We start from the raw sequence: 56,791 nt of genomic DNA on the forward strand, positions 1-56,791 counted from the left end.
TGGTATGCGCCTGCTGTAACGGCGGCCGTGAATGCGGGACTGCTTCAAGGCTATGCCGGCAACACGTTCAGACCCGATCTGCCGATCCGCCGGGAAGAGCTGGCGGCGCTGATTGACCGGGCAAGGCATTTTGCAGCGAACGAGCAATCGGCACAAGCGGATGTCGCCAAAACTCTGGATGCGTTCATAGATCAAGCCAGCATTTCGGACTGGGCGAGGCAAGCCGTAGCGAATCTCGTCCAAGACGGAATCGTCCAAGGACGAAACGAGAATCTCTTTGAGCCGAAGGCTCATACGACGCGCGCCGAGGCGGTTGTAATGCTGACACGCTTATTAAGGGATTTGCAATTTATTGAGGAGTAGTTGAGAGAGCAGTTACACAACTCGCACAAAGAAGCTTCTAAACCGCATAACAAGCGGGTTTAGAAGCTTCTTCAGTGTTAAGCTGATGTTCTAAAGCTTTCTATTTATTGCGCGGCTACTTCCGTAACGGCGCGATAGATCGTGTCATACAGCTCTTCCAGATGCTCCTCCTCGATGCAGGAGAAGGCAACGCGAAGATCATGCTGTCCCAATGCGATCGTGCCGATGCCATACTGTTCCAGCAGATGAGTACGGACGGCTTCCGCAGTTACGCCGGAAAGCTTGAGACACATGAAGTATCCGGAATTGAACGGATAATAGCTCCACACGTCACCATAGCGGCCGCTGTCCAGCAGTGACTTCACGCGGACGGCTCGCCCTTTCATAATGGCGAATTTCTCCGCCTTCTGCTCCTCGAATTCCGGCGACTCCAGAGCATGCAGCACGAACGTCTGGGACGGATGCGGACCGCTGGAGATCGTCGCGCGAATGATACCGAGTGTCTTCTGTTCCAGCGCGGTTAGCGCTGCTTCCGACGGTGAGGCGTAGGTGATGAAGCCGACCCGGAAGCCCCACACATATTCTTCCTTCGTCGCACCGTCCACCTTGACTGCAAGCACTCTCGGGTGCAGGTCAGCCAGCTTGCCGAACAGAGATTCTTGCATGGAATCCTCGAAGAACAGCCCGAAGTAGGCGTCATCCGTAACGGCTACGACGTTCACTCCTGCTTCCGCGGCATCGCGAATCGCGGCGATGATTTCTTCTCCTTCGTCCGGACCGGGCGTGTATCCAGTGGGATTGTTCGGGAAGTTCAGGACGACAATGGCTTTTCCTTTATCCTTCTGCGCTAGCAGTGTCTCTCTAAGTCCGTCGCTGTTGAATCGCATTTCCTTATTATACAGCGGGTACTCTACGATCGTTGCACCGCGGCGAATGCCGAAGGTCAGCTCATAGTTTTCCCAGTTCTTGTCCGGTATGATCACAGCGTCGCCAGCGTCCGCGAACAAGTCCGCAACGATGCTTAGGCCGTGTGTCAAAGCGTTCGTTACGATAGGGTTGCCGAATGATTTCGATTCCAGAGACGGATTTTCCTTTATCATCTTCGAGCGCCAAGCGCTGCGAAGATGAGGCTTGCCGGCAGGAGGAGCGTATTCATAAATATCTTTTGGATTGTAGGCGCTGAGCGTGTCTTGAATTAGCTTCAGATGCATCGGCTGACCGCCTTCTGTAGCAATCCCGATCGTCGCATTGAACTTGTTCGCCTTAGCTTTCGCTTCAGCAGATTGGCTCAAGATCCCTTCCTTGGGGAAGTAGATGTCCCGTCCCAGCTTGGAGAGCATCTCGAAGACCGGACTTGCATCCTTCTGCAGCGTATCGTTTAATCCTTTTGCCAGTGGGTTCATAATGGGCACTCATCCTTCCAACTTATCAATCTGTCTTATCAATCATTGTTGACTCATTCCCGCTATTATAACACTTTTATGCGTTCCCATCTATGAGAGGTTGCGAGAGGCTGTTCAACGTCTCTGAATATATTTTATAATAAGAAAAAGAGCCTATCGGAAAGGGAGGGGGGACATGCTGCATTTGTCGCCTGACAAGCTCATATTAATGCCCGCCTTTGCCAAAATATCTTGCGAGCCTAGCTGGCGTTGGGCGCGACGGGAGAAGCCGCTTGCCAATTTCGACTTGTTCTACGTATGGAGCGGCGAAGGAGTGGTGGAGGTTAACGACACGTATTACGATGTAGGACCGGGCAGTTGTTTTTTGTTTCGACCTGGCGATCATACGAGCGCTACACATAATCCGCAGCGACCGCTTGTGCTGACCTATATTCACTTCGCAGTTGAAGGACCTTACCAGCATATTCCTCACCGATACCGCAAGCTGGAGGACAGGATTGATATGGAGTATCTGTTGTCGAGATATGTGCGGTTGTTCCTGGTAAGAACTTTTGCGGCGCAAGAGGAGGCCCGGCTTATTCTGCTGCAGCTGCTTATTCATCTTCTGCGCGCTGATACTCAGGAACCAGTTGAGAGGAAGGTCAGCAACCAGTTGACGGAAGCGATTCACGAAATCGCTAATTATATTGCCCAGCACCCTGGTATCCCGCACCGAGTGGAAGATCTGGCATCAAGAGCGCAGCTCTCGCCGAGGTATTTCTCTATGAGGTTCAAGGAGATCATCGGCATGTCTGTTCAGAGCTATATGATCCGTACGCGCATCGATCGCGCCCAGCACCTTCTCATGCACGCCGGAATGAACGTGACGGAAGTAGCTGACGCGCTGGGTTATCGCGATATTTTCTTCTTTAGCAGACAGTTCAAGCAATATACAGGGAGAAGTCCATCTGAATTGAGGTAGCTGGAGCAGAAAATAATGAAACAAATGACATAGAGGATGGTATGCACAAAACGGCCCCCTAACGGTTAGAGCATGACTCGCCGTCGCGGGGGCCGTTCTGTTCATGTATTAACGCTCCACAAGATCTCCTAGCCGCTCGCCCATTCGAACCTTCATTCCTGGATGCAGGTCGTCTCTAGGGATGAAACTGTCATCCTCCGTCAGCAGCACAACCGTGGATCCGAACCGGAAGTAAGCGAGCTCATCGCCTCTGTCCATTCGCTCTCGCAACGGCATCACGTATTGAATGCTGCTTACATTCATGGCGCCGACCTTTACGACTGCCGCTTCGCCGGCATGATGCTTGACGTAGGTGACAAGCCGTTCATTCCGGCTAAGCACTCGCTTCATATGCTGCAGTCCGAAGTTGTTGACGGGATAGACTTTGCCCGGGATGAGTTCCCTCTCCACAATTTGCCCCGAGACGGGCATGTGGATGCGGTGATAGTCTGTCGGACTCAAGTAGAGGACGTAGTAATAGCCGTCCATATAGTTCGTCGTACGCGGCGAACCGTTCAGCAGTTCATCAATGGTATAGTTTTGCCCTTTCACATTGAGGATAGCACCTTTCGAGATGACACCGGCACCTGTAATCAGAGCGTCTACCGGGCTGACTAGCGCCGATTCGCTCTCATGTACGTGGCGTGCGTCAGGCTTTAATCGCCTAGTGAAAAATTCATTTAACGTCGCATACTGCGAGAGCTCTTTCTCCGCCTCTTTGACGTTGATACCGTATATTTTCGCGAAACGGGGAATCAGCATTCGGCTGGCGCTTGATTCGGCGAATTTACCCGTTAGTTTGGAAATCCATTTGCGCGAGCTAAGCTCGGTCATGGCACGCAAGAGCCACTTGGTCATGTGATTGCCTCACGTCCTCTCTGTAAGGTATGGGATATGTATCAAGAAGCCCAAGCAACAGTGTGCCACATTCGCCAGCCATAATCAATAGCCACTGTCTTCGTAGCATACGCAGCTGAGCTCGAATAAGTTGCATCGATTACACATTTTGCTGTGGGCTTTGCTTCTTTTCGCCAGTCCTGCATGACGGATTCTGGTTCATAATCGCCATGCTGCAGAGAGAAAGCGGTAATTGTGTAGATTATTTGTAAAGGAAGGGCGCGTGCTTGATTCCTCTTCCTCCCATCCATTATGATGGAAGCAGACTTGGAAGGAGAGGCTAGTCATGAAACAAGATAAACCGCTGCAGCCGGATGCTGCCATATTCGACATGGACGGAACATTGTTCGAGACGGACACTTTATTAATACCGGTACATGAACGCGTATTCCGTACGTTGCGCGAAGAAGGCTTATACAGCGAAGAGACTCCATCTGTGGACATCTTGCTGGGCTGCTTGGGAATGCTTCTGGAAGACATATGGCGTCAAGTGATGCCGAGCAGCACGGAAGAGGCGAGGAAGCGGGCCGATGAATTGCTGCTTCAGTATGAATTGGAAGGACTCGCGGCTGGGGAAGGCAGTTTGTATCCCCATGTGGAGCAGACGTTGCGCGTGTTGAAAGCGCGGGGGGTCAAGCTGTTCATCGCAAGCAATGGCTTGGAGCATTATGTGAAGGGCATTGCTGAGCATAGAGGAATTGCTTCGCTGTTCGACGGCATCTATAGCGCCGGAGAGTACGGTACGCGCAGCAAGGTCGACTTGGTAGCCCGCCTGCTGGAGGATCATGGGCTGCAATCAAGCCATGTATGGATGGTCGGCGACCGCTCTTCCGATGTGGAAGCGGGCAAGCGCAATGGCTTGGTATCTATAGGCTGCGCATATGCTCGTTACGGCGAAGGTTCAGAGTTGTGCGATGCGGACAGACTAATTCATGATTTCAGACAATTAGTAGATGAACGATAGGTTGTCTATTGCAAGTGAAGGGTTGTTCCGCTTCTGGTTCTGGTGAGCTGGAAGTGGAACAGCCCTTTATGTTTACTGCTATGTTGCGGCTGCAGGTCATGTGGCATCGGTTGGAGCGGCTGAAATAAGGCGTGCGCGAGAAATGTGTAGGCAACCCACACTAGAGTGCGCAGCATGCACAAGTAACGGCCCCGACATCTGCGGCTAGGCAGAATTCGGGGCCGGTGTATATTCACATGGAAGAGGAGGAGTCGGACGGCGCAAGCTCATGCGCAACTCCCTCCACGGATTGTGCAAGACCGCTTCTATGGTGTCCGACGTGCCGGATCTTCCATAGCGCATATTGCAGCGGACGCTTGATAGCGTTGCGATATGCTTCCTCCTCGCCGGCTTGGCGGAATACTTCGCGAGCTGGCTTGGGGTTCACCTCGATCAGCCATATATGGCCGCTGCGGTCGATCGCCAGATCGATGGCCAGTTCACATAACGCATCATAGCATTGCTCCAGATAAGCCGCGATAGCCGTGCCGAGCGAGCTTACCTCTTGTTTTAATCTGGCGATATGCTGATCATCGTCAATCCATTGCCGCAGCAGTTGCTCCATCTTGGTCGCGCGACCGCCGCCATGCAGATTGGCAGTAATGCTGCCGGGGGCGCCGATTCTTCCGGCGCAGCCGGTCATTTCCCAGCGGCCGTCGGCCCCTTTCTGCACCAGCAGCCTGTAGTCGTGAACGCGGCCGTTCATCAGCTTCAACTGAATGCCCTGCTGCACAATATATTTGGCGCTCTTCATATTCCAGCGCGACAGATAACTTCCCAGACCGGTCTGACTCACCTTGCAAGGCTGGATAATACGGCGTGAAGCATCTCGTCCCTGAATGTGCACGGCTCTGCCGTGGAGCTTCTGAATGCGCAAGATGCCCCTGCCCCCGGTGCCGTTCACCGGCTTCAAGTACAGTAAAGCGTGCCTTCGCAGCATCTCGTGTACATCCTGCACGCCATTGAAGAATCGGGTGTGCGGCAAGTAAGGGCGGAAGCGATCGTCCTTGGCCAGCACATTGTGAATCGTCCACTTGTTGCGAAGCGGACGGTTCAGGAAGTTGAGCTTCGCAAAGCGCGATCTGAACTTCAGCAGCTCATCATATCTGTGGGAACGCTGGATACGGCAGCGATCGAAGATTACATCCGGCATCGCCATCCATCTTCTGTGCCAGCTCCCTCTGCCGGGCTGGTAGACATGGGCATGAATGCGATTCTGATTGTAATTGACGTCTTGCGGCGTGAAGACGACGACATCCAGTCCCAATTTCTTGCCCTCAATCGTCATCATCCGGTAAATGCCTCGTTCTTCCAGCAAGCCGTTGTCATTGAGATACAGAGTCAGGACGCCAAGCGTCGGTTGCGTCATACTGGAGCTCCTCCTTCGAAGCGAAGCGTCGGCTTGCCAGTTGGTCCTCTGTGCATCGATACGGCTCTCATCCCGAACTTGAAGCAGAGCGCCATGCTGGCGGGATTATCGGTGGCCACATAACAAGTCAGGCGGCCGAGACGGGAGAGCAGCGCATGCAGTATCGCCGATCCTGCACCGACTCCGCGAGCGGCAGGATGAATAACGATCATGCTGGCGTCTTCATCGTCGTCTGCTTCCCCCGCTTGAGAGCGATCGACTTGTCTTGCGAATCCCAAGCCGATTAGACGACGCCCTGATTGGACGGTGACGACGGCAGTGTCACTGAGGCCGGAAGCATCCGCTCGCAGCCGTTCTCCGTCCAGTCGGCGGAAGGCGTGCAGTGTAGCGGCCGTTATTCGCTTCTCTCCGAAGCGGGATGCGAACATAATCAGTCTCTGCCGCCCGTTCCGCCATTCCTCAGGCGTCCACAGCTGCGTTTCCATATTAGGCACCCCCAGTCCGTCTCTTTCTGGTCAAGTAGGAGCTGTAATGAAAAATGCGCTCCAGCGATTTTTGACGAATATGCGGTTCGTCGAATTTCATCGGCTTGGCATTCGCTTCGAAAAACCAGAGGTTCCCGTTGCTGTCAATGCCCAGATCCATCGACATTTCGCCCAGCCGCTGTCTGGAAGCCCGCTCGATTTGCCTCGCGATAAGAAGGGCTGTTTTTTTTGTTCTCTGTAATAGCCTATGTGCCGTCTCCGCATTGAATGAATGGGTAAGAAGCTTCTCTGGGTCTTCAATCCTCCCCCCACGGGGAACGTGAGTTGTGATGCTGGCCGCCCCTGCCAGTCTGGCGCCCAGCCCGCTCAACTCCCATATGCCGCTGCGATTCTTCTGTACGAGCGCGCGCAGGTCGAATTTCCGGTCCTGGAACGATGCGAGCTGAATGCCTTGCTGGGCGATATAGGCTTCTCCGCCGCTTTGTTTTTGAATTCGGCTCCACAGCTTCTGAATGGAGGAGCAGCTGTAGGAGGAGCTTTTTTTGTTTTCCTGTATTTTAAGCAAGTAAGGCAGCGTTTTTTCCTGACGTACTCTCAATGTCATAATGCCCTTTCCGGCTTTGCCGCTTTCCGGCTTCAAGTACACGTAAGCATGCTTGCTAATAAGCTTATCCAGCGACTTGATATTCATTAGACGGCGCGTAGCGGGAATATAGGGGCGGGTCTGCCTGGATTGCTTCAACCATTCGAACAGCTCCCACTTGTTGAAGAAGGAAGGATTGAACAGCTTGATGCGGGAATGCCTGCGACAAGCGTTAATCTTCTGTCTGACGGCAGGCTGCATCTCGTCTTCTCGGTAAGGGATGCGGTTATAGATAATGTGGGGAAAAGGCATTGATCGCTTCTCCCACGTATGGCTGTCACGGTGATAGACGAATCCAGACAGCTTCTTGCGCGTAAGCACGAGTTGCTTCACGGTCAGTACGTATACGGTAAAGCCGAGCGACTCGCCGGTTAGAATCAGATCGGAAAAATTGTTGCGATTGCCCCTGAACTGTCCCTGTCCGTCGTCAACGGTGAGGATGGCGAGTACTGGAGAAGAGGTAAAGGATACGGCTGCCTGCTGTTCATTGCATACTGTGGAACTCATGTCGCCGTTCCCCCTTGAAACCGGCTTAAATACAAGCAATGCTCGAAAATATAGGAGACGGAAGCGTGCCCTTCCGAACGCAAGGCGGGATGCTTGAAGATGGAACGTCCCGGCTTCGCATTCGCTTCGAACATCCACACATTCCCGTCCTTGTCGATCCCGAGATCAAGACCGAGCTCGCCTAGCCGGTGGGGATAGTTGCGCTCAATCGCTTCCGACAGCTTGATGGCGACCGACTTGGCTCGCTCCAGCACCGCTTCGGCTTCACTGCCGAACGTATGGCTGAGCGCTTGCTGCGGTGTCATGAGGGAGCCGCCGCTGTTCACATGCGTCGTCACGCTGCCGCGGCCGGCTTTCTTCGCTCCGATGCCTGCCGGCACCCACGTATTGTTGCCGTTCTTGTGCATATGGAAGCGGAAGTCTATGGGGCACTTGTCTATCTCCACAAGCCTTATCCCCTGTTGAGCGACGTAGCTGCTCAGCCTGCCGGCATGTCTCGCTTGCAGCATGCGCATAAGTGCTTGGAAGCTGTTGTAGCGGACCAGAACGTTCCGATTGCCTCTGCGATATCTGGCGAAATAACCGCGACGGGGATGGTGGGTCAGGCGGTAAATGCCGATACCGAGACTGCCGCTTGTCGGCTTGTAATAGATAAATTGATATTTTTCCAGCATCTCTTTTATTTTCGCAGCCGACGGATTAGAGACGGACTCCGGCAGATGCTTCAGTGCCTCCGGATCGTTGTCCAGAAGCTTGTAGACATCAGATTTATTGAAGAAGCTCCAGTTGAAGATTGGAATTTGCCGCTTGATGAATCGGTCTTTCAATGCGCTGATGGATGCGCTTGTCTCCGCTCTGCGGCTGGGCAAGCGGTTGTAGACGACGTCGGGCAACGGGACGATGCGTCGGTACCAGTTGCCACCGGCATGCAAGAAATAGCCGTAGACTGTGCCCTGCTGCCAGTTGATATCGCGCGGTGTGAATACGAACATATACGCTCTTCGATCTCCTGTACGGATCACTTGCTTGATGAAGCCGGAACGGGAGCCGAACGGACCTTCGGACGTATGAATGGTGTCGGTCAGTATGCCAACGAGCGGTCCCAGCTGCAATTCGTTGTCTCCGTTGCTGAGCAGCATGACATTGCCCGATTTGGGGACGCGAATGGAGTTGCGGACGCCAGAGGACAAATACAGGTGATTGCCGGAACGCTTCAAGGCTTTGAGCGATGCGGTAATCATTTCTTTGCCAAGCTTGAGATGAACGGATTTATTGCCAGACAACTTCAATTGCTTGATGAGCGGTCTGGACAAATAGACGATTTTGTCGGATTGCTGAGCAAAGTGTACGTTACAAGTTGTCAAACTCATCGATGAACCTCCTGAACGTGTAAGACCGCAGCTTTACGGGACTGATTCGGTCATTTGGTGAATGCAAGTGACGGTGTCGTGCGATAGGCATTGGCCAGATAACGGGCATAATGTAGCAATCTATCAATGGATAGCCGGTGAAGCTCCGGATTGTCAGCGCGCCTCCAGCAGTCGCGTCCCGGCTTGGCGTTCGCCTCCAGCAGCCATAGCTTTCCGTCCGGCTCGATGCCGAAGTCGAAAGCCAGCTCGCCGAATCTGCCGAAATTATGCTCCAGCTGAGTTGCTGCCTGCCCACTTATTGTATGGATAAGCGGGAGTAAATGTTCAGCTGTGGACCTGCCCAAATTTGCCGTCAATACCTCCAGAGCGGGCCGGACAGAGCCGCCACCGTGCAGATTGGACGTTACTGACTGCGCGTCGCCTTCTCTCGCCGAAGTACCCGTACAGCGCCAGCGGCCGCTCCCATCCTTCTGCATCAAGGAACGAATATCGTAAGGTCTTCCGCTCACCCCGATCAGTTGCAGGTACGGTTGGAGCAAGAAGGCCGACTGCTTCATGAAGGCTGTTATCCACGGGATCAGCTCGTTCGAGCTGGGGAATCGCCGCGCGAAGGGCTGGTTGCCCATCGTTCTGCCGCGGATGATCCATTCGCTAGTCAATGGATCAAGGCGCACATGCGCGATCCCGCGACCCTGCATGCCGGCAGCGGGCTTCAGTACAATTCCGCCGCTATAACGCTCGGCGGCAGCAGCCAGTTGCTTCCATGCGCCGTATGGCGCTGTCGAAGGCAGATAAGGAAGTAGGACTGGGTCGTCGCTCCATGCGTTGTGTACAGCCAGCTTGGACGGCAGCTTGCCGTTCAGCAGCCGGTGCGGCTTCTGTTCCGCCAGCTGCGCTAGCGCATCGGCGCAGCGATATCGGTCTTGGCTGCTCGCGAAGAAGCAGCGGTCGTAGATGACGTCGGGATAGGGCACTTCACGTCTGATCCACCTGTCCTGCTCCAGACAATAGCCGTACAATCGCCCGGAAGAAGTGTCGAGATCCGCCGCAGAGAACACGAATACCTCGATGCCCTCCACCTTGCCCGCCACACTTAATTCCCTGCAAAGCAGAGGTTCTGCGGGGGTGAAAGCACCTCTGGCCGGGGAAGTCGGCCGAGGGGGCGCTGTGGCAATGCCTAGCGCAATGGTCTTCTGTGGCATGGGCACCTCCATTAGAAGCCCGCCAAATGACGGGAATATTGAATCATCATCCTGACGGATGGACGTATCTTGCCTTCGTTAAGCGGGGTGTTGTCGTTCTTGGACGGCTTGGAGTTGACCTCCAGCAGCCATACCTTCCCGTTCGTATCCAATGCCAGATCAATGCCCAGTTCACCGAAATGGGCAGGAATGCTCTCGTCGACGCCTTGCGCGATATGAAGGGCGGCCTGACGGAGCCGGAGCGCCGCGTCCTGGCTGTTTTTTCCAATGTTCGCTTTAGCTACGGCTACTCCGACCGGGCTTAGCGTGCCGCCGCGCGCCAGATTGGATACGAAATGCTGTTCGCCTGCTGTTCGGGCGACAATCGACGTGATCGTCCATTTGCCGGCTGCGTTTTTTTGTGCGAGCGCTCGGAAATCGACGGGACGCTTGCCAATTTCGATCAGTTGAAGCCCTTGCTGAATCTGGTAGCGAGACGTTTTCATTTTGGACGCCAGAGAAGCGTACAGCTTGCCAAGGGTAGGATAGGTCTGTTTGCGATAACCTGCCGACGTAGCGTGCATCGCCTGGTAGCCATCGGCGCTCAGTCGGGATATCCGGATAATGCCTTTGCCCAGACTGCCGCGCACCGGCTTGAGGAATACGCTGGAGTAGCGAGAGCACATCGACTTCATTGTCGATATATTTCTCAGCTGGTGCGACTCCGGCAAGTAGCGCCGAAGATCATTGTTGCTCTGCAGCGCGTCGAACACTTCTGTCTTATCCAAGAACTTCTCGTTGAATATGCTGGTTCCGTAAGCGTGCTTCGTCTCGGCGATGAATTGCTTGACGTTCGGCCTGTTCTCCAGTCTGCGTGAAGTAAGTCGATTGTTGATGACGTCCGGAGCGGGCAGCCATACGCGCTGCCAGATCCCCGTATAGACCCACCCTTCGGTCCCCCCGACGCTGTCGCCAATCAGGTCGGGTGTGAAGAAGAACACATACGCCCCCTGCGCCTTGCACGCTTCTACGAGCTCGCGGCAGAACATCGTGATCGATCCGAACGGCTTCTCCGGAGAGTCTGGATAGTCTCTGCTTACCAGAACGCCGATTAACGGACCCAGGGCAAGCGTGCTTGTATCGGCGTCGTATTGCAGGCACAGCCCGACGCGCGACGGATGGCCGGCATAGATGCCCATCCTGGCCGCTAGCGCTCCACTCATTCGCATGCCGTTTATTTTTGGAGATGGAATAATTTTGACGTGTTGCCGATAAGCCCCGAACTTTAAGATGACGGGTCCGCTGCGAGGGATCTTCTTGGCTCGGATGACACTTTCCCCAAGCATAATTGCGTCCTCCGGCAGCACAGTAGATGGAGTGAGTTGCAGTCCTATTTTTGATTTACGCATTGTAGTTTTCTTCTCCTTCCAAGCAGGAGGAATATCGGATCGGGACAACGCTTTATTGTGTACAGTGAATTTGACCCACATTGAGACAGTATGGGTTACTTCATCATATGTGGGCATAGAATGCTTTGTGCGTGCAGTTAAGCGAGTCATATCCCGCCGGACAGGCTCATACATTAACAATAGAATTAAGCGAAGCGGAGAGGAGTGAGCGTAATTGATGAAGCACACAGTTTATTTGCTTATGGCCACAGCGATGATCTTCTATGCGATGCCTCATCTGGAACTTGGAGGCCCGCTGCGGGTGGAGAATCTGTTCTGGTTCATATGGCTTTCGTTCTCTGTACTTGCTGTCGGGGCGAATGTGAATGTGCTGTTGATGAGTGAGGAGAAGCGGAAGGAGCTAGTTCGAGTGAAGCGTGCGAAGGCGCTTGCCTGGGAGAGAAGGATCACGGACAGGGCGGCAGAGAGGAACAAGGGCGGTGTCAGAGGAATGCGTTAGGTGGTTTAAGGCAGACAAGCAGAGTAGACAAGATAATATTTGAGAATGAATATTTGTGCAAATGACATTCACCCCGAATAGGCATGAATGTCATTTTTGGTTTTGGGACAGCTAGTCCATTTCTCTGAAATGAACAAGCTGCTTGACAAGTTTGTAGACGACTTCCTGCTCCTTCAGACTCAATACAGTCAGTTGATGGGCGATTTTCTCGGCATAGAGGCTGCTCTCCGGATTGTTCATGCCAGCATTGCTCAATTCGCCAAGCTCCTCCACGGTGACGATATCCTTCAGTGGCGTTTGCAGGGCGAATGCGATTCTGTTGAGGACGTCAATCGTAGGATTTTTCTCTCCCCGTTCAACCTGTCCCATGTATGACGTATTAATGTCTGCCCGAAGCGCCAGCTGTTCCTGGCTAAGTCCCTTTTCCCTGCGCAAGGTGCGGATGTTCTCACCAATTAGTCGCGAAATATCGCTCATTATGTCACCTCAGCCTAAAGATAGAGTTTTGCATGCGGTGCAACAACGTTATATAGAATGTATCTATTTGAACGACTATAGTCATTGACTAAAAAGTGGTTTTTTTTATTATAATTAGGCTAAAAATGACATCGCAGAATACAAGTTGGCAAAAATGATGAGAGGGAGCAGGCTGAGATTGACGATGCTAGCGCAAGAATTTCAATTTTTCCGGAATGTTAGAACATATTATTGTCATGTTACATTTGATGTGGAATTCACCTATCGATATGCTCATCGCCTTACAAACCAAGGGAAAGCGCACGGCTCGTTCCGTTGCGGTGTCAACGCTTATACGCAGATGGTGGAGTATACGATGAAGCTTCAGTCCGATCCGATAGAAAGGCCCTGCAGCGAGAAGAACACCTTCCTGTTCAACCATATCTATCCTCGCATCCCGAAGCAGTGCATTACCTTCGACGAATATCCTGTCTTCAAGCAGAAATATCGCGTACCCATCGATTACGATTGGCAGCAGTTCGTAGAGAAGGGAGCCGAGACGGCCATTAACGTCAATACGATGAACGCTTTACTGCGGAAGTGGCGATTTCTAGGGGACGAAGAGACGATGGTGGATGCCGGAATTAAGGTGACAGCCGTGCGCCTGAATTGGACATAGTTGCATTCATACGGCGGTTGATAAAGCTTCCCATTCGTCATGCGTCACTATATCTTCTATAATGGTGGTGTAGACAGGGAGGATGTCAATGAGTGAAGCAGACAAGCAGTCCCATAACGAGACCATTACGAAGCATGAACAAATTCTGCACTATATTCAAGGGCTGAAGATTGGTACGAAAATATCTGTCAGAGCAATTGCAAAGCAGTTGAGCATTAGCGAGGGCACCGTATACAAGGCGTTCAAGGAGGCCGAGGCGTCTGGTCTCGTCAGCACGAAGGAGCGGATCGGCACGGTGCGTATCCAGCGGAAGCGGCGCGATGCGGTAGACCAGCTCACGTTCGGCGAAGTGGCCCAAATCGTGGAGGGGCGACTGTACGGAGGATTGTCGGGGCTTGATAAGACGCTGCACAAGTTCGTCATCGGCGCGATGGAGCTAGACGCCATGATGCGTTATATCGATGAAGGCAGCCTGCTTATTGTAGGGAACAGGGCCAGCGCGCACGCTCGCGCCCTGGAGCAAGGCGCGGGCGTTCTCATCACGGGGGGGTTCGAGCCTAGCGAAGAGACGGTGGAACTGGCTGACAAGCTGGCGCTGCCGATTCTGTCTTCAAGACATGATACGTTCACGGTCGCTTCCATGTTGAACAGGGAGATGTACGATCGATTAATCAAGCGCAAGATTATGCTGCTGGAGGATATTGTCACATTCAGCCGCACAGCGGATGTGATGACGGTTGGACGGACAGTGGGCGACTTCTATTCGTTGTCGCGAGAGACGGGCTTCAGTCGCTTCCCGGTGCTGGACGAGCGTAAGCGGGTAATCGGCATGATTACGGCGAAGGATGCTGCCGGAGCCGACGAGCGTACAGTGGTGGAGCGGGTCATGACGAAGCATCCCATTACGGCCGCGCCCAATATTACGGTTACTTCCGCAGCGCATACGATGGCTGCCGAGGGCATTGATCTGTTGCCAATCGTCGACCGCCATCGCAAGCTGCTTGGCGTTGTGACACGGCGGGAAGTGCTGGATGCGATGAAGTTCGCAGGGAAGCAGCCGGAATCGGGGGAGACGTTCGAAGATTTGATGTGGGCGGGATTTATGAACTCTGCGAAGAGCGGCACCGAGGAGGCGAGCATCACCTATAAAGGCAGAGTAAGTCCGCAGATGTCGGGGGCGCTCGGCATGGCATCGGAAGGATTGTTATCTACGCTCATGATTCAGGGTGCCAGGAATATGATCAGGGAGACGGGCAAGCGGGATTTCCTTCTGGAGAGCATGACGACTTATTACGTGAGGCCAGTGCAGATCGACAGCGAACTGCTGGTGAAGCCGCGAGCGCTGGAGCTCAGCCGCAAGTTCTCCAAGCTGGAGGTGGAGGTTCACGACGAGCAGGGGCTGGCCGCCAAGGCGATGCTGACGGCCCAGATGATTGATCCTTATTGACGCTGTTGTTCCTTCAAGCGCTGGTAGTAACCTTGATTGCGTATGCCTGCGAACAGGTTGAATACGCCGATGATAAGGAAGATTGCCCCGATGACGATACGCAGCGTGGATTCGTTCGACAGCAGCAGTTGCACGGCTGCGATGAATATAAGCATGGCGCCCATGCTCATATTCATACGGGCGGAGCAGATGCCTTTCCATTTGACATCCGTTGTGCGTCTGGACTTGATGCTGAACCATACCGAGCCCATCAGGCTAATTAGAATGCAAGGCGCAAGTACCCATTGAATCAATTCATTCATCGTTGATTATAGCAGCTCCTTTACGCATAGAGACGAGCGCCTGCAGTGGAGCGGGCGCCCGTTTTTTTCTATTGTACCATGAATGCCGCCGCACTGTCTTATCCTTAGCTGGGAGGTCTGGCATAGGATTTGACCGTCATCCATATTTGTAGCACATTGTCGACGAGCAGGACGGTTTTCAGCTCAATCGTATAATCTTTGCCGTACACGTCCCGGTATACCATGCTCTTCAGCAGGTTGCGAGCAAGCCTGGCGTCGGAGTCGATGTCGTAGATGCTTTTGCCCAAGAAGATGGACAGATGTTCCTTGACACGCTTAATGAGCTCCGATTCCGTCAATTCATCTAGCCTGGCTCTCATCTGCTCGTTCGCGCTTCCGTTTTCTATCCTGAGCTTAATACTTTTGATAACGGTATGCTGCGATTTGTAGTAATTAAGATTTCTAATGTCCTGCTCGTATTGCTCGAGCTGCTCCTGCAGTCCCCGGTTGACATTGTACATATGCTGGAACTTGGCGATGTGCAGCGTGTTCAGGATCGCAGCTCCAATCAGCATGCCCGACAGCAGCGCGCCGAGCAGTTGCATGCATCGTGTGTAGCGCTGGAAGGGAGGCAGTCTCATCTGTTATACCGCCCCTCTGCAGAGGATTCTTACTAATTCCGTTGCGATGTGCGCGCCGAGGAAGGCGAACAGAATGAAGCAGATCTGCTGCGCTGCAGGCGATAGCTGACCGGCGGATATGTTGCTCTCTATGACGCGGACGGGATCGATCGAGCCTCCGATAGCGGCGACAATCGCCCATATTTTCAACCGGGCAGCCGTATCCATCATGATGGTCGCAGGCGGCATCAGCATGAAGACGGACCCGATGCCGGCCAGCATGGCGCCTCCTATCACGATGCCGAATGCGATGAAAAAATCCAGTCCTGCTTTGGACAGGAAGTAACTCATGGCCATCTCCCTCTCATTCTCTCCGTACGATTCCTACTCTCATTGTATGGGCGTGTCCCCCTCCAATATGATAAAATAGTCATATTCATTGTCTGATAGAGGAAAGGAAGAGATCAGGGTGGACGTCTATAGCGGTTCTTCGTTCGTGCATCTTCATGTTCATAGCGAATACAGTCTGCTCGACGGCGCAGCCCGTATCCCGGAGCTAGTTAACCGAGCGGCGGATCTGGGCATGGACGCGCTGGCGCTTACGGACCATGGCGTAATGTACGGAGCTATTCCGTTCTATCGCGCATGCCGTGATCGCGGCATCAAACCGATCGTCGGCTGCGAGCTGTATGTGACGGCAGAATCGCGCTTCCAGAAGGGCTCGCGCAAGGATCACCCCATCTATCATCTGATCGTGCTGGCCAAGAATGAGACGGGTTATCGCAATCTGATGCGGCTCAGCACAATCGGCTATCTGGAAGGCTTCCACTATAAGCCGAGGGTGGACATGGCCTCGCTGGAGGAGCATGCCGAAGGTCTCGTCTGCCTGAGCGCTTGTCTTGGCGGCGAGGTGGCCCAGCATCTGCTGCACGACCGCAAGGACGAAGCTCGCGCGGCGGCGCTTCGCTATCGGCAAATATTCGGCGACGACTTCTATCTGGAACTTCAGGATCACGGATTGCTGGAGCAGAAGAAAGTAATGGCATACATGATCGCCCTTGCTCAGGAGACCGGCATTCCGTTGGTCGCGACGAACGATGCGCATTACTTGCGTCCAGAGGACAAGGAGGTCCAGGATGTCCTGATCTGCATCGGTACGGGCAAGACGGTGGAGGACGAGGACAGATTGCATATTCCGACCAACCAGGCTTACCTGAAGCACGCCGACGAGATGGCGGAGCTGTTCCGCCATGTACCGGAGGCGCTGAGGAATACTGTGGAGATTGCGGCCAAGTGCGAGCTGCATATTCCGCTTGGACGCGCTTCCCTGCCGGTGTTCCGACCGGTTCCAGCGGACATGAACTCCAGCGGTTATTTGTCCGAGCTGTGCAAGCAAGGGATGATGGCCAGATATGGCGATACGGAGAAGTGGCTGCATGATGCCTCCTACAGGGAGGCTGCGGAATCCCGTCTCGCCTATGAGCTTGGCGTAATCGACAAGATGGGCTTCAGCGATTACTTCCTTATCGTATGGGACTTCATTCGGTTCGCTAGAGAGAGGAGTATCCGCGTAGGACCGGGAAGGGGCTCCTCCGCCGGTAGTCTGGTTGCGTATACCCTTCGTATTACAGACATCGATCCGCTAAAGTATAAGCTGCTGTTCGAACGGTTCCTTAATCCGGAACGAATCTCCATGCCGGACATTGACATCGACTTCGACGATGAACGTCGCGAAGAGGTTATTCAATATGTCGCCGCCAAGTATGGCGAATCCCATGTCGCCCAGATTATTACCTTCGGCACGATGGCAGCCAGAGCGGCCGTTCGCGATGTAGGCAGGGCGCTTGCCGTTCCGTTCCAGGACGTAGATAAGGCTGCTAAGCTGATCCCGGGCGGCGTAGGCGTAAGCCTGCGCAGTGCGCTTGAGTCTAGCGGCGAGCTGCAAGAGCTGGCGAAGCGAGGTCCGAAGACGGAGAAGTTGATTCACATGGCGATGAAGGTGGAAGGCATGCCTCGCCATGCTTCCACCCATGCGGCGGGCATCGTCATCGCTGCGAAGCCGCTTACGCATTATACGCCGTTGCAGGAAGGCGGCGACGGCATCGCACTGACGCAATATGCGATGGAGAATCTGGAGGCAATCGGCCTGTTGAAGATGGATTTCCTCGGTCTGCGCACCTTGTCCATTCTGGAGAGGACGCTGCGCTGGGTGAAGGAGCTCTATGGCAGGGAGATTGACTTCCATACGGTGGACGATAACGATCCCGCTACGTACGCGATGCTGGGCAAGGGAGAGACGACGGGCATCTTTCAATTGGAGTCCGCTGGAGTCCGCCGTGTGCTGCGCGAGTTGAAGCCGACGGGATTCGAAGACATTATATCCGTACTCGCGCTGTATCGCCCCGGACCGATGGAATTCATTCCGCAGTATATCGGGGGCAAGCATGGCACGATAGATGTCCACTACCCGCATCCGGACTTGAAGCCGGTGCTCGCCGACACATACGGCATCATCGTCTATCAGGAGCAGATTATGGCGATCGCTTCCCAGATGGCGGGATTTACATTGGGAGAGGCGGACTTGCTGCGCCGGGCGGTGTCCAAGAAGAAGCGGGAGGTGCTGGACGAGCAACGGGCTCATTTCGTACAAGGGAGTCTCCGCATGGGATATGTCGCTGAAGATGCCAATCGTGTCTACGATATGATCGTGCGCTTCGCGGATTACGGCTTCCCGAGAGCGCATGCGACGGCATATGGCGTGCTTGCCTTCCAGACAGCCTGGCTGAAGGCGCATTATCCCGTTCCGTTCATGGCTTCCATGCTTTCTTCGGTCACCGGTAACATGCGCAAGACCGCTCAGTACGTCGATGAGTGCAGACGGATGGGGATTGAAGTGCTGCCCCCCGATGTGAATGAGAGCGGCGTCTCCTTCACGCCTGTAGATGGCGCCGTTCGATTCGGTCTGGCCGCTGTTAAAAATGTGGGCACGACCGCTATCGAGGCGATTATGAGAGAACGGAAGAAGCAACCCTACGACAGTATGCTGGATCTGTGCAAGCGGGTCGATCTTCGCGTCGTCAACAAGCGCGTGCTGGAATCGTTGGTCAGCGCCGGGGCGTTTGATTCCTTGCCGGGTCATCGCGCCCAGCTTCTGGGCGCGCTTGAGGAGACGATGGAGGTCGCTCAGAAGTGGCGCAAGGAGCGAGAGGAGCTGCAGATTGAGTTGTTCGGCTTCGACGAAGTACAGAACTGGGATGTGGAGCTGTCGGACATTCGTCCGTTCGGGACGGCTCAGAAGCTGGATCTGGAGCGGGAACATATCGGGCTGTATCTGTCCGGCCACCCGCTGGAAGCTATCGCGCCCGTGTTGGACGGTCTGCAGTTGGATCGGCTCGTTCAGCTCTCGGAAGTTCCTGACGGCTCCGCTGCCGTTCTGGGGGTCATGATCGCCGGCATGAAGCCGTTCCGGACGAAGAAGGGGAAGTCGATGGCGTTCCTAGAGGTGGAGGATCGCGTCATGCGCGTGGAAGCCGTTGTCTTCCCGTCGGTATGGGAGAGATACTCCTCCAAGCTGCACAAGGACGGCCTTGTCATAATATTGGCGAAGGTGCAGCAAGCGGACGAAGACTTTAAGTTGCTCATCGAGGAGGTTGTGCCTCTGGATGGCGAACAGCAGGATCTTACGGCTTCCGTTCGCTGGCTAAGGGGGAAGGCGGGCTTCAGAGGAGGCGGAGGCTATGGCGGAAGGCGGAGTGATCGGACATTACCTGGCAGTACGCAGTCTGAACGGCGGAGACAAGCGCTGAGTCCTCCCTCAGTGGGGAACAGCTCCGAAGGAAAGTCATACCGCGCCTATATTAAAATTTCCGCGGATAACGAGCAGCGGGAGATTCTGTCCAAGCTGAAGCGAATATTGGAGCGGCATGCAGGGTCGGTGGAGACGGTGTTGTTCTATGAACGGGAAGGCAAAATGCTGGCGCTGAACAGACGATCGGGGGTCACTCCTTCGCCTGAGCTTGCGGGCTTCGTCGAAGCTCTGCTCGGCAAGGGCACATTCGTCTTGAAATAAGGGGCATGTTCGCTGCACATATTATCAGATACTCGCATATGCATAGAGATACAAGCAGCAGCGAGAGGATGAATGCCCATGAATAAAATCGAGGATTGGTTGGCGAAGCGAGGCGTGACGGTTGGCGATATTGCGGACATTGTGTTCACATTGCAGCATCCTTATAACAGGGACCTGAAGCTGACCCAATGTGAGGAAAGCGTGCGGGCCGTGCTGGGCAAGCGTGAAGTGCAATACGCGCTGTATACAGGGCTTGCGCTTGACGAACTGGCGGAGCGTGGCTTGCTGCCGCAGCCTCTGCAAGCCATTATGGAAACAGACGAGTCGTTGTATGGCGTCGATGAGACGCTAGCTCTTGGCATCACCAATGTATACGGCATGATCGGGCTGACAAGCTTCGGATATTTGGACAAGACCAAACCCGGCATCATCCGCCAGTTGAATGTGAAAGAGAACGGCATACATGTATTTTTGGATGATTTGGTAGCGGGGCTGGCTGCCGCCGCTTCCGCACGCATCGCTCACGGCGACCCCAAGGCCATTCAATATCATTTGCCGGAGTCGCTATAATTATGTTATCATTATGGCATCATTATGGCCTTTGACGGGTTGGATTTTTTTTGAAGTGAACGAAGCTTTACAGGAAGTTTCAGGAGGTACCACCATGTGGACGGTTATTTATATTGCACCCACGCCAGCAATAGCAGAAAACATCAAAGATCGGCTTACTGAAGAAGGTTTCTTGGTGAAAATCCGGCCTGTCAATTTGTCCAAACAGCAATATGAGATCCTAGTCCCATCAGGCGAGCTTGAGGAAGTGCAGGAAGTATTCAACACGATCATCCGTCCCTGAAGACTGGTTCGATACGATTGCGCCTTGAGAGGTGTCAAACTTGCAAATTAAGGACTTTTTTTCGAAGAAGAAATACGCGACGATACCTTCCGATCGCGCAGGACGGTCTGAGCGCTCCAAACGCGCCGACATTCCGGAAGGATTGATGAATAAGTGCGCCAAGTGCGGTACGATTCAGTACAGCAAAGAGTTGGAGAAAAATCTGAAGGTATGCTCGACGTGCGGGCATCACTTCCGTCTTAACGCTTGGGAACGAATCGGAATGACGCTTGATGACGGGCGTATGCTTGAGTTCGACGCACTGTTGGAATCTGAAGATCCGCTAAGCTTTCCTGGCTACGCCAAGAAGCTGGAAGCCCAGAAGGAGAAGTCCGGTCTCCGAGACTCCGTCATTACCGGCGAGGGGAAGATCGGCGGTTATCCCGTCGTCATTGCCGTCATGAGCTTTGATTTCTTCACAGGCAGCATGGGCTCTGTCGCCGGCGAGAAGATTACGCGGGCTGTGGAAGCGGCACATGAGCGCAAGCTGCCGCTTATTATTTTCTCCACATCCAGCGGAGCGAGGATGCAGGAGAGCATACTCAGTCTGATGCAGATGGCGAAGACGAGCGCGGCGCTGGCGAAGTTCCAGAATGACGGCGGGCTGTATATCTCCGTGTTCACGGATCCGACGACCGGCGGGGTATCCGCCAGCTTCGCCTCTCTGGGAGATTACAACCTGGCGGAGCCCGGCGCGCTAATCGGCTTTGCGGGCCGGATCGTCATCGAACAGACGATTCGTCAGAAGCTGCCCGATGACTTCCAGACGGCGGAGTTCAACCTGCAGCACGGCCAGCTGGATATGGTCGTTCATCGCAAGGATATGAAGACGACGCTTGCGAAGCTATTGGACATGCATGGTGTAGTGAAGGAGGGATCAAGCGATGACTGAGCTTCCTTTCGAGAAGCCCGTTAATGAGCTTCGTCAGAAGATTAAGGAGCTGAAGAGCCTCAGTATGGGCAAGGGCATCGACTTCTCGGAGGAGATCGCTAGGCTAGAGGAACGCTGCAAGCAACTGGAGGAAGAACTCTACAATGAACTAACTCCAGCTCAGAAGATGCATCTCGCCCGCCATCATCAGCGGCCTACCTCACTGGATTTGATTCATTTGGTATTTACGGACTTTATGGAACTGCATGGGGATCGCCTATTCGCCGATGACCTGGCGATCGTAGGCGGTCTCGCGAAGTTGAACGGCGTTCCGGTTACCGTTATTGGACATCAGCGCGGCAAGGATACGCGGGATAACATTGCCCGATTCTTCGGCAGCCCTCATCCTGAGGGGTTCCGCAAGGCGCTGCGCCTCATGCAGCAAGCGAACAAGTTCAAGCGCCCTATCATTACGTTCATCGATACGAAGGGCGCATATCCAGGCAATACCGCAGAGGAGCGCGGCCAATCAGAGGCAATCGCGCGCAATCTGAGAGAGATGGCCGGCTTCGGCGTGCCTATTGTTTGCGTGGTTATCGGCGAGGGCGGCAGCGGCGGGGCGCTCGCGATTGCGGTTGGCAATCGGGTGCTTATGCTGGAGAATGCCATTTATTCCGCGATATCACCGAACGGGGCTGCGTCTATCTTATGGAAGGATGCCTCCCGTGCGGATGAAGCCGCGGAAGCGATGAGGATTACAGCGAATGACCTGTTGGAATTCGGTATAATCGAAGAGATCGTGGGAGAACCCAAGGGCGGAGCGCATCGCCATTATGAAGGTGTGGCGGAGTTGATCAAGGAGGCGCTATGGCGCCATCTGGAAGGGCTCAAGGACATGTCGGGCGAGGAACTGATTGCGGACCGTTACGAGAAGTTCCGCAAGATTGGCGAATTCCGTATGGCCTCTCCGGAGCAATGCGATGCGCAGGAACAGTCTGCTGAAGATTCCGGAGACGGGGAACAAGCGGAACAATCTGAAGTCATGGAAGCGAATCGGGAGGAAGCAAGCCCTACGCTGAATTAAGGATTTAGGGATACAATCGTATTTTGGTTTACGGAGGCGGTAAGGATACCGGAGTCGTTGCGAGAATACGTGTATGCATATATGTTAATGAATTTCAGGCACTATACGGAGGATACGAAAACATGCGCAAAACAAAAATTGTCTGTACAATTGGACCTTCTAGCGAATCGCTGGAAAATACGAAAAAGCTGATTCAAGCAGGGATGAACGTTGCCCGCCTGAACTTCTCGCACGGTGACTTCGAAGAACATGGCAACCGAATTAAAAATATTCGTCTAGCTAACGCGGAGCTAGGCACATCCGTAGCTGTCCTGCTGGATACGAAAGGCCCTGAAATCCGCTTGGGCAAGTTAAAGGAAGAACCGATTGAGCTGGTTCAAGGCGAAGCCGTTACGTTGACAACGGAAGAAATTCTGGGAGACCGTACTCGTATTCCTGTCACGTACGACAATTTGCCTAACGATCTGTCGCCAGGCTCCACGGTGCTGATCGATGATGGTTTAATTGGACTTCAGGTAGAGCGGATTGAAGGCACCGAGGTGCATTGCCGCATCATCAACAGCGGGTCGATCAAGAGCAAGAAGGGCGTCAACGTACCCGGCGTGAAAATCTCCTTGCCTGGTATTACGGAGAAAGACGCCGGCGATATCGTGTTCGGCATCCAGTCCGGCATCGACTTCATCGCGGCTTCCTTCGTTCGCAAAGCAAGCGACGTTCTGGAAATTAGAGAACTGCTTGAGAAGCATCATGCAAGCCACATCGGTATTATCTCCAAGATCGAGAATCAGGAAGGTGTCGACAACCTGGATGAAATTCTGGAGGTGTCTGACGGCCTGATGGTGGCTCGTGGCGATCTCGGCGTCGAAATTCCGGCAGAAGAGGTCCCTCTCGTTCAGAAGATGATGATCAAAAAATGTAACCTGGCGGGCAAGCCGGTTATAACAGCCACGCAAATGCTGGACTCCATGCAGCGCAATCCGAGGCCTACCCGCGCGGAAGCGAGCGACGTCGCGAATGCGATCTTTGACGGTACGGACGCAATCATGCTATCCGGTGAGACGGCAGCGGGCAGATACCCGGTGGAATCGGTGCAGACGATGTCCCGCATCGCCGAGCGCGCCGAGGACGCGCTGGAATATCGTGAAATCTTCGTAAAGCAGGCCAATGCGCAGCAGACAACGGTAACAGAAGCGATTAGCCAAGCAGTGGCCAATTCGGCGCTTGATCTGAACGCGAAAGCGATTGTAACATCAACGCAAAGCGGCTTCACTGCACGTATGATCTCCAAATATCGTCCCAAGGCTCCGATTATTGCTGTGACAACAGACGAAGCCGTTATGCGTCGTCTTGCGCTTGGCTGGGGCGTCATTCCGGTGAAGGGCGAAGAAGCGGCCACGACGGACGAAATGTTCGAAATCGCCATTAAAGGCGCGATGCAGACGGGAATGCTCAGCCTTGGCGATTCCGTCGTCATCACAGCAGGGGTGCCGGTAGGTCGAGCAGGAACGACGAATCTGATCAAGATCCATCATATTGGTGAAGTGCTTGCGCAAGGACAAGGCATCGGCAGCCAGACGGCTACAGGCAAGCTTGTCATCGCGAAGAATGCGCAAGAAGCGATCGATAAGACGGAGCAAGGCGACATTCTGGTTACCATCTCGACGGACAAGGATTACATGCCTGCATTCCAGAAGGCAGGAGCAGTTATTACGGAGCAAGGCGGCATTACGAGTCATGCTGCGGTATGCGGATTAAACCTGTCCATTCCAGTTATTCTGGGCGTTGAAGGCGCAACGGACATGCTGAAAGACGGCATGGAAGTGACCATTTATGGGGAGACGGGCTTTATCTACTCCGGACAATCCAAAGTTTTTTAATACCCGCCGGCATAGTCGGTATAATGAGAAGAGCGATGGTGAGCATTCACTGTCGCTCTTTTCCAACCTATATACATAAAGATTGAGGTGTTGATATGACATCATCGTCAGATTGGGTGCTTCATCCGCTTCGCGTCAGATATCAGGAGACAGATCGGATGGGCGTGGTCTTCCATGGGAATTACTTGACATGGTTCGAGATCGGTCGTACGGAGTGGATCAGGAGGGCAGGTTATACTTACAAGAACGTTGAGGAGAGAGGCTTGCTGCTTCCCGTCGTTGATTTGCAATGCAAGTATATATCGCCTGCCCGCTATGACGATACTTTGCTTATATGTACAAGAGTGCTAGAAGCCAGTCCGCTTCGGGTCTCATTTCAATCTGAAGTGAGAAGAGTGGAGGAGGAACTGTATCATGCGAACTGTCTCTCTTCCGAGGCGATATTGCCGGGCGAACTGCTCGTGAGCGGCGGAACGAAGCATGTGTGGGTGAACGAGCAATGGCAGCCTGTTCGGCTAGACAAGAATATGCCTGAATTGTATGACTTGTTGAAATCATAATTCTCTCCGGGGAGGGTGGTGGAATACGATGTATAAATGGATATTCACGGCTCTACTCATCGTGCCGATCATTGAACTTTGGGGATTACTTCAGGTAGGCGATTGGCTCGGCGGATGGAATACGTTTTTTATAGTTGTCGCAATGAGTGTAGCAGGGGCTTATTTCTTGCGACGGGAGGGCCGCAAGCTATGGGTAGAGGCACAGCGGCAATTAGCGCAAGGACAGATGCCGGGACGTTCCATCATTGACGGCATATGTGTATTAATAGGCGGGGTACTGCTGCTTACTCCGGGATTTTTCACCGACTTCATCGGAATTGTCCTTCTCTTGCCGATGACCAGACCGATTCTGCGAGGGGTCGTCTTGCAATGGCTGGAGCGGAAGCTTAGGAATGGGAGCTTCACCATAAGAAGATTCTAAAGTTTACCTCTACTTTACATTTCGTTAACACGTTCGTGACGGATAGTAAGCATAATAGGGACAGGTAGAGAGAGTCTGAAGGAGGAGCAGCATGTCGAAGCAAGTGTCTCCATACTTGAACAGGGATTTAAGCTGGATTGAATTTAACCGGAGAGTGCTGCAGGAAGCGCAAGATATTTGTAATCCACTCTTGGAACGAGCGAAGTTCCTTGCTATTGTGTCCAGCAATATGGATGAGTTCATGAGTGTTCGTGTTGCAGGCATTGAAGACCAGATGCGGGCGGGATTGACCAAGATGGATTTCACGGGTTATACTCCTGCCGGTTTATGGAAGAGGCTCATTAAACGGGCAACTAGCATGGTATACGAGCAATATAGCTCGTACCGGGATGTGTTCCGTTCCCTGAGTAACCACGGCATTAACATCCAGTCTATGGATGAACTTGGGCCGATAGGCATGAAGGAGATGTCTGATTACTTCCATGAGATCGTATTCCCGGTGTTGACGCCGATGGCAGTGGATCAGAGCAGGCCGTTCCCTCTGGTACATTCCAAGGAATTGTATTTGGCTGTTTTGTTAAGGAGAGAGGGCGGCTCAGAAGAGGAAGATCCCTTTTTTGCGATCGTTCAAGTGCCGTCCATTTTATCACGCTTTGTTCCTTTGTCGGGAAGAAGCAGCAGCAAGAAGCTGGACTTTGTACTGCTGGAGGATTTGATAGAGACATTTATTCATACCTTATTCAACGGCTACGTACCGTTCTCGGTGAATCCCTTCCGATTGACGCGGAACGCAGATTTGACATTGGACGAAGAAGGAGCGGAAGATCTGCTGGAGGAGATCGAGAAGGAGCTGCGCCGCCGCCGCTGGGGTATTCCGGTTAGGCTGGAAGTATGCAAGGGCATTCATCCTTATGCGCTGCAGACGCTCATGGATGAGCTGGAGATTAGAGATAATCTGTTCCAGATTGAAGGACCGCTGGATTTGAGCTTCCTGATGAAGTTCGCCGATCAGCTTCCAGGTCACGACAATCTCCGATACGAGAAGGTGGAGCCAGTCTATCCCCGGGAATTCGAGGGCGAAGCAGATATGTTCGACGTCATCAGGCAGCGCGACGTACTGCTGTATCATCCGTACGAGTCCTTCGAACCGGTCAATGACTTCGTGACGGAAGCCGCGTATGATCCCGACGTGCTGGCGATCAAGATGACCATGTACAGAGTGAGCGGGCAGTCCGTGCTCGTTCAGGCGTTGGCCAAGGCAGCCGAGGCGGGCAAGCAGGTAACGGTCGTCGTGGAGCTGAAGGCGAGATTCGACGAAGAACGCAACATCGCCTGGGCAAGACAATTGGAGAAGGCAGGCTGTCATGTCGTATACGGATTGGTAGGATTGAAGACGCATGCCAAGATCCTGCTGGTAGTCAGGCGGGAGAAAGGCGTGTTGCGTCGCTATGTCCATGTAGGAACCGGGAATTATAATGACAACACGGCAACACTGTATACGGATACGGGACTGTTCACCAGCCATCCAATCGTAGGTGCAGACGCTTCTGCTCTGTTCAACGAAGTAACTGGTTATTCCACACCGCATGACTGGAGAGCCTTCGCGGTCGCACCAACGGATCTGAAGGGCAAGCTGATCAGGCTAATCGACCGGGAACGTGACAATGCGCTGGCCGGGCGGCCTGCCCGCATCATCGCGAAGATGAACTCGCTCTCTAATCAGGAGATGATCGACAAGCTTTACGAAGCTTCGCAAGCAGGAGTGAAGATTGATCTGATCGTGCGCGGCGTCTGCTGCCTGAAGCCAGGTGTAGCAGGAAGAAGCGACAATATTCGCGTCATTAGCATCGTGGATCGGTATCTGGAGCATTCGCGCATTATGTACTTCTTGAACGACGGCGGGGAAGAAGAGGTGTATCTATCCAGCGCGGACTGGATGACCCGCAATCTGCTCAAGCGCATCGAGTTGATGTGTCCGGTATTCGACGCAGGCTTGCGCACCGTGCTGATTAATATGCTGAACATGAATTTGGAGGACAATGTGAAGGCGCGCTTCCTGAAGCCGAACGGCTTGTACGAACATATATCCTCCGAGTCGGGCAAGCCGTTCCGCAGCCAGTTCGAAGCTATGAGCATCGAACTGTGGAAGGGTAATTACGCCTACTAATAAGCCGCCGGCATCGCCAGAACGGGAATAAGACCCCAGTGCTTGCGGAAGTCGGGGGCCGCCTCTTCCGTCTGGCGACGCTCTAATCCAAGGTGGCCACGAAAGTCTAGCGGTTGGATGAGAAGCTGCCCGTCCGCTTTGTCCATCTTGATCGCGCCTATCGCTTGCGTCTCGCTGCGATCAAGCGCTGCCGCAAGCTGGAGCAGACTTCCCAGCTTGCAGATGAGTTCCAGGTCGCTCTCGGTGACGAGCTGACGGTAAGGCACAATATGATTTCTTGCTTTTCCTTTGCTGCGGAATGATGCGATGGCGGCAGTCATGATGATTTCCCGATGCGACAAGCCATTCAGATGGGCATGAATAATCAAGTAGAAGGTATGCTTGGCATAATCATAATAGTCGATGGATGCGCCGACCTTGAACAGCTTGGATGCCGTATCAAGCAATCTCGCGCTAATGGCATCAAGCTGCGGGCAGATGGATGCCAGATAGTCGTGCATCTCCATCGCAAGTCTATTCACATGCAGAACATGTCCTCTAGGCGCTTCCGTATGGAGGGCGCTCATATTGTCCACGCTGTATGCGAGCGGATCGTCTAGAAGAGGCCGGCTCGGGAATCGTGTCGCATGGAACAGTCCGTCCCGAAGGCCTGCGCCGCATATCCAATAATGAGAGGCTTGCACCGTCTCGAAGAAGACGCGAAGAATAGCGATTCCGGGAAGGATGACATCCGCCCGGTCTTTGGACAAGCCCCCCAGCTTGCGTCTATCCTCCAGGGGTAACAGGCGCATATGATGGAACATTTCGTTCACTTGCCCTTCTTGCAGCATGTAATTATGAGGCGCAGCGAACGGATAATGCACAGCCGCCTGATGGCGCTTGGCAAGGGCTCGGACAGTGCCGCCAATTCCAATCAGCGGCAGCCCTGGAGCTGTATGAACCCATGACAGTTCTTGCAGCGCCTTTCTCACTTGCTGTTGCAGTTGTTGTAGTGTGTCGTCGCTCATACCGCCTGTGCTGTCGTATCGTTTGTTCATGCTGACGCAGCCGAACGGTAGGGAGACGCTATGCAGAATGGCTCTATCTCGGAACAGGGTAAGCTCGGTGCTGCCGCCTCCGATATCGATCAGATAGCCATCGGACACAGCAAGTGAATTAACCATCCCGAGGAATCCGTAGGAGGCCTCCTGTTCACCTGATAACAGTTCAATAGCCAATCCCGTCTCGCATTTGATAGCATGAAGAATACTGTGGCAATTGGCCGCATTGCGAATCGCCGCTGTCGCAGCCGCTCGGATGTGCGCGATGCCATGATGGGAGCAGAGTGTGGTGAAGTGTCGCAATGTATCGATCAGTTCGCGTAGTCCTTCCTCTGACAGACGGCCCTTGTCGTCAAGTTTATTACTGAGCCTTGCCGACTCCTTGGCACCGTCCACGACGCGGTGCGCTCCGCTGTCCGTTCTCTCATAGACGACCAAGCGGACAGAGTTGGAGCCGATATCGATAATGCCGATACGTTGTCCTGACATGTGCATGTAACATAAACCTCCGATATTGCGGTTTTCCCGCTATTTTAACATACAGTCGGGGAAGAAGTATATTCTGGGGAACAGGGTGGAATAATGAGCTGTCGAATAGAATTATTACGCGATTCAAATTATCAATGACAGCGATAAAGCATTTTTATATCGCATTATGTTGGCTTCTTCTACTAAATGCTTTATGATTAATAACGATGTATGCGTATCGAGATACATGATATTGATTATGAACCTATTTGAGCATAAAAGGAGAGAGAACGATGACAGCAACAAAAGGACTGGAAGGAATAGTCGCGGCAACGTCCTCCATCAGCTCCATTATTGACGGCGTATTAACATATCGCGGTATCAATATTGATGAACTTGCCGAGCATGCTTCCTTCGAAGAGGTTGCTTATCTGCTATGGTACGGCAAATTGCCGAATCGTTCCGAGCTTGCCAAGCTGCAAGAGCAATTGGATGAATATGCTGATGTTCACGCTTCGGTAATCGAAGGGATCAAGCTGTACCCGAAGGGCGCCAATTCCATGGCGGCGCTTCGCACTGCGATATCTAGCCTTGCCCTGTACGATGAATCCAGCAATGATATGTCGCTAGAAGCTAATCAACTGAAAGCGATTAAATTACAGGCACAGCTGCCTACGATCGTCGCTGCATTCGCGCGAATCCGCGAAGGGAAAGAGCCTGTCGCTCCGAAGAAGGGCGTCTCAATCGCACATAACTTCTTGTACATGCTGACGGGAGAAGAGCCTGCGGACGTAGCTGTGAAGGCGCTGGATCAAGCGTTGGTTCTTCATGCGGACCACGAGCTGAACGCATCCACATTCGCCGCACGCGTCACGGTTGCGACATTGTCGGACATCTATTCCGGGGTCACTTCCGCAATCGGTGCATTGAAGGGACCGCTGCACGGTGGAGCTAATGAAGCGGTAATGGTGATGCTGGAGGAGATCGGTTCCTCGGATAAGGTGGAATCCTATATCAACAACGCGCTTGCGAACAAGGTGAAGATTATGGGCTTCGGCCATCGCGTATACAAGAATGGCGATCCCCGAGCCAAGCATCTGCAGAAGATGTCGCAGGAACTGGGCAAGCTGACGGGCAACATGGAGTTATACGAGATGTCCGTGAAGATTGAAGAGCTTGTTACCGGTCAGAAGGGCCTGAAGCCTAACGTAGACTTCTATTCTGCGTCTGTCTATACCGCTCTGCGAATTCCGCGCGATCTGTTCACGCCAATATTCGCAATCAGCCGTGTATCGGGCTGGAGCGCTCATATATTGGAGCAATATCAAGACAACCGCCTGATTCGTCCGCGTGCCGACTATGTAGGTCCTGTCAGCGCGCGTTACATTCCGATTGACGAACGCTAATGATGAGTAAGGTTAACATGAAGAGAGAGCGGATGCTATGCGTGTCTGTTCTCCTTTTCAATGTTTTGACCTAATAGGGTCTAATATGAGATGCTATTGAAGTGTGATTGAGGTGTGAACCAATTAAAGGAGGATATTATTCATGGCAAAATTCGAGAAATTCCAGCTTCCTACATCAGGTGAGCAAATTACGATCGACAACGGCAAGCTGCAAGTGCCTAACGAGCCAATCATCCCGTTCATCGAAGGCGACGGAACTGGCCGCGACATCTGGCGCGCTTCCAAGCGTGTGCTGGACGCTGCTGTCGAGAAAGCATATAACGGCTCCAAAAAAATCGCATGGTACGAAGTGTTCGCCGGCGAGAAAGCGTTCAACGAATACGGCGAGTGGCTGCCTGCCGACACGCTGACTGCAATCCGCGAGTACATCGTGGCAATAAAAGGACCTCTGACGACTCCGATCGGCGGCGGCATCCGTTCCCTGAACGTGGCGCTTCGTCAAGAGCTTGACCTGTACACTTGCCTGCGTCCGGTTCGCTACTTCAACGGCGTTCCTTCTCCGGTCAAGCGTCCTGACCTTGTCAACATGGTTATCTTCCGCGAGAACACAGAAGATATCTATGCCGGCATTGAGTACCAAGAGGGCTCCGCGGAAGTGAAGAAAGTCATCGAGTTCCTGCAGAAGGAAATGAACGTGAACAAAATTCGCTTCCCGGAAACGTCCGGCATCGGTATCAAGCCTGTATCCTCCGAAGGCTCCAAGCGCCTGGTGCGCGCAGCTATCGAGTATGCAATCAAGCACAACAAGAAGTCCGTTACGCTGGTGCATAAAGGCAATATCATGAAGTTCACGGAAGGCGCGTTCAAGAACTGGGGCTACGAAGTAGCTGAGCAGGAGTTCGCTGAGCAGACCTTCACATGGGGACAATACGATCGCATCAAAGAAGCCGAAGGCACAGACGCTGCGAACAAAGCGCAAGCGGAAGCGGAAGCTGCGGGCAAAGTCATCGTGAAGGATGCCATCGCGGACATCGCGTTGCAGCAAGTACTTACTCGCTCCACTGACTTCGACGTTATCGCTACGCTGAACCTGAACGGCGACTACCTGTCCGACGCATTGGCAGCGCAAGTAGGCGGCATCGGCATTGCGCCTGGCGCCAACATCAACTACCTGACAGGCCATGCAATCTTCGAAGCAACTCATGGCACAGCGCCTAAGTATGCGGACAAAGACGTTGTAAACCCTGGTTCCGTCATTCTGTCCGGCGTTCTTATGCTTGAGCATCTGGGCTGGCAAGAAGCTGCCGACCTGATCTACAAAGGCATGGAAACGGCAATCAACAATAAAACGGTAACGTATGACTTCGCTCGTCTGATGGAAGGCGCAACTGAAGTGAAATGTTCCGAGTTCGCTAACGAAATCATCAATCATATGTAAGGGGAGGTTTCACAGACATGGCGATTAAACGCAATAAAATTACGGTTGTAGGCGCCGGATTTACGGGAGCGACAACGGCGCTTATGATTGCCCAGAAGGAACTTGGCGATGTTGTGCTGGTCGATATTGAACCGCTTGAAAATCCGACGAAGGGCAAAGCGCTCGATATGCTGGAAGCTACGCCGGTGATGGGCGTGGACGCCAACATTACAGGCACTGCCAGCTATGCGGATACGAAGGACTCCGATATTGTCATCATTACGGCCGGCATTGCCCGGAAGCCGGGAATGAGCCGCGACGACCTCGTGAACACGAATGCCGGAATCGTAAAGTCTGTCTGTGAAAACGTCAAGACGACAAGCCCCAATGCGTACGTTATCATTCTTAGCAATCCGGTAGACGCGATGACATACGCTGCTTACCAGACGCTGGGCTTTCCGAAAAACCGCGTAATCGGCCAATCCGGGGTACTGGATACGGCGCGTTACTGCACGTTCATTGCACAAGAGCTGAATGTATCCGTTGAGGATGTTCGCGGCTTCGTGCTTGGCGGACATGGCGACGATATGGTGCCGCTCGTGCGGTATTCCAACGTAGCCGGCATTCCGATTGAGAAGCTTATTCCGGCGGAACGCATCGAAGCCATTGTACAGCGCGCTCGCGTAGGCGGCGGTGAAATCGTCAATCTGCTGGGCAACGGCAGCGCCTATTACGCGCCGGCTGCTTCCATTGTGCAGATGACGGAAGCGATCTTGAAGGACAAGAAGCGCATTATTCCGGTTATCGCTTACTTGGAAGGCGAATACGGCTACGACAACTTGTTCATGGGCGTACCCGCCGTTCTGGGCGGAGACGGCATTGAGAAGGTCGTCGAGCTGGATCTGACGGCAGAGGAGAAGACAGCGCTGGACAAGTCGGCGCAGTCGGTCCGCAATGTAATCGCCATCGTGAATGGCTAATGAATGAATAGCAAGACGTACGGGAGGACCCTGACAGCATACTGCCAGGGTCCTCTCTATTCTTTGAAGGGACGAGGTGAAATGAGATGATGCAAGAAGCAAGGGAGATGCTGAGAAGGATATACGGCTACGACAGCTTCCGGCCGGGGCAAGAGGAGATTATCGGCAGCCTTCTGGAGGGCAGGGATACGCTGGCTATATTGCCGACAGGCGGGGGGAAATCGATCTGTTATCAATTGCCAGCCTTGCTGATGGACGGTACGACGCTCGTCATCTCGCCGCTGATCTCCTTGATGAAGGATCAGGTGGACAGCTTGAGGCGGCTGGGCGTTGCCGCAGCATATGTGAACAGCTCCATGGGCGCGCAAGAATACCGGGATACGATGGCGCGCGCGATTGGCGGTGAATACAAGCTGCTCTATGCCGCTCCGGAGCGGTTCGACGCGCCTATGTTCCAGTCGCTGTCGGAACAGCTGCATATTCCGATGATCGCAATAGACGAAGCGCATTGCGTCTCGCAGTGGGGGCATGACTTCCGTCCCAGCTATAGACAGCTCGCCCATGCAATTGCCCGTATGGGCAATCGTCCTCTCGTATCGGCATTCACCGCGACAGCGACTCCCGAAGTGGCGGATGACATTGCGGCTATGCTTCAGCTGCGTGAGCCGAGTCGATTCGTCTCCGGGTTCGCCAGACCGAATCTGTCGTTGTCCGTCGTCAGCGGTGTGGACAAGCGCCGCTTCCTGGCGTCATTCCTGCAGGATCGCAAGGAGCAATCCGGCATCATCTACGCCGCGACCCGCAAAGAAGTGGAGGAAGTCGAGGCTTATTTGCAGGGAATGGATATGGCTGCGGGCAAATATCATGGCGGCTTATCAGACGTCGAGCGCAACGATGCACAGGAGAGATTCCGCTTCGACGAGCTGAAGGTCATGGTCGCGACGAACGCCTTCGGCATGGGCATCGACAAGCCGAATGTCAGGTATGTGCTGCACTGGCAGATGCCCGGCGATCTGGAATCCTATTACCAAGAGGCCGGACGTGCAGGACGGGACGGCGAGGACAGCGATTGCATCCTGCTGTTCGAGCCGGCGGACTCCAGTGTGCAGCGCTATCTGATCGAGCAGGGAACCGGCGGGGAGGAGCGCAAATCGGTGCAGCTGTCCAAGCTGCATGCGATGCTGAACTTCAGTCGGACACAGCGCTGCCTGCAGCAGTTCATCGTCGATTACTTCGGCGAGAGGGATGTACCGCCTTGCGGCAAGTGCAGCAATTGTACAGATAAGAGCGAACCTGTTAATCGTACGGAGGAGGCGAAGATGGCGCTATCGTGCGTCGGCCGCATGAAGGGAAGATTCGGGGTGACGATGGCGGCCAAGGTGCTGAAGGGATCGCGCGACAAGCGGCTGCTTGAGTTCGGCCTGGACCGCCTGTCCACTTATGGCCTCATGCGGCATCTGCCAGAACGGGACGTGGCAGACTGGCTGTATTGGCTAGTCGCGGAAGGATACTTGCGCTTAAGCGAAGGCCAATATCCCACCGTCTCGCTTGCCGCGAAGTCGCTGCCGGTGCTGGAAGGCCGGGAGACGGTCATGCAGCGCGTCAGGGCAAGCGTGCGCAAGTCGGAAGCGGGGCATGCTGCCTCTTCGCCGTTGTTCGATGCGCTCAAGGCGTGGAGAAAGGAGACGGCCGCAGCGGAGGGCGTGCCGCCGTTCATGGTGTTCTTCGATGCTACCTTGCGGGACATCGCGGGCGCCAAGCCGTCGACGCTGGACGAGCTGTTGCAAGTGAAGGGGATCGGCGCAGCCAAGGGGGAGAAGTACGGCCATGCGATATTGTCGGTGGTCACATCTGTGGCGTCTCCGGACGGTATTGATGGCTCAGCCTGGAATGACGGGGATACCTTCGCAGGGAATGCATCGGGGAGCGTGAGCGGCCGATCTCAAGCCGCAGCGTCCAGATCAGGAGGGCGCGCAGGCACCGACGAACAGAGTCACAAGACGACGCTGGAGCTGTTCAACAGCGGTCTTGACGCTGCGGCTGTCGCTGCCGAGCGAGGACTGAGCCAGACGACGGTGGAGGGTCATCTGATCCGCTGTGCGCAAGAAGGAGAGGAGCTCGATTGGTCGAGGATCATTCCGCCGCAGCATGAAGCGCTGATCCTGCAAGCGATCGAGAAGGTCGGTGGTGATAAGCTTCGTCCCATCAAGGACGAACTTCCGCCAGAAGTCGAGTATTTCGCCATCCGCGGCGTTCTGTTCAAGCATGGGTACTCGAAGGAAAGTTGAATATCGGACAGAAAACGTTCATTTGAAAAAAATAATGATTCTGATAAACTAATGATAGCAAGTATGATGGATGAAATAGGAGGAATCAGGATGTATAGTGCTTTTTTATTGTTGCATGTCATCGGAGCAGTCGGGATGGGCTTCTATCTCGTATTGCCAATTATGCTGGGACGTGCTCCCAAGCTGGCAGGCGCCGGGCAGGGAGGGCTTGCCGAAGGGCTACTGTCCGCTAACCGTATCGCGCAGTACTTTTTGATATTACAGCTGCTGACAGGCGGTTACATTATGACGAAAGCGGACTATGCGGTCATATGGATGATTATCATCACTGTTCTGTTCCTTGGGATCGCGGCACTGGGCGGCATTATCTCGAAGCCGCTGAAAGCTGTCGTAGCTGCGAATGAAGCGGGGCAGAGCGCCAGTGAACATATCGGGAAAGCCCGCGTGCTCAGTCTTGTCGTACTGGTGCTGTATCTTGTCATGATCTATTATATGAAAGTTCCCATAATGAAGTAATGAGGAAGATGATAGCTAGCAAGAGTTGAGCTTGAAGTGACAGGCGTCTATTGTGGCGCTGTCGTTAGCTACATATATGAAACGGCGGGCAGCCTTTTCTTTTGAAGAGTGCTGCCCCAGCCTTTATTTAGGGGGATTACGTTGTGCAACAAGTTTCACCGCAAATCGTAACGTTTGGCGAATCGATGGCATTATTCATGCCCCAAGAACACAAAACGATTGAGCGTGCTGCTCAACTGGATCAAAGCTTCGGAGGCGCAGAGAGCAATGTTGCGATCGGCCTTGCGCGGCTGGGAGCTTCTGTCGGCTGGTTCGGCGCTCTCGGCAACGATCCGTTCGGCCGGTTGATCTTGAAAGCGCTACGAGGAGAAGGGATAGACGTCTCGAGAGCGCGTCTGTCCGACGAAGCGCCGACAGGCATGATGTTCCGTGAGCATGTGGCAGGTCGACTGGCTGTTCATTACTATCGGAAGCACTCCGCAGCGAGCAGGATGCAGCCGGAGGATTTGGACGAGGATTACATTCGCGGGGCCAAGCTGCTGCATGTGACGGGCATTACGACTGCGTTAAGCGACAATTGCCGCAATACCGTGCGGCGTGCGATTGCCATTGCGAAAGAGGCCGGCGTGAAGGTGAGCTTTGATCCTAATCTCCGTCTGAAGCTATGGAGTATCGAAGAAGCGAGGGAGACGCTGCTTGAATTGGCGGCTGATGCGGATTATTTCCTGCCGGGCTGGGATGAGCTGAAGCTGTTGTATGATACCGATGATTTCGATGTCATCCGTGACAATCTGAACCGTTTGAAGGCTGTATCAGTCGTGAAGGGGATGGGAGATGCTACGCTTGTTATAGAGAATGGGCAGGAAACGTCTGTTCCTTTCTACCCGGCGGAGAGCGTAGTCGATACAGTCGGCGCTGGAGACGGCTTCTGCGCTGGCTTCCTAGCGGGACTGATGAAGGGCATGACTGCTGTGGAAGCGGTAAGGCTGGGCAGTATTAACGGATCGCTGGTCGTACAGATGAGAGGCGATTGGGAAGCGCTGCCGGATTGGGACGTTGTCGAGCAACGGCTGTCCGCCAAAGCCTGGGTGGAGCGTTAAAATGACGGAAGCGGGCGGATCGAAGGGCCAGCGCCGACGCGAGTCCATTCTCCTGCTCATGAAGCAGCAAGGTCGGATCACGATCAGTGAGATTGTGTCGAAGTTCAACTGCTCGGAAGCGACTGCTCGCAGGGATCTGGAGCAGATGGAAGGCAACTATCCGGTCATTCGAACGATTGGCGGAGCGTTGTATGACGGATTGGGAACAGTCCGGGAGCTTCCGTTCGCGGTGAAAGAAGAGCTGTCGATTCTGGAGAAGGAACGGATTGCGGGATTGGCGGCGACACATATTGTCGAAGGTGATGTGATCGGTCTGTCAGGCGGCACAACGAACTTTCTGCTGGCGAAGCAACTGAAGCTTCGCAAAGGCATTACCGTTGTCACGAATGCTGTTAACATCGCCATGGAGTTGGGAGGCAGTGACATCCAAGTCGTCGTGATCGGCGGCATCATGAGACACAACAGCTTCGAATTATGCGGGCCGCTCGGTGAAGGTATGATTGCCCAGCTTCATATTACTAAGATGTTCATCGGTATCGACGGAATCTCGGCGGAAGGCGGCATTACAAGTTATTCAGAGCAGGAAGCAGGCACGCTGAAGGCATTAATGGGGCGATCCCAGGCCGTCTATGCGGTGTTCGATCATACGAAGCGCAATCGTAATTCCTTATTCTCTTTAGCCGAGTTGTCGCAATTGCATGCCGTAATTACGGACGCACCGATTGAGGGCGAGCTTGGCGAACAATTGCAAGCACATGGCGTACAAGTGTATGTAACGGAATAGTGAGGCTAACGCCGAGAAGGTGCATGCGAGCGGTAATAGTGTAAGAAAGAAGAACCCGCCGGCCGGCGGGTTCTTTCACGTGCAGATCACGTGCAATTCACGTATAGTTCGCATGCAAAATGCATCAATGGCGAAGCTGGCTTAAGCGTTAAGCTTAAGCTTCAAATACAGACCGTCCCTGGACCCATGTCCGCAGGACGGAGAACGCTGCGTCGGTAAGGACGAGATCCGCTTGCTTGCCCTCTGCGATGCTGCCTGTCCGCTCGTATATGCCAAGCTGCTTCGCCGCATTACCGCTGGCCATCCGGCTAATCTCCACCGCTGACAAGCCGCTATGCTCTAGCATAAATCGGAAGGCGCCGATCATCGTCAGGCTGCTCCCGGCAAGCGCATTGCCTTCGCGGAGCCGCGCGACACCGTCTTTCACGCAGACAGCTTGACCGCCTAACTCATAGTCGCCATCCGCCATGCCTGCCGCTTCGATCGCATCCGTAATGAGGATGACCTTGTCCGCAGGCTTGGCAGCCAGCAGAAGGCGAATCGCCGCCGGATGAACATGATGGCCGTCCGCGATGATCTCCGCGTGGATTCTGTCGTCTGTCAAGACCGCGCCCAGCGTGCCGGGCTCACGGTGATGGAGGCCGCGCATGGCATTATACGTATGCACGGCTTGTGATAGGCCGGCATCTGCCGCAGCGATAATTTCACTGTATACGGCATCGGTATGTCCGGCGGTCGCTATAATACCGTTCTCCGACATCCAGGAGATAGCGTCAGTTGCACCGCTCGTCTCAGGAGCGAGGGTTAGCTGGCGAATTAGACCCGGATATTGTTCCTGCCATGCTTTGATCCACTCTAGCTGCGGCTCGCGAATATGTGCCGGATTCTGCGCGCCGGGCCACTTCGCGCTTATGAATGGTCCCTCAAGATGCACGCCGATCAGCGCGGCATAGGGCATATCCCCTTCGCGATAAGCTGCCGTCGCCGCAAGCACAGCTTCGATGCTCTCCTTCGGCGCGGTCATAGACGTTGCCAGCATAGCAGTCGTGCCCGAAGACGCATGGAACTTCGTAATCCGGTCGTAGCTGTCCGAATCGGCGTTCATGAAGTCGCCTCCGAAGCCGCCGTGCACATGCATATCGATAAATCCCGGCAGCAACCATCCGCCGTTGCCATTCTGCACGACATCCGCCTTCTCCATCCAATGCTTCTCGTCGGAAGCTGGAACGACGGCTTGAATAGTGTTCCCGACAATCCATACGCCGCCCTTCAATACTTCTTGCTCAAGCACAACGTTGACGTTATAGATGAAGCAGCTTCCTTGTTTTGTTGCCATTTAACCCAACATCCTTCCCGCTTCGCGATCAAGCAGAACGATGACTTGCTGATGTGTCTGCAGCAATGAAGCAGGCACCTTCGTCGTAATAGGTCCCGTCAGAGCTTCCTTGACTATTGCCGATTTAGCGGAACCGCGAACGACAAGCAGAATCGTCTTCGCCTTCATGATGGAGCCCACTCCCATCGTCACCGCACGCGTAGGCACATCGTCTAAGGAAGAGAAGAACCGGGCGTTCGCTTGTCTGGTCTCTTCCTGCAGCTCTACGATATGCGTACCGAAGGTTAGCTTATCGTCCGGCTCATTGAAGCCGATATGTCCGTTGTTACCGAGACCGAGCAGCTGAATGTCTGCAGGGTTATGAGCGATTAACGCATCGTAGCGGCGACATTCTGCTTCCACGTCCGCAGCGTTGCCATTAGGCAGGTGCGTCTGCTCCTTTGGGATATCGATGTGGGAGAAGAGTTGCTTGTTCATGAAATAGGCGTAGCTTTGATCATTGTCCGGCGTAAGACCGATATATTCATCCAGATTATACGTCGTGACATCTCTGAAGCTTACTTTTTTATTTTGATAGCTCTCTATTAGTTTGTCATAGATCCCGATAGGTGTCGATCCCGTTGCCAGTCCCAAAACTGCGTTCGGCTTGCTTGCGATTAGATTGACGTACAGCTCTGCTGCGTAATTGTCCAGCTGTTCCGACGTTTCGAAAATTTTGATGTCCATGATGAGCCTCCTGATCCTTTGATTGATTTGATTGTAATCTATATTTATAATCATCTCAACATGAATGATCGAAAATTTCATAATAATGATTGGTAAAGTCAAAAATGAGCGTTAGCTACATAGTGAACACATGGCGAGAAGCAATAGTAGCTCAATTGTGCTATGCTTATTGTAACTATTCTAATTCAGGTACGGGAGGACACGGGCTTGAAAGCGACTGATAATGAATCGATAGCGAAAAGGAAAAAGGAACATATTGCGATATGCCTCAACGAACAGGTAGCTGGCGTAGGCGTCACGACAGGACTTGAGCATGTGCACTTTATTCATAATGCATTGCCTGACGTTAGCTTCCAGGAGATTGGCCTGGAGACGGAGTGGTTCGGAAAGCGTCTGTCCGCTCCGCTGCTGGTTAGTTCTATGACTGGGGGAACGGATGAGGCGGGAGCTATTAATCGAAGGCTGGCCATTGCGGCGGAAGAGCGCGGCTGGGCGATCGGGCTTGGCTCCATGCGCGCCGCGATTGAGCATGAGGAGCTTGAGTCAACGTTCTCTATACGCAAGGAAGCTCCGAATATACCAGTCATCGCCAATCTCGGAGCTGTCCAGCTCAATTACGGTTATGGCCCCGATACTTGCAAGAGAGCGGTCGATATAGCCGAAGCAGACGCGCTGGTACTGCATGTGAACAGCATGCAGGAAGTGTTCCAGCCGGAGGGAGATACCGATTTCAGGGGGCTGCTGAAGCGGATCGAAGAGGTGTGCAGAGCCTGTCCGGTTCCGGTCGGCGTGAAGGAAGTAGGCTGGGGTCTGGATGCGATTACAGCAGCCTTGCTTTATGATGCAGGCGTATCCTTCCTGGATATTGCCGGGGCGGGAGGCACGTCATGGAGCCAGGTGGAGAAGTTCCGTACGAGCTCGCCGATTCAACGCGCCGCTGCAGAAGCGTTCCAAGGATGGGGCATTCCTACTGTGGAATCCTTGCTGGAGCTGCGCAGCCGGCTTCCTGAGGCTGTTCTGATCGCAAGCGGCGGACTGCATAGCGGCGTGGATGCCGCCAAGACGCTGGCGCTAGGCGCCAATCTGGCAGGCTTCGGAAGATCGCTGCTTCCCCGAGCGGCAATTACGGACGCCGCTCTGTCTGTTTCCAGTCTGCTGGAGCAATTCCAAGTGGTAGAATACCAGCTACGCGCCGCTATGTTCGGGATTGGCGCAGCTACGATCGAGCAACTGCGAAGCACGAGTCGAATAAAGGTAACCTGTTAGGTGAAACAAGCTTGCGTATATAAGCATAATTGATTGGGGATCTATAGAAGGAGTCGTTAGTATTATGATGAAACCTTGGTATGAGCAAAGCTTCGGGAAGGACTATATGATCGTATATCGCCATCGCGATTGGAACAATGCCAGCCGAGAGGTACATAACATGGCCAAAGCTCTTCATATACCCGATGGCTCAAGCGTATTGGACATCGGTTGCGGCATGGGCAGGCATGCGCTTGCACTGGCTGAAGCGGGTTATATTGTGACGGGCGTGGATCTATCGAACACCTTGCTGGATGAAGCCCGCGCTAATGATCCGGAGGGCGCTATAGCATGGGCGCATGGCGATATGAGAGAACTGCCGTTCCCGGACAGCACATTCGATGCGACAGTGAACATGTTCACTTCTTTCGGTTATTTCCCCGAGGACGTAGACAATGTGCGGGTGCTGGAACAAGTGCGGAGAGTGCTGAAGCCGAACGGTTCGTTCCTGATCGATTTCCTTAATCCTTCCTATGTAGCTCGGAATCTGGTACCGGAATCCCGAAGGAAGGATGAAGAAAGTGGTCTGCAGATCAAGGAAATCCGGTCAATCGTGGATGGCTGGGTTCAGAAGGAAATTACGGTGAGCGATGGCGGAATGAAGAGAGAGTACGTAGAGCGGGTAAGGCTGTTTCCACTGGAATGGTTCCAATTGCATCTGCAGCAGGTTGGCCTGCGACTGGAGCGGGTGCTTGGCCATTACGATGGCAGACCTTACGATGAAGTCGATTCGCCTCGCATGATTATGGTGGGCAAAGCGGTATGAGTCGATACATCATACAACTTCCTGAGGGCTGGCTGCAGGTGAAGGCGCCGTTGCCGTTCTCCCTGAAGTGGGTGAACAGTTATGTCATTCCGGAACATAAAGGGTACACGATAGTTGATCCGGGCTTGCGTACAGACGAGACGATCGCCGTATGGCGCGAGGTCATGGAGGAGAGAGGCATCCTATGGGCGGATATCTCACGTATTGTGCTGACCCATCAGCATCCAGACCATTATGGTCTGTCGGGGTATATGCAGGAGAGAAGCGGCGCTCCTGTCTATATGTCTTCTCGCGCGCATGCTTATGCCCGAAGACTATGGGGAGAAGACAGCGATTATCCGGGCGCGCTTGAAACGTTATTCCTTCAGCATGGCATGCCTGACGCTCTAGTGGGTGATATTACAAGGAATTTGTCGGAGTTCGTATCGCGTGTCAGTCCGCAGCCCGTAGTCCAATATATTGAAGCGGGAGATGAACTGCGGCTTGGCGATCGATTATGGCAGCTGATTGACGCGCCTGGCCATGCCTTTGGCGGATTGTGCTTCTATCAGCGCGAACTGCGCTGGATGATATGCGGCGATCAGGTGCTGCCGCACATTACACCGAATGTCAGTGTCGTGCCTGGGGAGGAACGCGATCCTCTTGGCTGCTTTTTGCAGAGCCTGGAGGAGCTGAAGGCATGGGAAGTATCATTAGCGCTTCCCGGGCATCGTGATCCGTTCACAGGCTTTCGCGAACGGCTCGAGCAGTTGCAAGGGCATCACGACCGGCGGCTTGCCGCGATGGAGGAGCTACTGAGGAATTCCGCAATGAACGCATTTGAACTATGCGAGTCGTCGTTCGGCAGTCACTTGCGGCGGAACCCCCATAATCTGCGCTTCGCCATGGCGGAGACATTGGCTCATTTGTTTCATCTGGAAGGCAAGGGAAAGGCGGTCGCAACCTTTCAGGACGGCGTATATCGGTATTTAGCAGGACGGGATATTTGCTCCATCAATTAGACCGGATAAAGAGCCAATCAGATCATGCTGATTGGCTTTTTTGCTTCTTAATCACAATAAATAATGCTCATTTAACTTACTTCGTCATCCAATATACGGATCATTATTCAATGATTCTGTCTTTTATGATGATTTAATGAATTTTTATTGCTCTATATATTGCATCACAATAAAATATATGATACATATTAAAGGGAGAAACGTGGGGAGCACAGGAACGACAAAATATCCAATCATCAAACATACGGAATGACAAAAGAGGAGAGATGGGCATGGAGAGGGAATTGGCGCTGGAGATTGTAAGGGTAACGGAATTGGCGGCGCTTGCGTCCGCTCCCTGGATGGGAAGAGGCGATAAGAACAGCGCAGACGGAGCAGCTACTTCGGCGATGCGGGAGATGTTCGACTCTGTCTCTGTTAAAGGCACGGTTGTAATCGGGGAGGGCGAGATGGACGAAGCCCCGATGTTGTATATAGGGGAGCAGGTTGGCAGCATGAATGGACCGGAGGTGGATGTGGCAGTTGATCCGCTTGAAGGAACGGACATTGTGGCCAGAGGCTTGAATAATGCATTGTCTGTTATTGCGGTTGCAGGCAAGGGACAGCTGCTGCATGCTCCGGACATGTATATGGAGAAGCTTGCGTACGGTCCTTCACTTGTTGGGCATTTGAGCATAACGGATCCCATGGAAGCGACCTTGAAGAAAGCGGCGGAGGTATTGAAGAAGAAAGTGTCGGATTTGACGGTCATGATACTGGATCGCACCCGGCACGAATCATTAATAAAAGTGCTGCGCAAAGTAGGCGTAAGAATCAAATTCCTGTCCGACGGCGATGTGGCGGGCGCGATGGCGCCAGCCTTCCCGGAAGCTGGCATCGATCTCTATGTCGGTTCCGGCGGCGCGCCGGAAGGAGTGCTTGCTGCGGCGGCGCTAAAATGCTTGGGAGGCGAGCTGCAGGGGCGATTAATGCCCGCCGACGCATCGGAATACGAGCGCTGCATTCGCATGGGAATCAAGGACCCATACCGCGTATTGACGATGGAGGATATGGTAGGCAAGGAGGATGTCATATTCGCAGCTACTGGCGTGACGCCCGGTGAATTCCTTGGCGGAGTCCGATACATGCCGGACGAACGGGCGGAGACGCATTCTATCGTCATGCGGGCCAAGACCAGAACGATCCGATTCGTGAAATCGCTGCATTATTTGCCTAACAAGCCGTTGTTGAACTATCCCCAGCCTCAGCCTGCCATTGCCAATCATGCGGATATGCAGGAGTAAGATCAGCCCTTAGTGATTAGCCCCCTGGTCTCCATGAGAGACAGGGGGCTAATTCCGGTGACTAATTGCCTAGTTGTCATGTGAAGGTTCAATCGAGCGGCGGAGTCGTCTTGCCTTCGCGTTCCGCTTGCTTGCGATGGGCGATACGGCTCGCGGCAGATGCAGCGATTGCTCCTACAATATCATCTAGGAACGTATGAATCTCGCCGTCCTTCTTGCTATTCAAGCGGACGAGAATGCCAGGCTTCACCTTGTCGATATACCCGAAATTCGTGAATCCGATGCTGCCGTACACGTTCACGATGGACAATGCGAGAATTTCGTCACAACCGTATAACCCTTCGTCGTGCTTGATCATATCCTGAAGCGGAGCCATTAGGCCGCCTTGTTCGGCCAGCATATCGAGCTGAATGCCAGTCAATACGGCGTTCTGAACTTCTCGCTTGGATAGTACAGCCTCTACATGCGCCACGCAATCAGTCGGGGTCAGTCCTGGGAAATAATCCTTCTGCAGGAAGTGGACAAGCTCAGCAATGCCCATTTTCGTCACACCGCGCTTTTCCAGCCATTCATCTGTTGCTTTCGCGACTTTGTCGCTATCCAGACTGTATATTTCCGATTTACTCATAATCTGGTTCCCCCTTATGATTTTGTGGACAAAACAGGTCTAAAAAAAGGAAGGGCTCGTATACATATTACTACAAATGCGGAGTTGTACAAAGCCGACCAGGCAAAAAAAGAATTGGGGAGGAAAAGCGAAAATGATTGGAAGAAGATGGATTCGCCATACTGCATTGGTGGCTCTAGTCGTGCTGCCAGTATTGACTGCCGGCTGCAGCCTGTTCTCGAAGGAAACTAGTCAACCGATCGATCCGCCGCCGCTGGATCAGAGCGGCTCGCAAGTGGATATGACCGATGATGCGGGAAGTGAGCAGACAAGTATGGGAAGCTTGCCGTCAGAGGGGGACGTGCCCCGCATGACCGTATATTTGCAAGATCCCGATGGCTACCTGGCTCCTGTAGCGCTGCCTTATACATTGGCGGACGGAGTGTTGCCGGGACAGAAGGCACTGGAGATGATGGTAGAGAACGGAGCGTATGCAGCGGGCGTGCCTGAGGGCTTCAGAGCGATGCTGCCGCAGGGAACTCGGATTCTGAATTATGACGTTAATCCGGACACCAAGATCGCTACAGTAGATTTCTCCGAGTCGTTCGTCAGCTACAATCCGCAGGATGAGAGGGCTATGCTGGAGTCGATCGCATGGACGCTTACAGCAAGTCCAGAAGTGAAGGGCGTAGAGCTGTATGTGGAAGGCGAGCGGTTGTCCGAGATGCCGATAGCGGGCTATCCGCTTGATGAAGCGCTAACGAGAGGCATCGGCATTAACATCGAGATTGCTGAGGGAGTAGCTTACAACGCATCCTTTCCGGTAACGCTGTACTTCTCTAATCAAACATTGAACGAGGAGCAATATTACGTGCCTGTGACCAGACTTGTTGCGCGATCCGATTCCGCCCTGCATGCCGCGATGGAGGAGCTGATAGAGGGGCCGATTGATAACAATCTGACCGGAGTCATTATACCGGGAATGGAAGTAGCCAGTATTGAAGAGATTGACGGCGTAGTCACCGTGGACTTGCTGGATGAGACGTACGAGGACGGACTGCCGATTCCTGCGGAAATGCTCGAGGCAGTCGTCTTATCCCTGACGGAGAATACGGATGCGGCCGCTGTTCAAGTGATGATTAACGGTCAATCCGGTATAATGGACGACCACAACCGTTCCTATAGCGAGCCCGTCGGCCGCAACCATCACGTTAACGCTTTGAAATCGTAATAGCGGTTGATGCAAGGCTGGAGCGGCTGCTCCAGCCTTGTCTTGTCTATGGCGTGCATGGGCGCCATAGGTGCATTTGTCCCGATGCTTTGTTACAATAGTAAGGATTACATAGGAATAAAGATTCAGGAGGCATATCTACATGAGAAATGACAGTCGGCAACAGAATCAGCTTAGGCCGATTACAATTGCAACTAATGTGAACAAGCATGCGGAAGGCTCCGTCTTAATCGAATTCGGGTATACGAAGGTCATCTGTACAGCGAGCGTGGAGGAGCGCGTGCCGCCATTCATGAAGGGACAAGGCAAAGGCTGGATCAATGCGGAGTATGCCATGCTGCCGCGTGCGACGCATTCTCGCAACCAACGGGAATCCGCAAGGGGCAAGCTGACGGGGCGTACGATGGAGATACAGCGACTGATTGGCCGCGCGCTACGTTCGGTTGTCGACCTGCAAGCGTTGGGTGAGCGAACGATTACGCTTGATTGCGATGTCATACAAGCTGACGGAGGCACACGCACCACTTCTATTACGGGCGCATTCATCGCGCTCGCATTAGCTGTTCAGCATCTCTCTAAGACAGCAAGCTTCTCCAGATATCCCATTACCGACTTTCTGGCATCTGTAAGCGTAGGCGTCATTCAGGAGCAAGCGATGCTGGATTTGAACTATGAGGAAGATTCAAAAGCAAAGGTCGATATGAATGTGGTTATGACCGGACAAGGCAAGTTCGTCGAGGTGCAAGGGACTGGCGAGGATGCGCCGTTCAGCCGCGATGAGCTGAATGCGCTGCTAGGGCTTGCGGAGGAAGGAATTAAAGAACTAATCGCGAAGCAGCGAGATGTGCTTGGCGAAGCTGCAAGTCGGATTGGAGAAAAATTCAAATGACGGATAAACGGATTATTATCGCTTCCAGGAATAGGGGGAAGATCGCGGAATTCTCCCATGCCTTCGGCCAATTGGGAATGCGGGTAGCCAGCTTGCACGATTATCCCGACTTTCCCGACATTGCAGAGACCGGGGACACCTTCCTGATGAACGCTCGACTGAAAGCCAAAGCATTGGGGGATGAGTTGGGCATACCCGTGCTCGCCGACGATTCCGGCCTAGAGGTTGAGGCGCTTGGCGGAGATCCAGGCGTCTATTCCGCTCGTTACGCCGGTGAAGGGGCATCGGATGCGGATAATAATGCGAAGCTGCTGAAGAAGCTTGCCGCTCTGCAAGATGATGCGCTCGGCACTGTGGAGAAGTTGCCGGACGGCTCGCGAATATGGAGCGAGGCCCGATTCGTATGCGTTCTGTCTCTATATGATCCCGCCGATGGCTCGTTCCTGGAGACGGAAGGCGAGGTGAGGGGCGTGATTACGGATCGTCCGCATGGCGACGGAGGATTCGGCTACGATCCGCTCTTCTGGCTGCCCCAGCTGGGTCGAGGCATGGCGGAGCTTTCGAAGGAGGAGAAGGGCGCAATCAGCCACCGTGGCGAAGCGCTCAAGAAGCTGCTCGCGCGCATAGAGATGAGATGAATAAGCAAGGACCTTGCTCTTCCTGTCAACTGACAGAGAGGGCAAGGTCCTTGCTTATTCTGGCTTCGTCAGTTAACTGATTCGGACCCGATAGTGCTTCAGCCATGTATTGACTTGCACGAGATAGGCGAACAGCTGAGGGCTCGACATAAGCTGGCCGAACCAAGGAAGATGGCTTGCCTGGGTTGCTTGCTCTGCAAGCTTTCTTACTTTCTTCGACGCGATAAGAGGGAGTAACGGCGAAGAGGGATCGTCCAGCACTTCCAGAATCATACGACGCACCGTCTCTAAGTAATTGGGATTGTGCGTTTTGGGATAGGGGCTTTTTTTGCGTGTCAACACATCATCGGGGAGGATACCTTTCAGCGCTTTACGCAAAATCCCTTTCTCCCTGTCTCCCACCGTCTTAATCTCCCAGGGGATGTTCCATACATACTCCACTAGCCTGTGATCACAGAAAGGAACGCGAACTTCCAGTCCTGCCGCCATGCTCATTCGATCCTTGCGGTCCAGTAATGTCGGCATGAAGCGGGTTATGTTCAAATAGGACATGCGCTGCATTCTTCTACTCGTCTCGTCGACCCCATCCAGATACGGCACCTCCGCTACCGCTTCAGCATAACGATCCCCGATATATTCTTGCGGCCTGATCCACTCCGCGATGTCAGGCGAGAGCAAGCCGGCGCGCATGCCGGTAGCCAGCGACCATGGGAAGGTATCCGCGGCAAGCGCATCCTCGCGATGGAACCAAGGGTAACCTCCGAATATTTCGTCGGCAGCTTCCCCGGAGATCGCTACCGTCGCGCCCTGCTTGATCTCCCGGCAGAATAGTAGCAAGGAAGCGTCCACATCCGCCATGCCTGGAAGATCGCGTGCAATTGTCGCATCGCGCAGGGCGGCAGCCAGCTCCGGTGTATCGAATTGTATCGAATGATGAACGGTGCCAAGATGAGAGGTCATGCGCTCAATCCAAGGAGCATCGCTGTTGGGCTGGAAGACATGCTCCTGGAAGTGCTTGTCGTTATCCCGGTAATCCACTGAATACGTATGCACGCTTCCTTGCCCGTTCCGATCGTAATATCGAACAGCGAGCGACGTTAATGCGCTGGAATCCAGACCGCCGGACAGCAGTGTACAGACGGGCACATCAGAGACAAGCTGACGCTCTACCGTATCGCGGAGCAACTCCCGTACCTGCTCCGCCGTCTCTTCTACGGAAGCGGTATGCTCGCTGCTTCTAAGCTGCCAATACGTGATTGTTTTGGCTCCCGCCGCATTGACCACCATGCAATGTCCAGGCCGGAGTTCTTGCACATGCTTGTATATACCGTGTCCCGGAGTGCGGGCTGGTCCGATGACGAATATTTCCGCCAGTCCTTCCGGTCCTACCTCCGGTTGAACGGCGGGGTGTGCCAGCATGCTCTTCAGCTCGGAGCCGAATACGAACAAATCTCCTTGCTTGCTGTAGAATAGCGGCTTTACTCCCAGTCGGTCGCGCGCGATGAACAGCTCTTGCGCTGTCGTATCCCAGATCGCGAAGGCGAATATGCCGTTGAGCTTCTCGACGCAAGCTCTGCCCCATTCCATGAATGACACGAGTAGCACTTCCGTATCGCAAGTCGTGGTGAATGTCCTTCCTCTATTCTCCAGCTCTCGGCGAATTTCTTGCGCATTATATAGCTCCCCGTTGTACACGATGACGTACTGATCATCCCCTGTGTACCGAATCATCGGTTGGGCTCCATGATCGGGATCGATGACTGCGAGTCTTCGGTGGCCGAGAGCACAGTGTCCGGATATCCAAGTGCCAGACGCATCCGGACCGCGCGGTGCGAGTTGTTCCGTCATGCGCTCCAGATGTTTGCTTTCCTTGGTCAAGTCACTAGTCCAGTCGATCCAGCCTGTAATTCCACACATCCTACTCATTCCTCTCTATGCTGGACTCCAGTTGCGATAATAACAGTTATATGCGGCTATCGGCATAAAATGTCTGTCCCCGGGGGGATGCTATGAAGGATATAAGCTTCAAAACAGGTTTGAAAGGGGAGCGGGTGTTATGAACGAAGCACATGAAGAAGAAGCTTCGCAAGACAAAAAACCATATTATGTGTCCGTGCATGCCGGTCAAATTCTGGAGGATCAAGCTGCTGCCGCATATGAACTGGAGATCTTAGCAACTACAGAAGATGTAGCCAAACTGCGTGAACTGTTCGAGGAGCTGTCGACGATGGATGAAGCGTCCATGTTTCATTTCAGTCGCACGTTCACGGAAACGGATTCCGATCAAGCGTTGAACGGGGCATGCGACGATATTGTGAATGAAATCTACCGGAGGCTGCATGAATGCGGCACAGAGGAGACAAAGCGACATATTGAGTCCATGCGTAAGCTAGGCGGGCAAACATGAGGCTGTAGGCTGACGATTATAAGGGGGGGTCACATTGGATCAGATTGCGGACGCGAAGGTGAGGCGGCTGGCAGACAAGCAGGGCATTCCGTGCGTGGAAGTGGAAGCTCACACATCCGGAGGAGCCGAACTACTGGCCTACATCGCACTGAATGGAGCGACGAAGGGGTATAGACTTCTAGAGGTTGTTCACAATGACGCCCATTACGAGACGGACTGGTTCGACAATAATTTGCATCAGGCGAAGCGGGAGTTCGCGGGTACGGATACAGATGAACGGTCGGTTCTGCAGGCGGTACTGGCGGTGGAAGGCGTGTCTGCCGGTATAGATCGGTTATTGTCTGAATCTAATCGTTAAATGTAGCTTTAAGCGTAATTGGAGCTGCCCTTACAGAATGAACCCTTTGGCATCGTTGACGAATAGTGGTATAATTTCACTCAAAAAAAGTGGAGGCATCAATGTTGCAAAAACTGGTTTTTTTCGCAGGGGTGGCAGGAACAGGGAAAACGACGGTAGCAAGAAAGCTGAGCGTCAGAATGCCGGCAGCGTTTCTTGACAGAGATACGATCGGGGGACGCTTTGTAGAGGCGATACTGGAGATGAAAGGGCTGGACAAAAACGACCGAGACTCCCAGTTCTATAAAGACAATCTGAGAGACCTGGAGTATGACGCAACGCGCGACGTATGCGTCGAGAATTTGGCAGCGGGCCAGAATGTGTTCATGATCTCGCCATTCACGGCGGAGCTTAAAGATCGGGAATGGATCGAAGAGGTTATCGCCGACGCGGGATTGTCCAGAGAGCAGGTCGATGTTAAGGTGGCGGTCATTACGCTGCAAGATATGGAATTGCAAAAGGAAAGAATCGTGGAGCGCCGGACGGAACGCGACAAATGGAAGTTGGAGCATTGGAGCGACTTCCAGAAACGCGTCGATTTCGTACCCGAAATCAATTGGGATATCCCGGCATCTTCCATACTTGTATTTGATAATAGCGGAGATCTGACAGAAGAAAAGGTGGAACAGCTTTACAGGTTCGTGAACGAGTAATGGTAGTGAAAAATGTCATATGATAAAGCATCCCGGATTCGTCCAATTGGACAAGTCCGGGATGTTCGTTGTAAGGCGATCCAGGCATTCATGCGCTCCTATTGCTGCTTAAGAGCGCGATCGAATCTCCTGACGCATAAATAGATAATAAGCCAGCCCAAAGCATACCATGGTCGCTGCTGCAAGTCCTGTTAGCTGAGGCCAAATGAGCAAAAGGCTCTGCGCCAGGGGCAAGGGAGTGGGAAGCGCCCCTACGATCTGCTCCATCGTAAGCGGTCCGAGCGACCGCACGGTCGGCAGTAGAAGCGTCGTCGTCGCTTCACTGAACAACTGTGCGGGCGATAATCGGCCCAGCATAAGCATGAGCTCTTGATAGCTTAAGATGGACTCAGCACTCGCGCCTCTGTCAGGAGCCAGCCCTTTGGCTGCCAGATTCAGCAGCATATTGTAGAAGATCGTAAAGAAGATCCATATGGATATGCCTGCCAATGCGGAAGTCGCTCCTTGTCGAAAGCGCACGGACAACAGGATAGACAAGTTCAGCCAGAAGCCGACATAGACGACGGATGCCAGTTGGAAAAAAATGACGCGCCAAAATTCCTCCGGCGTAGGAGGAAAGCCGATCGTTAAGAGCCCCAGTCCCATAACGAGCAGCCCCAGTGAGAAGACAACGACAGTTACCAACATTAGCGCGGCGAGAAATTTCGCCTTCAGAAAATCGTCGCGATAGACGGGCTGTGAGATTATGCGGCTAAGGGTGCCTTTACTGCGCTCCGTATTGACTGCATCGAAACCGAGCGCAATGCCCATCAGCGGACCTAGAAACGAGATGAAGTCAATGAAGCTAGGCAAGGAGCCGTCCGTTAACGTGAACATCTGCAAGAACAAGAATCCGCTAGCTTCGTGTTCAGCGCCACCTCCTTCGCGCAGGGCGGTTATGGACGTGTAGATAGATCCGATGCAGGCGAGCGTAATGATTCCAAGTAGGATGATGAATTTCCAGCTTCGAATATGATCACTGAATTCTTTGTGCACCATGACTCTCATGGAAGATGACGAAGGAAGCCGATGGTCCAGCATTCGCTTAATTGGAAACGGCATTCCGCTCCCCCCCTTCGAAGTAGCGATGATAGATTTCGTCCAATCCGTATTCCCGCTTTGATATTTTGAGCAATTGGGCCTTAATGGCCGCCACTCGGGCGATCTCCGCCGTCATATCTCTGTCGCAAGTAACGGTGACAGATACGGCTTCCACTCCGTCTCCCGCCTCAATTGCCAGTACGCCATCCATCGCGATAAGCTCCTGCCTCAGCGCATCGCTCCAGCCTGCGACCTCCAGTTCCACCATGATAGAGCCAGAATCTATCAGCTCGCGCGACAATGCATCGATATTGCCGCAAGCAATCAGCTTACCATTGACGAATAGCCCTACGCGGTCGCACACTTGCTGGACTTGATGCAGATGATGCGAGGACAACAGGACAGTCAGCCCCTCCTCTCGGCTAAGCGCCGTTATTAACTCCAGCAGTTCCCGTACCCCTTCCGGGTCGATGCCGAGCGTTGGCTCATCCAGAATGATCATATCGGGTTGCTTGATGAGAACGTCGGCAAGTCCCAGCCTCTGGCGCATACCTCTGGAGAACGCTCCTGTTTTTTTGCGCGAGGCATCTGCAAGCCCCACCTTCTCGAGCAGCTCCATGGCGCGGGCGTATGCTACCTTCTCGCCGATACCATTCAACCTAGCCGTATACATCAAATTGTCGAGTGCATCCCGGTCTTCGTAGAAGCCAATATCATCAGCCATATAACCGACACGCCGCTTAATGCCGATTGACTCGTATTGGGGATTCATGCCCAGCACTGAAATGCTCCCGGAAGCAGGCTCGGTGAGACCGAGCATCATCAGAATGGTCGTAGTCTTGCCTGCTCCGTTAGGTCCGAGCAAGCCGAACACTTCGCCGCGGGCTACTGTGAGCTGCAGCTCATTCACGGCTATGTGCTCTCCGTATGTCTTGGTAACCTTCTCCAGCAGGATAGCAGGATCGTGAGAGAATGGCTTGAACTGATCTTGACGATCCACGAGTTATCGCCTCCCATAACGGCGGAACAGGCCATAGATGACAGCTATTACTGCCGCAATAATGATGACGCCGATCCATCCCCACAGGAGTGAAGATTCCACAGCTACCCGAATGGCCGCATTGGCTTGCTTCTGCGGTGAGCTCGCCGTCAAGTTAAGCGCATAGTCGCCAGGAAGCGACTTCTTGTCGGACGTGACGATAGCTTGAACTGTTGCCGACTCGCCTGGCGGGATGGAAGCGATCGTCTTCGGCTCGAACGTGACTTCCCAGTTGGCCGGGGCGGAGGCAGACATGCTGACTTCCTCCAATGCGGTCGTCCCCGTATTGGATACAATCAGTTCCATCGTCCGGTTGCCTCCGGCTTTAATGGATGTGTTCAACCGCTCATCTTTCGTCCCGAGCGAGACGCCGTAAGTACCGGTGATGACAGCTTCAAGCGTGGTCTCCGCAGAGGTGGAAGAATTGGAAGCGCGTATAGGGATCGCATAGGTTCCGGCTTCCACCCTATCTGGAGGAGCTACTTCTACGGATATGCTCTGTGAACCGTTAGGATCGATCGTAACGGAAGCTACGTTGCTGCCGCCCGACTTGAAGCGAACCTCCCAGCCCGGCTCTATGCCGGCATCGAGGGAATAGGTCTGCTCTTCCGCCGTCTGGTTGCGAAGTGTCGTGGAGAAGGTGAAGCTGGAGTCTGCATGTCCTTGGACATTGGCTTGCTCCGCTTCCCAAGCGGTGCGGTACGTTCCTTTCTCGGAGACGTAGACCTTAAGCGGCAAACTTGCAGATCCCGCTGCAGCTGTGAAGCGGTATTCCCCTTTCTCTACCTCCAGCGGTACATCCAGTCGCAAGCTCAGCGTCTGGGCGGAGTTTGACTTAACTGCAATCTGACGCACAATGCGGCTGCCGGCGGTCAATTCATACGCCCAGTCGTTCCCTTCGCCCCGGAAGCCGATATCCGCCATCTGCGTCGTGTCGCCGGAGTTTATCACCTCGATTGAATAATGGATGGACTCACCCGGCTCGGCATAGAGTTCCAGATAAGGCGTGAACAATGCAAGATCGCCTGCCGCAGCCGCCTTGGGAACGGCAAGCCATGAGCTTGTTCCAATAAGAAATGTACAGATGAACACCAGCATGAACACGTTACGGCATGCGCTTCGCATGCAAATCACACTCCTGTCTTTTTTATTTTCATAAGGTGTACGATGGGAGGGGGGCAATCGGATTTATGCGGGATGAAAAAATATGATGGTTTATTTTTCGAAGCTTCCATTTTGATTGGAGGCTTTTCAAATGGAATCGTTTTTGGTAAAAAAAATATAAAGTGAATGAGAGGGGGGACAGCGGCAATGAACAAGTCTTGTCATATGGCGGTCGTGCTTCGTGAAGTATCGCAAGGCTCAGAAGCGGCGTTCGAGCTGTTCTATGAACGGTATGCTCCTCTTGTGCTGCGGATCGCTGTCAAAATGTTAGGGGATCGTATGGAAGCAGAGGATATGTGTCATGAAGTGCTGCTGGAAGCGATAAGGAAATCCGACAAATATGACGCGGCCAAAGGCTCCGTAGATGCTTGGATTGCCGTTATGGCGCGAAGCAGATGTCTGGATCGTCTCCGAAAGCAGAAGAAGCGGGCTGCAGCTGAATTGTTGGATCGCGACAGGCTGCCGGAACCAGGCGTATCCTTGGCTGCGGAGGAAGCAGCGATTGGGCGCATTCAGCAGAAGATAATCCGGGAAGAGCTGACGAAGCTGCCTGAAGCTCAGCGCAACGCTATTGCGGCAGCTTACTTCAGGGACAAGACGCAGTCCCAGATCGCCAGGGAATGGCAGGTACCTTTGGGTACGGTGAAATCATGGATACGCTACGGATTGGGCAATTTGCGCAAGCAGCTTTCCAAGAAAGGGTGGCAAGAAGCCGGGGAAGGGAGTGAAACCTATGAAAGCAACTGAAGGATATGAGGGAGAGCGTGGCATGCAGCCGCAAGAGACGACGATAGAGTGCTGCCAAGGCGGCTACAGCGAGAGCGATTGGGTGGATTTCCAACTGGGTACAATGGACGGGAAGCGCTACTTAGCGATGCAGGCGCATGCGGCGGGATGTCCGGAATGCCTGGAGCTGCAGGAACGATGGAGCAGTCTGCTGGAGGGTGATGAGAATAGCGACTCAGATCCGTCTGATGAAGAGCGCATTGGGGTTGGGAACGGCTCTCAGTACCCTGCCAACAAGCATTACCGCGCTTTGAAACGAGAGGTGGTCCGTCTAGGGAGGAACAGGCGCCGTAGAAGCTGGGTGTTACTTGGGGGCGGATTGACCGCTGCAGTCATCTGCTTGCTGCTAGCAGGAGCAGTCATGAAGGGCGGCGAGCATGCAGTGTCGTTGCCCGCGCCGCTTGAGGGTTCGGACATGCGCGTTCTGGAGAAGGACCCTGGCGCATTGGAGGTGCTGCTTGCCAGAAGGCCGGATCCTATTTATCTTCGTCCCATGCCGGGGGAAGGCGATCGGGGATTCATATGGCTTAACGCAGATAACAGCGAGGCATTCTTGCTGCTGGACGATATGCCTTCCGCATCCCGTTCTGACTATCAAGTATGGCTTATATCAGGGGAACAGAGGGACAGTCTGGGACTGCTTAAGCAGATCGGCACAAGAGGATATTTGCACTTCAACACAGGCAGATTAAGCGGAACGCATACGATCTCTGTTAGCGCGGAGCCGATCGGAGGAAGCCGTTATCCCACCTCTGACCAGACTGTGCTGATCCTTTACAACTGGAAGTGAAGATCGGGGAAGCGCGAAAATAAAAAATGAAAAAACCCCGAATCCCTGTTGTATCAGGGAATTCGGGGGGAAGTGTATGTAATGTATTATCTTGTTCAGAAGCTTAGATGGCGTCCCAGGAGGGATTCGAACCCCCGACAACTCGCTTAGAAGGCGAGTGCTCTATCCGACTGAGCTACTGGGACACAAGAAATAATATAACATGCATTTTTAGATAATTGCAACCCTTATTTTAAAAAATACGACAGAATAACTGACTAACGAGGAATCTCATCTCGTTCTTGTTCAAGAGCTAAAAGAGGTTTCTCAATAGATTGCATCATGTTATAATCTTACCCGAGGCTGTACATAACTATATTCATTGAGCTTGAGCTATTGCTTCAAGGCAACAGTACTTATAATGCGTTTATCGGTTAAGGCGGTGTTATCATTTCAACACAAGAAGAACATAAAGACAATATTTATTTGTTCCCGAGCATGCTTGATCAGTACCAGGTTAGTCTGACCCGCATGCTGGAGGCGGAGAGGTATGACGAGGCCAAGCAATTGCTTCGCTTCCTGCTGCAATGTCAAGGGCAGGAGAAGCAGCATTATGAGGAATGGGACAGCCTGCTGGGATGGCTGGATGTCGCTTTCCCCGAGAACGGACAGGAAGCGGGGATCAGCGAGGGTGAGGAAGAAGAGCTTCGAGAACAAGCGCTTCAACCCGCTAGGCAGGACAGGGATTACATAAACGGCGTCCTTCATGTAATGGAGCATCATCCCATGATTGATCAGCGCTTGCTTGCGCTGGAACGGGCTGCCTATATAGAATCGGATGAGGTAGATGACAGAATCCGAAGCATGCTGGCGGACAAGCAGCTGCATCCCGTCTTGCAATTTAAAGCTTTGCAATGCTTGAAGAAAAGGGGAGTTACCGGTTCGGTAACGCTTCACAGGCTTAATGAGATAGTGGAGCTGCACATCGAGGAGACTCCGTTATCGATTGATGAGTTTCCGTCCCCCATTCTTCGTATATTAGAGAGGACGTCCGAATCGGCGGAAGTGGACGATCCCACGCTTCCTCATTTCGCCGCAGAGCTATGGAAGGAAAGCCTGCAATTTCTATATGGCACTTCTTCTTATCAATGGATGCTGCGGG

Annotated in this window: 55 protein-coding genes and 1 tRNA gene (1 of these 56 cut by a window edge); 35 read left to right on the plus strand and 21 right to left on the minus strand. The window is 53.4% G+C overall.

All coding sequences use genetic code 11. The annotated features are described in order from the left end of the window. Nucleotides 1-363: S-layer homology domain-containing protein (locus ACFQ2I_RS23175; protein ID WP_377568690.1), on the plus strand; the 363-nt coding region annotated here is incomplete at its 5' end. Between the two features lie 104 nt (nt 364-467). Here ACFQ2I_RS23175 and ACFQ2I_RS23180 read toward each other — a convergent pair. Continuing rightward, the gene (locus ACFQ2I_RS23180) at nt 468-1,766 is read right to left on the minus strand and encodes an aminotransferase class I/II-fold pyridoxal phosphate-dependent enzyme (RefSeq protein WP_377568693.1); all 1,299 of its coding nucleotides are present in this window, start codon (nt 1,764-1,766) and stop codon (nt 468-470) included. Nucleotides 1,767-1,941: 175 nt separating this feature from the next. Between ACFQ2I_RS23180 and ACFQ2I_RS23185 the strand changes: the two genes are divergently transcribed. Beyond that, the gene (locus ACFQ2I_RS23185) at nt 1,942-2,727 is read left to right on the plus strand and encodes a helix-turn-helix domain-containing protein (RefSeq protein ID WP_377568696.1); all 786 of its coding nucleotides are present in this window, start codon (nt 1,942-1,944) and stop codon (nt 2,725-2,727) included. 108 nt (nt 2,728-2,835) lie between these two features. Here the strand turns inward: ACFQ2I_RS23185 and asd are convergent, their stop codons facing one another. Beyond that, nucleotides 2,836-3,624 carry an archaetidylserine decarboxylase gene (asd, locus tag ACFQ2I_RS23190; RefSeq protein ID WP_377568699.1) on the minus strand — a complete coding sequence of 263 codons (789 nt, stop codon included), beginning with the start codon at nt 3,622-3,624 and terminating at the stop codon, nt 2,836-2,838. A 325-nt stretch (nt 3,625-3,949) separates the two neighbouring features. Here asd and ACFQ2I_RS23195 point away from each other — a divergent pair, with 325 nt between their 5' ends. Further along, a complete protein-coding gene (locus ACFQ2I_RS23195; protein ID WP_377568702.1) occupies nt 3,950-4,627 on the plus strand; it encodes an HAD family hydrolase in 678 nt (225 codons plus the stop codon). A gap of 232 nt (nt 4,628-4,859) precedes the next feature. Here the strand turns inward: ACFQ2I_RS23195 and ACFQ2I_RS23200 are convergent, their stop codons facing one another. The 6 genes from ACFQ2I_RS23200 to ACFQ2I_RS23225 are packed head-to-tail and all read right to left on the minus strand — an operon-like array spanning nt 4,860 to nt 11,630. Then, on the minus strand, nt 4,860-6,035 hold the full coding sequence (locus ACFQ2I_RS23200) for a YheC/YheD family endospore coat-associated protein (protein ID WP_377568705.1): 1,176 nt from the start codon (nt 6,033-6,035) through the stop codon (nt 4,860-4,862). After that, nucleotides 6,032-6,520, minus strand: coding sequence for a GNAT family N-acetyltransferase (locus ACFQ2I_RS23205; RefSeq protein WP_377568708.1), 489 nt, complete (start codon nt 6,518-6,520; stop codon nt 6,032-6,034). The genes ACFQ2I_RS23200 and ACFQ2I_RS23205 overlap by 4 nt, the downstream gene beginning before the upstream one ends. 1 nt (nt 6,521) lies before the next feature. Next, nucleotides 6,522-7,670, minus strand: a complete 1,149-nt coding sequence (locus ACFQ2I_RS23210) for a YheC/YheD family endospore coat-associated protein (RefSeq protein ID WP_377568710.1) — start codon at nt 7,668-7,670, stop codon at nt 6,522-6,524. Next, a complete protein-coding gene (locus tag ACFQ2I_RS23215) occupies nt 7,667-9,040 on the minus strand; it encodes a YheC/YheD family endospore coat-associated protein (protein WP_377568713.1) in 1,374 nt (457 codons plus the stop codon). Before ACFQ2I_RS23215 ends, ACFQ2I_RS23210 begins: the two co-directional genes overlap by 4 nt. A gap of 50 nt (nt 9,041-9,090) precedes the next feature. Further along, nucleotides 9,091-10,242 carry a YheC/YheD family endospore coat-associated protein gene (locus ACFQ2I_RS23220; protein ID WP_377568716.1) on the minus strand — a complete coding sequence of 384 codons (1,152 nt, stop codon included), beginning with the start codon at nt 10,240-10,242 and terminating at the stop codon, nt 9,091-9,093. Between the two features lie 11 nt (nt 10,243-10,253). Next, entirely contained in the window at nt 10,254-11,630 is a 1,377-nt protein-coding gene (locus tag ACFQ2I_RS23225) for a YheC/YheD family endospore coat-associated protein (RefSeq protein WP_377568719.1), read from the minus strand. 217 nt (nt 11,631-11,847) lie between these two features. On the opposite strand from ACFQ2I_RS23225, the gene ACFQ2I_RS23230 reads away from it, so the two are divergent. Then, nucleotides 11,848-12,129: a hypothetical protein gene (locus ACFQ2I_RS23230; RefSeq protein WP_377568721.1), complete on the plus strand. Its 282-nt coding sequence runs from the start codon at nt 11,848-11,850 to the stop codon at nt 12,127-12,129. Nucleotides 12,130-12,240: 111 nt separating this feature from the next. On the opposite strand, the gene ACFQ2I_RS23235 is transcribed toward ACFQ2I_RS23230, so the two are convergent. Further along, nucleotides 12,241-12,606, minus strand: coding sequence for a helix-turn-helix domain-containing protein (locus tag ACFQ2I_RS23235; RefSeq protein ID WP_377568724.1), 366 nt, complete (start codon nt 12,604-12,606; stop codon nt 12,241-12,243). 178 nt (nt 12,607-12,784) lie between these two features. Here ACFQ2I_RS23235 and ACFQ2I_RS23240 point away from each other — a divergent pair, with 178 nt between their 5' ends. Together ACFQ2I_RS23240 and ACFQ2I_RS23245 are read left to right on the plus strand one after the other, a co-directional pair. Further along, complete coding sequence (locus tag ACFQ2I_RS23240) at nt 12,785-13,264, plus strand: hypothetical protein (RefSeq protein WP_377568727.1); 480 nt, start codon at nt 12,785-12,787, stop codon at nt 13,262-13,264. An 88-nt stretch (nt 13,265-13,352) separates the two neighbouring features. Beyond that, nucleotides 13,353-14,711, plus strand: a complete 1,359-nt coding sequence (locus ACFQ2I_RS23245) for a DRTGG domain-containing protein (RefSeq protein WP_377568729.1) — start codon at nt 13,353-13,355, stop codon at nt 14,709-14,711. Here ACFQ2I_RS23245 and ACFQ2I_RS23250 read toward each other — a convergent pair. The 3 genes from ACFQ2I_RS23250 to ACFQ2I_RS23260 all read right to left on the minus strand — a co-directional run bounded on the left by ACFQ2I_RS23250 (nt 14,705) and on the right by ACFQ2I_RS23260 (nt 15,963). Then, entirely contained in the window at nt 14,705-15,013 is a 309-nt protein-coding gene (locus tag ACFQ2I_RS23250) for a YtpI family protein (RefSeq protein WP_377568732.1), read from the minus strand. The two genes, ACFQ2I_RS23245 and ACFQ2I_RS23250, sit on opposite strands and share 7 nt — an antisense overlap. A 104-nt stretch (nt 15,014-15,117) precedes the next feature. Then, a complete protein-coding gene (locus tag ACFQ2I_RS23255; protein WP_377568735.1) occupies nt 15,118-15,633 on the minus strand; it encodes a hypothetical protein in 516 nt (171 codons plus the stop codon). Nucleotides 15,634-15,636: 3 nt separating this feature from the next. Then, nucleotides 15,637-15,963, minus strand: a complete 327-nt coding sequence (locus tag ACFQ2I_RS23260; protein WP_377568738.1) for a YtrH family sporulation protein — start codon at nt 15,961-15,963, stop codon at nt 15,637-15,639. 118 nt (nt 15,964-16,081) lie between these two features. Here ACFQ2I_RS23260 and ACFQ2I_RS23265 point away from each other — a divergent pair, with 118 nt between their 5' ends. From ACFQ2I_RS23265 to ppk1, 9 genes are all read left to right on the plus strand, one after another. Beyond that, complete coding sequence (locus tag ACFQ2I_RS23265; protein WP_377568741.1) at nt 16,082-19,681, plus strand: DNA polymerase III subunit alpha; 3,600 nt, start codon at nt 16,082-16,084, stop codon at nt 19,679-19,681. 72 nt (nt 19,682-19,753) lie between these two features. Then, the gene (locus ACFQ2I_RS23270; RefSeq protein ID WP_377568744.1) at nt 19,754-20,251 is read left to right on the plus strand and encodes a phosphatidylglycerophosphatase A family protein; all 498 of its coding nucleotides are present in this window, start codon (nt 19,754-19,756) and stop codon (nt 20,249-20,251) included. 94 nt (nt 20,252-20,345) lie between these two features. Then, the gene (locus tag ACFQ2I_RS23275) at nt 20,346-20,534 is read left to right on the plus strand and encodes a glutamate decarboxylase (RefSeq protein ID WP_377568747.1); all 189 of its coding nucleotides are present in this window, start codon (nt 20,346-20,348) and stop codon (nt 20,532-20,534) included. Between the two features lie 40 nt (nt 20,535-20,574). Further along, complete coding sequence (gene accD, locus ACFQ2I_RS23280; protein ID WP_377568749.1) at nt 20,575-21,465, plus strand: acetyl-CoA carboxylase, carboxyltransferase subunit beta; 891 nt, start codon at nt 20,575-20,577, stop codon at nt 21,463-21,465. Continuing rightward, nucleotides 21,458-22,528: an acetyl-CoA carboxylase carboxyltransferase subunit alpha gene (locus tag ACFQ2I_RS23285; RefSeq protein ID WP_377568752.1), complete on the plus strand. Its 1,071-nt coding sequence runs from the start codon at nt 21,458-21,460 to the stop codon at nt 22,526-22,528. Before accD ends, ACFQ2I_RS23285 begins: the two co-directional genes overlap by 8 nt. 122 nt (nt 22,529-22,650) lie before the next feature. Continuing rightward, entirely contained in the window at nt 22,651-24,405 is a 1,755-nt protein-coding gene (pyk, locus tag ACFQ2I_RS23290) for a pyruvate kinase (protein WP_377568755.1), read from the plus strand. A gap of 95 nt (nt 24,406-24,500) precedes the next feature. After that, nucleotides 24,501-24,965, plus strand: coding sequence for an acyl-CoA thioesterase (locus ACFQ2I_RS23295; RefSeq protein ID WP_377568758.1), 465 nt, complete (start codon nt 24,501-24,503; stop codon nt 24,963-24,965). Between the two features lie 28 nt (nt 24,966-24,993). After that, nucleotides 24,994-25,386, plus strand: a complete 393-nt coding sequence (locus ACFQ2I_RS23300; protein ID WP_377568760.1) for an FxsA family protein — start codon at nt 24,994-24,996, stop codon at nt 25,384-25,386. 91 nt (nt 25,387-25,477) lie between these two features. Next, nucleotides 25,478-27,553, plus strand: coding sequence for a polyphosphate kinase 1 (ppk1, locus tag ACFQ2I_RS23305; RefSeq protein WP_377568763.1), 2,076 nt, complete (start codon nt 25,478-25,480; stop codon nt 27,551-27,553). On the opposite strand, the gene ACFQ2I_RS23310 is transcribed toward ppk1, so the two are convergent. Next, the gene (locus ACFQ2I_RS23310) at nt 27,550-29,088 is read right to left on the minus strand and encodes a Ppx/GppA phosphatase family protein (RefSeq protein WP_377568765.1); all 1,539 of its coding nucleotides are present in this window, start codon (nt 29,086-29,088) and stop codon (nt 27,550-27,552) included. The two genes, ppk1 and ACFQ2I_RS23310, sit on opposite strands and share 4 nt — an antisense overlap. Nucleotides 29,089-29,354: 266 nt before the next feature. Here ACFQ2I_RS23310 and citZ point away from each other — a divergent pair, with 266 nt between their 5' ends. From citZ to ACFQ2I_RS23345, 7 genes are all read left to right on the plus strand, one after another. Beyond that, the gene (citZ, locus tag ACFQ2I_RS23315; protein WP_377568768.1) at nt 29,355-30,467 is read left to right on the plus strand and encodes a citrate synthase; all 1,113 of its coding nucleotides are present in this window, start codon (nt 29,355-29,357) and stop codon (nt 30,465-30,467) included. A gap of 142 nt (nt 30,468-30,609) precedes the next feature. After that, a complete protein-coding gene (icd, locus tag ACFQ2I_RS23320; protein WP_377568771.1) occupies nt 30,610-31,905 on the plus strand; it encodes an NADP-dependent isocitrate dehydrogenase in 1,296 nt (431 codons plus the stop codon). 17 nt (nt 31,906-31,922) lie between these two features. Next, entirely contained in the window at nt 31,923-32,864 is a 942-nt protein-coding gene (mdh, locus tag ACFQ2I_RS23325) for a malate dehydrogenase (RefSeq protein WP_377568774.1), read from the plus strand. Between the two features lie 86 nt (nt 32,865-32,950). Next, nucleotides 32,951-35,152, plus strand: coding sequence for a DNA helicase RecQ (gene recQ / locus ACFQ2I_RS23330; RefSeq protein WP_377568776.1), 2,202 nt, complete (start codon nt 32,951-32,953; stop codon nt 35,150-35,152). 90 nt (nt 35,153-35,242) lie between these two features. Then, nucleotides 35,243-35,668: a hypothetical protein gene (locus ACFQ2I_RS23335; RefSeq protein WP_377568779.1), complete on the plus strand. Its 426-nt coding sequence runs from the start codon at nt 35,243-35,245 to the stop codon at nt 35,666-35,668. A 143-nt stretch (nt 35,669-35,811) separates the two neighbouring features. Further along, nucleotides 35,812-36,768, plus strand: a complete 957-nt coding sequence (locus ACFQ2I_RS23340) for a sugar kinase (RefSeq protein WP_377568782.1) — start codon at nt 35,812-35,814, stop codon at nt 36,766-36,768. Nucleotide 36,769: 1 nt separating this feature from the next. Continuing rightward, complete coding sequence (locus ACFQ2I_RS23345) at nt 36,770-37,552, plus strand: DeoR/GlpR family DNA-binding transcription regulator (RefSeq protein ID WP_377568784.1); 783 nt, start codon at nt 36,770-36,772, stop codon at nt 37,550-37,552. 154 nt (nt 37,553-37,706) lie between these two features. Here the strand turns inward: ACFQ2I_RS23345 and nagA are convergent, their stop codons facing one another. Together nagA and nagB are read right to left on the minus strand one after the other, a co-directional pair. Continuing rightward, nucleotides 37,707-38,888, minus strand: a complete 1,182-nt coding sequence (gene nagA, locus ACFQ2I_RS23350; protein WP_377568786.1) for an N-acetylglucosamine-6-phosphate deacetylase — start codon at nt 38,886-38,888, stop codon at nt 37,707-37,709. Beyond that, nucleotides 38,889-39,614: a glucosamine-6-phosphate deaminase gene (nagB, locus tag ACFQ2I_RS23355; protein WP_377568789.1), complete on the minus strand. Its 726-nt coding sequence runs from the start codon at nt 39,612-39,614 to the stop codon at nt 38,889-38,891. A 207-nt stretch (nt 39,615-39,821) separates the two neighbouring features. Between nagB and fni the strand changes: the two genes are divergently transcribed. The 4 genes from fni (at nt 39,822) to glpX (ending at nt 43,969) form a co-directional block, all read left to right on the plus strand. Further along, nucleotides 39,822-40,880: a type 2 isopentenyl-diphosphate Delta-isomerase gene (gene fni, locus ACFQ2I_RS23360; RefSeq protein WP_377568792.1), complete on the plus strand. Its 1,059-nt coding sequence runs from the start codon at nt 39,822-39,824 to the stop codon at nt 40,878-40,880. A gap of 64 nt (nt 40,881-40,944) precedes the next feature. Then, entirely contained in the window at nt 40,945-41,685 is a 741-nt protein-coding gene (locus ACFQ2I_RS23365; protein ID WP_377568795.1) for a class I SAM-dependent methyltransferase, read from the plus strand. Beyond that, on the plus strand, nt 41,682-42,686 hold the full coding sequence (locus ACFQ2I_RS23370) for an MBL fold metallo-hydrolase (protein WP_377568798.1): 1,005 nt from the start codon (nt 41,682-41,684) through the stop codon (nt 42,684-42,686). Before ACFQ2I_RS23365 ends, ACFQ2I_RS23370 begins: the two co-directional genes overlap by 4 nt. Before the next feature lie 272 nt (nt 42,687-42,958). Then, nucleotides 42,959-43,969 (plus strand): class II fructose-bisphosphatase, encoded by a 1,011-nt coding sequence (gene glpX, locus ACFQ2I_RS23375; protein ID WP_377568801.1) that lies wholly within the window; start codon nt 42,959-42,961, stop codon nt 43,967-43,969. Nucleotides 43,970-44,057: 88 nt separating this feature from the next. Here the strand turns inward: glpX and ACFQ2I_RS23380 are convergent, their stop codons facing one another. Next, a complete protein-coding gene (locus ACFQ2I_RS23380; protein ID WP_377568804.1) occupies nt 44,058-44,597 on the minus strand; it encodes a phosphatidylglycerophosphatase A family protein in 540 nt (179 codons plus the stop codon). Nucleotides 44,598-44,730: 133 nt separating this feature from the next. On the opposite strand from ACFQ2I_RS23380, the gene ACFQ2I_RS23385 reads away from it, so the two are divergent. The 3 genes from ACFQ2I_RS23385 (at nt 44,731) to rdgB (ending at nt 47,334) form a co-directional block, all read left to right on the plus strand. Then, nucleotides 44,731-45,807 carry a GerMN domain-containing protein gene (locus tag ACFQ2I_RS23385; protein WP_377568806.1) on the plus strand — a complete coding sequence of 359 codons (1,077 nt, stop codon included), beginning with the start codon at nt 44,731-44,733 and terminating at the stop codon, nt 45,805-45,807. A 142-nt stretch (nt 45,808-45,949) separates the two neighbouring features. Beyond that, a complete protein-coding gene (rph, locus tag ACFQ2I_RS23390) occupies nt 45,950-46,696 on the plus strand; it encodes a ribonuclease PH (protein ID WP_377568808.1) in 747 nt (248 codons plus the stop codon). Then, nucleotides 46,693-47,334 carry an RdgB/HAM1 family non-canonical purine NTP pyrophosphatase gene (rdgB, locus tag ACFQ2I_RS23395; RefSeq protein ID WP_377568811.1) on the plus strand — a complete coding sequence of 214 codons (642 nt, stop codon included), beginning with the start codon at nt 46,693-46,695 and terminating at the stop codon, nt 47,332-47,334. The genes rph and rdgB overlap by 4 nt, the downstream gene beginning before the upstream one ends. A 72-nt stretch (nt 47,335-47,406) precedes the next feature. On the opposite strand, the gene asnB is transcribed toward rdgB, so the two are convergent. Beyond that, the gene (gene asnB / locus ACFQ2I_RS23400) at nt 47,407-49,251 is read right to left on the minus strand and encodes an asparagine synthase (glutamine-hydrolyzing) (protein ID WP_377568813.1); all 1,845 of its coding nucleotides are present in this window, start codon (nt 49,249-49,251) and stop codon (nt 47,407-47,409) included. 139 nt (nt 49,252-49,390) lie between these two features. Here asnB and ACFQ2I_RS23405 point away from each other — a divergent pair, with 139 nt between their 5' ends. The 3 genes from ACFQ2I_RS23405 (at nt 49,391) to ACFQ2I_RS23415 (ending at nt 50,791) form a co-directional block, all read left to right on the plus strand. Next, on the plus strand, nt 49,391-49,741 hold the full coding sequence (locus ACFQ2I_RS23405) for a hypothetical protein (protein ID WP_377568815.1): 351 nt from the start codon (nt 49,391-49,393) through the stop codon (nt 49,739-49,741). A gap of 34 nt (nt 49,742-49,775) precedes the next feature. Next, nucleotides 49,776-50,099 (plus strand): hypothetical protein, encoded by a 324-nt coding sequence (locus tag ACFQ2I_RS23410; protein ID WP_377568817.1) that lies wholly within the window; start codon nt 49,776-49,778, stop codon nt 50,097-50,099. Between the two features lie 104 nt (nt 50,100-50,203). Further along, nucleotides 50,204-50,791, plus strand: a complete 588-nt coding sequence (locus tag ACFQ2I_RS23415) for an AAA family ATPase (RefSeq protein WP_377569025.1) — start codon at nt 50,204-50,206, stop codon at nt 50,789-50,791. Between the two features lie 108 nt (nt 50,792-50,899). On the opposite strand, the gene ACFQ2I_RS23420 is transcribed toward ACFQ2I_RS23415, so the two are convergent. Genes ACFQ2I_RS23420 through ACFQ2I_RS23430 form a run of 3 tightly spaced genes read right to left on the minus strand, consistent with a single transcriptional unit; the run spans nt 50,900 to nt 54,035 of the window. Then, nucleotides 50,900-51,892, minus strand: coding sequence for an ABC transporter permease (locus ACFQ2I_RS23420; RefSeq protein WP_377568820.1), 993 nt, complete (start codon nt 51,890-51,892; stop codon nt 50,900-50,902). After that, entirely contained in the window at nt 51,876-52,871 is a 996-nt protein-coding gene (locus ACFQ2I_RS23425) for an ABC transporter ATP-binding protein (protein ID WP_377568822.1), read from the minus strand. Before ACFQ2I_RS23425 ends, ACFQ2I_RS23420 begins: the two co-directional genes overlap by 17 nt. 3 nt (nt 52,872-52,874) lie before the next feature. Then, nucleotides 52,875-54,035, minus strand: a complete 1,161-nt coding sequence (locus ACFQ2I_RS23430) for a COG1470 family protein (protein ID WP_377568825.1) — start codon at nt 54,033-54,035, stop codon at nt 52,875-52,877. Nucleotides 54,036-54,221: 186 nt separating this feature from the next. Here ACFQ2I_RS23430 and ACFQ2I_RS23435 point away from each other — a divergent pair, with 186 nt between their 5' ends. Both ACFQ2I_RS23435 and ACFQ2I_RS23440 read left to right on the plus strand, forming a co-directional pair. Further along, nucleotides 54,222-54,821: an RNA polymerase sigma factor gene (locus tag ACFQ2I_RS23435; protein WP_377568827.1), complete on the plus strand. Its 600-nt coding sequence runs from the start codon at nt 54,222-54,224 to the stop codon at nt 54,819-54,821. Beyond that, the gene (locus tag ACFQ2I_RS23440; protein ID WP_377568830.1) at nt 54,808-55,650 is read left to right on the plus strand and encodes an anti-sigma factor; all 843 of its coding nucleotides are present in this window, start codon (nt 54,808-54,810) and stop codon (nt 55,648-55,650) included. Before ACFQ2I_RS23435 ends, ACFQ2I_RS23440 begins: the two co-directional genes overlap by 14 nt. 108 nt (nt 55,651-55,758) lie before the next feature. Here the strand turns inward: ACFQ2I_RS23440 and ACFQ2I_RS23445 are convergent. Then, a tRNA-Arg gene (locus ACFQ2I_RS23445) sits at nt 55,759-55,835 on the minus strand. Between the two features lie 280 nt (nt 55,836-56,115). Between ACFQ2I_RS23445 and ACFQ2I_RS23450 the strand changes: the two genes are divergently transcribed. After that, nucleotides 56,116-56,791, plus strand: partial view of a hypothetical protein gene (locus tag ACFQ2I_RS23450; RefSeq protein WP_377568833.1) — the 5' portion only. 200 nt of this gene lie beyond the right edge of the window; 676 of the gene's 876 nt are visible here — the first part of the coding sequence; the start codon lies at nt 56,116-56,118; the stop codon falls past the right edge of the window.

Origin of the sequence: Paenibacillus chungangensis (assembly GCF_042675905.1) — a bacterium.
GTDB lineage: Bacteria > Bacillota > Bacilli > Paenibacillales > Paenibacillaceae > Pristimantibacillus > Pristimantibacillus chungangensis.

Bases quoted from the DNA above. Each gene is read 5' to 3' on its own strand.
- ACFQ2I_RS23210 (WP_377568710.1), bottom strand. From the start codon at position 7,670: ATGAGTTCCACAGTATGCAATGAACAGCAGGCAGCCGTATCCTTTACC.
- mdh (WP_377568774.1), top strand. From the start codon at position 31,923: ATGGCGATTAAACGCAATAAAATTACGGTTGTAGGCGCCGGATTTACG.
- ACFQ2I_RS23385 (WP_377568806.1), top strand. From the start codon at position 44,731: ATGATTGGAAGAAGATGGATTCGCCATACTGCATTGGTGGCTCTAGTC.
- ACFQ2I_RS23250 (WP_377568732.1), bottom strand. From the start codon at position 15,013: ATGAATGAATTGATTCAATGGGTACTTGCGCCTTGCATTCTAATTAGC.
- ACFQ2I_RS23430 (WP_377568825.1), bottom strand. From the start codon at position 54,035: ATGCGAAGCGCATGCCGTAACGTGTTCATGCTGGTGTTCATCTGTACA.
- ACFQ2I_RS23365 (WP_377568795.1), top strand. From the start codon at position 40,945: ATGATGAAACCTTGGTATGAGCAAAGCTTCGGGAAGGACTATATGATC.
- ACFQ2I_RS23310 (WP_377568765.1), bottom strand. From the start codon at position 29,088: ATGCACATGTCAGGACAACGTATCGGCATTATCGATATCGGCTCCAAC.
- ACFQ2I_RS23185 (WP_377568696.1), top strand. From the start codon at position 1,942: ATGCTGCATTTGTCGCCTGACAAGCTCATATTAATGCCCGCCTTTGCC.
- ACFQ2I_RS23200 (WP_377568705.1), bottom strand. From the start codon at position 6,035: ATGACGCAACCGACGCTTGGCGTCCTGACTCTGTATCTCAATGACAAC.
- ACFQ2I_RS23225 (WP_377568719.1), bottom strand. From the start codon at position 11,630: ATGCGTAAATCAAAAATAGGACTGCAACTCACTCCATCTACTGTGCTG.
- ACFQ2I_RS23300 (WP_377568760.1), top strand. From the start codon at position 24,994: ATGTATAAATGGATATTCACGGCTCTACTCATCGTGCCGATCATTGAA.
- ACFQ2I_RS23235 (WP_377568724.1), bottom strand. From the start codon at position 12,606: ATGAGCGATATTTCGCGACTAATTGGTGAGAACATCCGCACCTTGCGC.
- pyk (WP_377568755.1), top strand. From the start codon at position 22,651: ATGCGCAAAACAAAAATTGTCTGTACAATTGGACCTTCTAGCGAATCG.
- rph (WP_377568808.1), top strand. From the start codon at position 45,950: ATGAGAAATGACAGTCGGCAACAGAATCAGCTTAGGCCGATTACAATT.
- ACFQ2I_RS23180 (WP_377568693.1), bottom strand. From the start codon at position 1,766: ATGAACCCACTGGCAAAAGGATTAAACGATACGCTGCAGAAGGATGCA.
- ACFQ2I_RS23245 (WP_377568729.1), top strand. From the start codon at position 13,353: ATGAGTGAAGCAGACAAGCAGTCCCATAACGAGACCATTACGAAGCAT.
- ACFQ2I_RS23420 (WP_377568820.1), bottom strand. From the start codon at position 51,892: ATGCCGTTTCCAATTAAGCGAATGCTGGACCATCGGCTTCCTTCGTCA.
- ACFQ2I_RS23215 (WP_377568713.1), bottom strand. From the start codon at position 9,040: ATGAGTTTGACAACTTGTAACGTACACTTTGCTCAGCAATCCGACAAA.
- ACFQ2I_RS23285 (WP_377568752.1), top strand. From the start codon at position 21,458: ATGACTGAGCTTCCTTTCGAGAAGCCCGTTAATGAGCTTCGTCAGAAG.
- ACFQ2I_RS23255 (WP_377568735.1), bottom strand. From the start codon at position 15,633: ATGAGACTGCCTCCCTTCCAGCGCTACACACGATGCATGCAACTGCTC.
- ACFQ2I_RS23195 (WP_377568702.1), top strand. From the start codon at position 3,950: ATGAAACAAGATAAACCGCTGCAGCCGGATGCTGCCATATTCGACATG.
- ppk1 (WP_377568763.1), top strand. From the start codon at position 25,478: ATGTCGAAGCAAGTGTCTCCATACTTGAACAGGGATTTAAGCTGGATT.
- ACFQ2I_RS23380 (WP_377568804.1), bottom strand. From the start codon at position 44,597: ATGAGTAAATCGGAAATATACAGTCTGGATAGCGACAAAGTCGCGAAA.
- ACFQ2I_RS23345 (WP_377568784.1), top strand. From the start codon at position 36,770: ATGACGGAAGCGGGCGGATCGAAGGGCCAGCGCCGACGCGAGTCCATT.
- ACFQ2I_RS23370 (WP_377568798.1), top strand. From the start codon at position 41,682: ATGAGTCGATACATCATACAACTTCCTGAGGGCTGGCTGCAGGTGAAG.
- asd (WP_377568699.1), bottom strand. From the start codon at position 3,624: ATGACCAAGTGGCTCTTGCGTGCCATGACCGAGCTTAGCTCGCGCAAA.
- ACFQ2I_RS23260 (WP_377568738.1), bottom strand. From the start codon at position 15,963: ATGAGTTACTTCCTGTCCAAAGCAGGACTGGATTTTTTCATCGCATTC.
- nagA (WP_377568786.1), bottom strand. From the start codon at position 38,888: ATGGCAACAAAACAAGGAAGCTGCTTCATCTATAACGTCAACGTTGTG.
- ACFQ2I_RS23275 (WP_377568747.1), top strand. From the start codon at position 20,346: ATGTGGACGGTTATTTATATTGCACCCACGCCAGCAATAGCAGAAAAC.
- rdgB (WP_377568811.1), top strand. From the start codon at position 46,693: ATGACGGATAAACGGATTATTATCGCTTCCAGGAATAGGGGGAAGATC.
- ACFQ2I_RS23335 (WP_377568779.1), top strand. From the start codon at position 35,243: ATGTATAGTGCTTTTTTATTGTTGCATGTCATCGGAGCAGTCGGGATG.
- ACFQ2I_RS23435 (WP_377568827.1), top strand. From the start codon at position 54,222: ATGAACAAGTCTTGTCATATGGCGGTCGTGCTTCGTGAAGTATCGCAA.
- citZ (WP_377568768.1), top strand. From the start codon at position 29,355: ATGACAGCAACAAAAGGACTGGAAGGAATAGTCGCGGCAACGTCCTCC.
- recQ (WP_377568776.1), top strand. From the start codon at position 32,951: ATGATGCAAGAAGCAAGGGAGATGCTGAGAAGGATATACGGCTACGAC.
- ACFQ2I_RS23270 (WP_377568744.1), top strand. From the start codon at position 19,754: ATGCCCATGAATAAAATCGAGGATTGGTTGGCGAAGCGAGGCGTGACG.
- ACFQ2I_RS23295 (WP_377568758.1), top strand. From the start codon at position 24,501: ATGACATCATCGTCAGATTGGGTGCTTCATCCGCTTCGCGTCAGATAT.
- ACFQ2I_RS23205 (WP_377568708.1), bottom strand. From the start codon at position 6,520: ATGGAAACGCAGCTGTGGACGCCTGAGGAATGGCGGAACGGGCGGCAG.
- ACFQ2I_RS23440 (WP_377568830.1), top strand. From the start codon at position 54,808: ATGAAAGCAACTGAAGGATATGAGGGAGAGCGTGGCATGCAGCCGCAA.
- glpX (WP_377568801.1), top strand. From the start codon at position 42,959: ATGGAGAGGGAATTGGCGCTGGAGATTGTAAGGGTAACGGAATTGGCG.
- ACFQ2I_RS23220 (WP_377568716.1), bottom strand. From the start codon at position 10,242: ATGCCACAGAAGACCATTGCGCTAGGCATTGCCACAGCGCCCCCTCGG.
- icd (WP_377568771.1), top strand. From the start codon at position 30,610: ATGGCAAAATTCGAGAAATTCCAGCTTCCTACATCAGGTGAGCAAATT.
- nagB (WP_377568789.1), bottom strand. From the start codon at position 39,614: ATGGACATCAAAATTTTCGAAACGTCGGAACAGCTGGACAATTACGCA.
- ACFQ2I_RS23405 (WP_377568815.1), top strand. From the start codon at position 49,391: ATGAACGAAGCACATGAAGAAGAAGCTTCGCAAGACAAAAAACCATAT.
- ACFQ2I_RS23230 (WP_377568721.1), top strand. From the start codon at position 11,848: ATGAAGCACACAGTTTATTTGCTTATGGCCACAGCGATGATCTTCTAT.
- asnB (WP_377568813.1), bottom strand. From the start codon at position 49,251: ATGTGTGGAATTACAGGCTGGATCGACTGGACTAGTGACTTGACCAAG.